The organism is Pseudomonas sp. PICF6, from assembly GCF_009831705.1.
GTDB classification, from domain to species: Bacteria; Pseudomonadota; Gammaproteobacteria; order Pseudomonadales; family Pseudomonadaceae; genus Aquipseudomonas; species Aquipseudomonas rhizophila.
The window spans coordinates 220,697-268,729 of record NZ_WUUD01000022.1 but is presented as its reverse complement, the minus strand read 5'-3'; the positions used below and the strand labels follow the sequence as shown (position 1 = coordinate 268,729).

Annotated in this window: 45 protein-coding genes and 1 pseudogene; 13 read left to right on the top strand and 33 right to left on the bottom strand. The window is 59.3% G+C overall.

Annotated elements, in window-relative coordinates; translation table 11 throughout:
* Positions 1 to 531 (top strand): annotated as a pseudogene (locus tag GSM73_RS15600) (type IV secretion protein Rhs); the annotation flags it as partial.
* A gap of 15 nt (positions 532 to 546) precedes the next feature.
* Positions 547 to 969, top strand: a complete 423-nt coding sequence (locus tag GSM73_RS15595) for a hypothetical protein (RefSeq protein ID WP_160893140.1) — start codon at positions 547 to 549, stop codon at positions 967 to 969.
* Between the two features lie 52 nt (positions 970 to 1,021).
* Here the strand turns inward: GSM73_RS15595 and GSM73_RS15590 are convergent, their stop codons facing one another.
* Positions 1,022 to 2,809, bottom strand: coding sequence for a bifunctional diguanylate cyclase/phosphodiesterase (locus tag GSM73_RS15590; RefSeq protein WP_160893138.1), 1,788 nt, complete (start codon positions 2,807 to 2,809; stop codon positions 1,022 to 1,024).
* A 130-nt stretch (positions 2,810 to 2,939) separates the two neighbouring features.
* On the bottom strand, positions 2,940 to 5,018 hold the full coding sequence (locus tag GSM73_RS15585) for a carboxy terminal-processing peptidase (protein WP_173407522.1): 2,079 nt from the start codon (positions 5,016 to 5,018) through the stop codon (positions 2,940 to 2,942).
* Between the two features lie 139 nt (positions 5,019 to 5,157).
* Between GSM73_RS15585 and GSM73_RS15580 the strand changes: the two genes are divergently transcribed.
* Positions 5,158 to 6,120: a zinc-binding dehydrogenase gene (locus GSM73_RS15580; protein ID WP_160893136.1), complete on the top strand. Its 963-nt coding sequence runs from the start codon at positions 5,158 to 5,160 to the stop codon at positions 6,118 to 6,120.
* A gap of 72 nt (positions 6,121 to 6,192) precedes the next feature.
* On the opposite strand, the gene GSM73_RS15575 is transcribed toward GSM73_RS15580, so the two are convergent.
* On the bottom strand, positions 6,193 to 7,776 hold the full coding sequence (locus GSM73_RS15575) for a hypothetical protein (protein ID WP_155417192.1): 1,584 nt from the start codon (positions 7,774 to 7,776) through the stop codon (positions 6,193 to 6,195).
* 489 nt (positions 7,777 to 8,265) lie between these two features.
* Here GSM73_RS15575 and GSM73_RS15570 point away from each other — a divergent pair, with 489 nt between their 5' ends.
* Both GSM73_RS15570 and GSM73_RS15565 read left to right on the top strand, forming a co-directional pair.
* Positions 8,266 to 8,901: a DUF1326 domain-containing protein gene (locus GSM73_RS15570; protein WP_047229653.1), complete on the top strand. Its 636-nt coding sequence runs from the start codon at positions 8,266 to 8,268 to the stop codon at positions 8,899 to 8,901.
* A gap of 2 nt (positions 8,902 to 8,903) precedes the next feature.
* The gene (locus GSM73_RS15565; protein WP_160893134.1) at positions 8,904 to 9,692 is read left to right on the top strand and encodes a DUF2182 domain-containing protein; all 789 of its coding nucleotides are present in this window, start codon (positions 8,904 to 8,906) and stop codon (positions 9,690 to 9,692) included.
* 105 nt (positions 9,693 to 9,797) lie between these two features.
* On the opposite strand, the gene GSM73_RS15560 is transcribed toward GSM73_RS15565, so the two are convergent.
* The 6 genes from GSM73_RS15560 to GSM73_RS15535 form a co-directional block, all read right to left on the bottom strand.
* Entirely contained in the window at positions 9,798 to 10,451 is a 654-nt protein-coding gene (locus tag GSM73_RS15560) for an HAD family phosphatase (RefSeq protein ID WP_047229651.1), read from the bottom strand.
* A gap of 46 nt (positions 10,452 to 10,497) precedes the next feature.
* The gene (locus GSM73_RS15555) at positions 10,498 to 11,487 is read right to left on the bottom strand and encodes an ABC transporter ATP-binding protein (protein ID WP_047229650.1); all 990 of its coding nucleotides are present in this window, start codon (positions 11,485 to 11,487) and stop codon (positions 10,498 to 10,500) included.
* Positions 11,484 to 12,284: an ABC transporter permease gene (locus GSM73_RS15550; RefSeq protein ID WP_047229649.1), complete on the bottom strand. Its 801-nt coding sequence runs from the start codon at positions 12,282 to 12,284 to the stop codon at positions 11,484 to 11,486. Before GSM73_RS15550 ends, GSM73_RS15555 begins: the two co-directional genes overlap by 4 nt.
* Positions 12,271 to 13,107, bottom strand: a complete 837-nt coding sequence (locus GSM73_RS15545; protein ID WP_160893164.1) for an ABC transporter permease subunit — start codon at positions 13,105 to 13,107, stop codon at positions 12,271 to 12,273. The genes GSM73_RS15550 and GSM73_RS15545 overlap by 14 nt, the downstream gene beginning before the upstream one ends.
* 5 nt (positions 13,108 to 13,112) lie before the next feature.
* The gene (locus tag GSM73_RS15540; RefSeq protein WP_047229647.1) at positions 13,113 to 13,919 is read right to left on the bottom strand and encodes an alkaline phosphatase family protein; all 807 of its coding nucleotides are present in this window, start codon (positions 13,917 to 13,919) and stop codon (positions 13,113 to 13,115) included.
* Positions 13,920 to 14,132: 213 nt separating this feature from the next.
* Positions 14,133 to 15,200 (bottom strand): ABC transporter substrate-binding protein, encoded by a 1,068-nt coding sequence (locus GSM73_RS15535; RefSeq protein ID WP_047229646.1) that lies wholly within the window; start codon positions 15,198 to 15,200, stop codon positions 14,133 to 14,135.
* A 349-nt stretch (positions 15,201 to 15,549) separates the two neighbouring features.
* On the opposite strand from GSM73_RS15535, the gene GSM73_RS15530 reads away from it, so the two are divergent.
* Positions 15,550 to 16,281 carry a UTRA domain-containing protein gene (locus tag GSM73_RS15530; RefSeq protein ID WP_047229645.1) on the top strand — a complete coding sequence of 244 codons (732 nt, stop codon included), beginning with the start codon at positions 15,550 to 15,552 and terminating at the stop codon, positions 16,279 to 16,281.
* Between the two features lie 7 nt (positions 16,282 to 16,288).
* Here the strand turns inward: GSM73_RS15530 and GSM73_RS15525 are convergent, their stop codons facing one another.
* The 6 genes from GSM73_RS15525 to minC all read right to left on the bottom strand — a co-directional run bounded on the left by GSM73_RS15525 (position 16,289) and on the right by minC (position 20,986).
* Positions 16,289 to 16,471, bottom strand: a complete 183-nt coding sequence (locus GSM73_RS15525) for a hypothetical protein (RefSeq protein ID WP_047229644.1) — start codon at positions 16,469 to 16,471, stop codon at positions 16,289 to 16,291.
* Between the two features lie 272 nt (positions 16,472 to 16,743).
* Complete coding sequence (locus GSM73_RS15520; protein WP_047229643.1) at positions 16,744 to 18,033, bottom strand: M18 family aminopeptidase; 1,290 nt, start codon at positions 18,031 to 18,033, stop codon at positions 16,744 to 16,746.
* Between the two features lie 207 nt (positions 18,034 to 18,240).
* The gene (locus GSM73_RS15515; protein ID WP_018612476.1) at positions 18,241 to 18,876 is read right to left on the bottom strand and encodes an RluA family pseudouridine synthase; all 636 of its coding nucleotides are present in this window, start codon (positions 18,874 to 18,876) and stop codon (positions 18,241 to 18,243) included.
* Between the two features lie 105 nt (positions 18,877 to 18,981).
* On the bottom strand, positions 18,982 to 19,236 hold the full coding sequence (minE, locus tag GSM73_RS15510) for a cell division topological specificity factor MinE (RefSeq protein WP_003179111.1): 255 nt from the start codon (positions 19,234 to 19,236) through the stop codon (positions 18,982 to 18,984).
* Entirely contained in the window at positions 19,236 to 20,048 is an 813-nt protein-coding gene (gene minD / locus GSM73_RS15505) for a septum site-determining protein MinD (protein ID WP_042728954.1), read from the bottom strand. The genes minE and minD overlap by 1 nt, the downstream gene beginning before the upstream one ends.
* A gap of 200 nt (positions 20,049 to 20,248) precedes the next feature.
* A complete protein-coding gene (gene minC / locus GSM73_RS15500; protein ID WP_047229642.1) occupies positions 20,249 to 20,986 on the bottom strand; it encodes a septum site-determining protein MinC in 738 nt (245 codons plus the stop codon).
* A gap of 118 nt (positions 20,987 to 21,104) precedes the next feature.
* Here minC and GSM73_RS15495 point away from each other — a divergent pair, with 118 nt between their 5' ends.
* Both GSM73_RS15495 and GSM73_RS15490 read left to right on the top strand, forming a co-directional pair.
* Entirely contained in the window at positions 21,105 to 22,037 is a 933-nt protein-coding gene (locus GSM73_RS15495) for a lipid A biosynthesis lauroyl acyltransferase (protein WP_092458595.1), read from the top strand.
* 35 nt (positions 22,038 to 22,072) lie between these two features.
* On the top strand, positions 22,073 to 23,233 hold the full coding sequence (locus GSM73_RS15490; RefSeq protein ID WP_047229640.1) for a patatin-like phospholipase family protein: 1,161 nt from the start codon (positions 22,073 to 22,075) through the stop codon (positions 23,231 to 23,233).
* A 74-nt stretch (positions 23,234 to 23,307) separates the two neighbouring features.
* On the opposite strand, the gene GSM73_RS15485 is transcribed toward GSM73_RS15490, so the two are convergent.
* The 6 genes from GSM73_RS15485 to puuE form a co-directional block, all read right to left on the bottom strand.
* The gene (locus GSM73_RS15485; protein ID WP_047229639.1) at positions 23,308 to 24,093 is read right to left on the bottom strand and encodes an outer membrane protein OmpK; all 786 of its coding nucleotides are present in this window, start codon (positions 24,091 to 24,093) and stop codon (positions 23,308 to 23,310) included.
* A 506-nt stretch (positions 24,094 to 24,599) separates the two neighbouring features.
* On the bottom strand, positions 24,600 to 25,901 hold the full coding sequence (locus GSM73_RS15480) for a urate hydroxylase PuuD (RefSeq protein WP_160893132.1): 1,302 nt from the start codon (positions 25,899 to 25,901) through the stop codon (positions 24,600 to 24,602).
* 52 nt (positions 25,902 to 25,953) lie between these two features.
* Complete coding sequence (locus GSM73_RS15475) at positions 25,954 to 26,457, bottom strand: ureidoglycolate lyase (RefSeq protein WP_047229637.1); 504 nt, start codon at positions 26,455 to 26,457, stop codon at positions 25,954 to 25,956.
* A 120-nt stretch (positions 26,458 to 26,577) separates the two neighbouring features.
* Complete coding sequence (gene alc, locus GSM73_RS15470) at positions 26,578 to 27,573, bottom strand: allantoicase (RefSeq protein WP_047229636.1); 996 nt, start codon at positions 27,571 to 27,573, stop codon at positions 26,578 to 26,580.
* 67 nt (positions 27,574 to 27,640) lie between these two features.
* On the bottom strand, positions 27,641 to 28,156 hold the full coding sequence (uraD, locus tag GSM73_RS15465; protein ID WP_047229635.1) for a 2-oxo-4-hydroxy-4-carboxy-5-ureidoimidazoline decarboxylase: 516 nt from the start codon (positions 28,154 to 28,156) through the stop codon (positions 27,641 to 27,643).
* Complete coding sequence (gene puuE, locus GSM73_RS15460; RefSeq protein WP_076383794.1) at positions 28,153 to 29,094, bottom strand: allantoinase PuuE; 942 nt, start codon at positions 29,092 to 29,094, stop codon at positions 28,153 to 28,155. The genes uraD and puuE overlap by 4 nt, the downstream gene beginning before the upstream one ends.
* Before the next feature lie 412 nt (positions 29,095 to 29,506).
* Between puuE and uraH the strand changes: the two genes are divergently transcribed.
* Entirely contained in the window at positions 29,507 to 29,860 is a 354-nt protein-coding gene (gene uraH, locus GSM73_RS15455) for a hydroxyisourate hydrolase (protein ID WP_139049414.1), read from the top strand.
* A gap of 97 nt (positions 29,861 to 29,957) precedes the next feature.
* On the opposite strand, the gene GSM73_RS15450 is transcribed toward uraH, so the two are convergent.
* The 5 genes from GSM73_RS15450 to GSM73_RS15430 all read right to left on the bottom strand — a co-directional run bounded on the left by GSM73_RS15450 (position 29,958) and on the right by GSM73_RS15430 (position 38,310).
* Positions 29,958 to 31,364: a hypothetical protein gene (locus GSM73_RS15450; protein WP_160893130.1), complete on the bottom strand. Its 1,407-nt coding sequence runs from the start codon at positions 31,362 to 31,364 to the stop codon at positions 29,958 to 29,960.
* Positions 31,365 to 31,630: 266 nt separating this feature from the next.
* Positions 31,631 to 35,347 (bottom strand): calcium-binding protein, encoded by a 3,717-nt coding sequence (locus GSM73_RS15445; protein ID WP_178129674.1) that lies wholly within the window; start codon positions 35,345 to 35,347, stop codon positions 31,631 to 31,633.
* Positions 35,348 to 35,485: 138 nt separating this feature from the next.
* Positions 35,486 to 36,115: a LysE family translocator gene (locus GSM73_RS15440; protein WP_047229631.1), complete on the bottom strand. Its 630-nt coding sequence runs from the start codon at positions 36,113 to 36,115 to the stop codon at positions 35,486 to 35,488.
* 61 nt (positions 36,116 to 36,176) lie between these two features.
* Positions 36,177 to 37,526: an NCS2 family permease gene (locus GSM73_RS15435; RefSeq protein WP_076383799.1), complete on the bottom strand. Its 1,350-nt coding sequence runs from the start codon at positions 37,524 to 37,526 to the stop codon at positions 36,177 to 36,179.
* Between the two features lie 343 nt (positions 37,527 to 37,869).
* Complete coding sequence (locus tag GSM73_RS15430; protein WP_160893128.1) at positions 37,870 to 38,310, bottom strand: MarR family winged helix-turn-helix transcriptional regulator; 441 nt, start codon at positions 38,308 to 38,310, stop codon at positions 37,870 to 37,872.
* 82 nt (positions 38,311 to 38,392) lie between these two features.
* On the opposite strand from GSM73_RS15430, the gene GSM73_RS15425 reads away from it, so the two are divergent.
* The gene (locus tag GSM73_RS15425; protein ID WP_160893126.1) at positions 38,393 to 39,559 is read left to right on the top strand and encodes a PLP-dependent aminotransferase family protein; all 1,167 of its coding nucleotides are present in this window, start codon (positions 38,393 to 38,395) and stop codon (positions 39,557 to 39,559) included.
* Positions 39,560 to 39,702: 143 nt separating this feature from the next.
* Here GSM73_RS15425 and GSM73_RS15420 read toward each other — a convergent pair whose 3' ends face one another.
* The 5 genes from GSM73_RS15420 to GSM73_RS15400 all read right to left on the bottom strand — a co-directional run bounded on the left by GSM73_RS15420 (position 39,703) and on the right by GSM73_RS15400 (position 42,476).
* The gene (locus GSM73_RS15420) at positions 39,703 to 40,074 is read right to left on the bottom strand and encodes a glutathione S-transferase N-terminal domain-containing protein (protein WP_047229660.1); all 372 of its coding nucleotides are present in this window, start codon (positions 40,072 to 40,074) and stop codon (positions 39,703 to 39,705) included.
* A 104-nt stretch (positions 40,075 to 40,178) separates the two neighbouring features.
* Positions 40,179 to 40,724, bottom strand: coding sequence for a GTP cyclohydrolase I FolE (folE, locus tag GSM73_RS15415; RefSeq protein WP_003204506.1), 546 nt, complete (start codon positions 40,722 to 40,724; stop codon positions 40,179 to 40,181).
* A gap of 77 nt (positions 40,725 to 40,801) precedes the next feature.
* Positions 40,802 to 41,359, bottom strand: coding sequence for a Smr/MutS family protein (locus GSM73_RS15410; RefSeq protein ID WP_025214971.1), 558 nt, complete (start codon positions 41,357 to 41,359; stop codon positions 40,802 to 40,804).
* 74 nt (positions 41,360 to 41,433) lie between these two features.
* Positions 41,434 to 41,754 carry a hypothetical protein gene (locus GSM73_RS15405; RefSeq protein ID WP_047229627.1) on the bottom strand — a complete coding sequence of 107 codons (321 nt, stop codon included), beginning with the start codon at positions 41,752 to 41,754 and terminating at the stop codon, positions 41,434 to 41,436.
* Between the two features lie 131 nt (positions 41,755 to 41,885).
* Positions 41,886 to 42,476: a cysteine hydrolase family protein gene (locus GSM73_RS15400; protein ID WP_047229626.1), complete on the bottom strand. Its 591-nt coding sequence runs from the start codon at positions 42,474 to 42,476 to the stop codon at positions 41,886 to 41,888.
* Positions 42,477 to 42,742: 266 nt separating this feature from the next.
* Here GSM73_RS15400 and prmB point away from each other — a divergent pair, with 266 nt between their 5' ends.
* Positions 42,743 to 43,651 (top strand): 50S ribosomal protein L3 N(5)-glutamine methyltransferase, encoded by a 909-nt coding sequence (prmB, locus tag GSM73_RS15395; protein WP_047229625.1) that lies wholly within the window; start codon positions 42,743 to 42,745, stop codon positions 43,649 to 43,651.
* A gap of 161 nt (positions 43,652 to 43,812) precedes the next feature.
* Here prmB and GSM73_RS15390 read toward each other — a convergent pair whose 3' ends face one another.
* Together GSM73_RS15390 and GSM73_RS15385 are read right to left on the bottom strand one after the other, a co-directional pair.
* Positions 43,813 to 44,601 carry a hypothetical protein gene (locus GSM73_RS15390; protein ID WP_047229624.1) on the bottom strand — a complete coding sequence of 263 codons (789 nt, stop codon included), beginning with the start codon at positions 44,599 to 44,601 and terminating at the stop codon, positions 43,813 to 43,815.
* Positions 44,602 to 44,700: 99 nt separating this feature from the next.
* Positions 44,701 to 45,666, bottom strand: a complete 966-nt coding sequence (locus GSM73_RS15385) for an alpha/beta hydrolase (RefSeq protein ID WP_047229659.1) — start codon at positions 45,664 to 45,666, stop codon at positions 44,701 to 44,703.
* Between the two features lie 143 nt (positions 45,667 to 45,809).
* On the opposite strand from GSM73_RS15385, the gene aroC reads away from it, so the two are divergent.
* Complete coding sequence (gene aroC, locus GSM73_RS15380) at positions 45,810 to 46,901, top strand: chorismate synthase (protein WP_160893124.1); 1,092 nt, start codon at positions 45,810 to 45,812, stop codon at positions 46,899 to 46,901.
* 34 nt (positions 46,902 to 46,935) lie between these two features.
* A partial coding sequence (locus GSM73_RS15375) for an MFS transporter (protein WP_160893162.1) occupies positions 46,936 to 48,033 on the top strand: 1,098 nt, incomplete at its 3' end.

The window sequence follows — 48,033 nt, the reverse complement described above, 5'->3', positions numbered from 1 at the left end:
TCGGCGGTTGGTAGTCAGGATCCGGCGGCTAAGGTTGGGGTGGATGAGGGTGAGCCGGCGCTGCCGATGACGGCGGAGCGGCGGCGGGCAAGAATTGAGGTGCTTTCTGAAGAAAATGCTAAACGACGAGTTGTAGAGACTCAAAGAAAATACAGAATGCACACCATAGAAAAACATGGACCTGAAATTCCTGACGTCGTATTGAGGCAACGAGCGATAGACGGCACAGACCCAATAACTGGGACTCCAGGGAGGCTAAATAAAAGCTCCCAATTCAAGAGTTGGCGAATACAAATGCATGCGCTCAACGAGGCTTTGACAAGAAAAACTCGGGGCCTGCCCGCTCACACAGGCTTCGACAGGGAACAGAATCCAATTGTCAGAGTGAAGATGCCCGGGGCCGGTCGGGGATATAAGCCCAATAGAAGGGACAGACAAAATCCAATTTTTAACGAAAATATGAACGGTGCAGAAATCAAGTTTGATAAAGTCCACACGGATCGACCTTTCACTGGTTTTCCTATTGATTAGTATGAGGGAACAATCATGTTGACAGCACCATTCACCACGCTACCTTACAAGCCGACTGTTGATTCGCTTTTGGCTGGGCTTGACGTGGAATACAAGGATAAAAATTCTAAAGATGAATTATTAAGGCTTGATCCAAATAGTAAGAAGGGGCGGGAATGCATAATAAAAAATTACATAATAAAAGATCAGGAGTATCTGTCGTACAGACATAAGTTTTTGCTTGTTAAAGAGCTAGAGAAGGCATTGGCGAACCCATCTTATGATTTTGGTGCATCTTTTGAGTATGACTACGAAACAAACGAACCTTCAGCTTCGCCGTGGTCCGCAGCCGAGATTCATACACCCCGTAGCTTCTTCGAAGATATTTTTACTATCGTTAATGATATCTGGAAAACAGATATTTTAATGGCTGCCACGGAAGATTCGTCAACGTGGTGATGCTAAGACGGGTAATGTGGCTGTAAATCGTTCTAATATGGGGAGCCCATCTTCACACCGACAACCCCAACCCCACCACAGCCTCCCGCCCAGCCAAACCATCAACCAAGTACACGCTCCCCCCCAAAATCTCCTTGGCATGATGCTTGGCCTGCGAAGCCAGTTCCGCCAACTGGCTGGCATCCAGTTCCCCACAGGCCTCAGCCCGCAAATGCACCACCCCAATCGACAGCGACAGCAAGGCAAATTCCTGTCGAACGCCCTGCCGATTCAGCGCGGTGAAGCAGCCGGCTTCCAGATGCTCGGGGCGGTAGAAGCGGCGGCAGTGGGTCTGGAAGTCGCTCAGTAGTTGATTCAGGCGTTTGCGCCAGTCTTCCGGACCGAGGACCAGCAGGAAGTCGTCGCCGCCGATGTGACCGACGAAGTCGCGGCTGGGATCGATGCGTTCGTTCAGGCATTGGGCCAGGCACAGCAGGACTTCGTCGCCGCGACCGTAGCCGTAGATGTCGTTGAAGGGTTTGAAGCTGTCGATGTCCACGTAGCAGATCACTGATTCCTGTCGTTGTTGCAGCAGGCGTGTCAGGCATTGTTGGATCGGCACGTTACCCGGCAGCAGGGTCAGCGGGTTGGCGTAGCGGGCCTGTTGGATTTTCAGTTCGGTGATGAGCTTGAGCACGTCGATCACCCGGCCCAGGCCCAGGTAGCTGCCGTTGAGGGTGATGATGAAGTCTTCTTCGATGCGTTGTCGGGCGCGGCTGGTGATGAGGCGGCTGACCTGTTGCAACGACTGGTTCAGTTCCACCGCCAGGAAGTCATCGCTCATCAGGCGGCTGATGGGTTTGCGGGCGAACAGGTCGGTGGCGAAGGGTTTGAGCAAGGCATCCGAAAGGGAGTGACGATGGACGATGCCGCAGGGTTGCTCCTGATCGTCCAGTACCGCCAGGGAGTTGAGGTTGGCCTGGCGTCGAAACGCCTCCAGCACGCTGGCCGTCGGCGTGTCGTGGGCCACCGCCGGTTGTTCGTTGAGCAGCGCCCCGAGGTCGTTGACTTCGTCGGTCAATGCCACCGCGCCGGCGTCCTGCCGGGGCATCAGCGCCCTGGCGTCACGGGAGGGCTGCTCCTGTGGGCGAGCGAGCAGATAACCCTGAACCAGGTCGACGCCCATCTCTATCAATACCGCCAGTTCTTCCGGCAGTTCGATTCCCTCGGCAATCACCTGGGCGCGGGAAGCCCGGGCGATTTTGAGGATCGAGCCGACAAATTCGCGCTTGAGGGCATCCTGGTGAATACCATCGATGAAGTGCCGGTCGATCTTCACATAATCGGGGCGCAATTCGGACCACAGCCGCAGGCTCGAATACCCGGCGCCCAGATCGTCCAGGGCGATGGAGAAACCCATGGCCCGATAATGATGCAGGGCGGTTTGCAGGAGTTGGAAGTCATCGATCGGCGTTTGTTCGGTCAGTTCGATCACCACCTGGCTGGGCGGGATGCCGAAATCTTGCAACAGTTGCAAGGTGCGTCCGGTCTGGTGGGCGGCTTCGAGCAGGGATTCGGGCGAGACGTTGAGGAACAGCTTGCCCGGCAGTTTCTGCTCATTGAAACGTTGGCAGGCGCTGCGTCGGCAGGCCAGTTCCAGCTCACTGAGGCGTCCGGCCTGGCGGGCCACCGAAAGTAGGGCGATGGGCGAGTGCAGCGGGCTGTTGGACGGGCCCCGGGTCAGGGCTTCATAACCGACGATGCGCCGTTCGGAAAGGCAAATGATGGGTTGGAACAGGCTGTGTAAACCGCTTTGAGCCAGGATCGAACTCAAGGCACTCAGCTGTTCTGTCGTGGTCATGGCAATCTCTGGCGATAAAAAAAGGACTGGGCGCCACCCGTTCAAGGGGGCGCCCGGTCCTGTATTTCACGACAGAATGATGTCAGTTTGATGACGCTCCGGGGAGCGTCAGCATTAAATGGCCATCATGTCAGTGCTTGGCAATCGCCGTGTTGAGTTTCAGGTAATCGATGAGGATACGACCGGTCTCGCTCAGGTAGGCATCGTCTTCCGGTTTGGTTTTTTCCGGCTCGGCGATCAGGTCTTCATCCTCTTTCTTCAGTTCCTTGAGCGGCTCTTCACCCTTGGCCTTGCGCCGCAGGTTTTCCATGGTCAGTTGCTTGGCTTCGATGTCGGCATGCTGTGCGCGACGCTCGGCTTCGTTGAGGGTGACGGTTTTCTCCAGCATCAACTTTTGCGCCAAAGCCAGCTTGTCGCGGATGAAGACAAACTCCGCGTCCTGGGACGTGCGAGCGTCATGATCGGACTTGAGTTGCGCCAGGAATGGCTTGAACGGATCCACCGCCGGCTTGATCGCAGGCCGGATGGTGTCCCACGGCATGGCCTCGGGCAGGGCGCTTTCACCGATTTCCTTGGTGTCGATGATCGACGGGTAATCGATGTCCGGCAGTACACCCTGGTGCTGGGTGCTCTGGCCGGAAACCCGGTAGAACTTGGCCAGGGTCAGCTTCAGTTCGCCATGGTTGAGCGGCTGGATGGTCTGCACGGTGCCTTTGCCGAAGGTCTGGCCGCCGATGATCAGTGCCCGGTGATAGTCCTGCATGGCGCCGGCGAAGATCTCCGAGGCCGATGCCGACAGACGGTTGACCAGCAAGGCCATCGGGCCTTTGTAGAACGCCCCCGGATTTTCATCCTCGAGCACATCCACGCGGCCATCGGCGTTACGCACGAGCACGGTCGGGCCCTTGTCGATGAACAGGCTGGTCAGTTCCGTAGCTTCCTGGAGGGAGCCGCCGCCGTTGTTGCGCAAGTCGATGACGACACCGTCGACTTTTTCCTTCTGCAACTCGGTCAGTAGCTTCTTCACATCGCGCGTGGTGCTCTTGTAGTTCGGATCACCGGCGCGGAAGGCCTTGAAGTCCAGATAGAAAGCCGGGATCTCGATCACACCGAGCTTGTAGTCCTTGCCGTCCTGTTTCAGTTTGAGGACAGATTTTTTTGCAGCCTGCTCTTCCAGCTTCACCGCTTCACGGGTGATGGCCACGACTTTGCTGGTCTGGTCGTTCGGCGCATTGCTGGCCGGGATGACTTCCAGGCGCACCACCGAGCCTTTCGGGCCGCGGATCAGCTTGACCACTTCGTCCAGGCGCCAGCCGACCACGTCGACCATTTCCTTGTTGCCCTGGGCGACACCAATGATCTTGTCCGCCGGGCCGACCTGTTTAGTCTTGTCGGCAGGTCCTGCCGGCACCAGGCGCACGATCTTCACTTGATCGTTGTCGCTCTGCAGCACCGCGCCGATGCCTTCCAGGGACAGGCTCATGTTGATGTCGAAGTTTTCCGCATTATCGGGCGACAGATAATTGGTGTGCGGGTCGTAGGACATGGCGAAGGTATTGATGTACGCCTGGAAGATATCTTCGGCGCGAGTCTGGTCCAGACGGGCCAGTTGGTTCTTGTAGCGTTTGGTCAGGGTTTCCTGGATCTGCTTGGAGTCCTTGCCGGCGATCTTCATGCGCAACACTTCGTCCTTGACGCGTTTGCGCCACAGGTCGTCAAGTTCAGCGGTGCTTCTGAGCCAGGCGGCGTCCTTGCGATCCACCTGCAAGGTTTCCTTGGTATTGAAGTCGATCTTGTCGACGCCTTTGTTCAACTCGGCAAGGGTGTAATCCAGACGCGCCTTCACGCGATCCAGGTAGCGCTTGTAGATGATGAACCCGGCGTTCAGGTCGCCGCTCTTGAGGAAATCGTCGAACTGGGTTTTCCACTTGTCGAATTCAGCGATGTCGCTGGCCAGGAAATAGCTGCGCGAGGGATCAAGCAGCTTCAGGTAGCTGTCGTAGATGATGACCGAGCGCGCGTCATCGAGCGGCGGCTTGCTGTAATGATGGCGCTTGAGCAATTCAACGACGTTGAGGCTGGCAATCACCTCGTCGCGATCGGGCTGAAGCTTGTCCCAGCTATTGGCTGCGAACGTATCGCTCGACAGCGGCAACAGACCGAGGCCAATGACAAGCGCGAGGGCGGTGCTGGGGAACAGGTGCTTCATGCTGATTCGACGCAGGGACAATTGATAACGCATATTAGGCCGTCTTTGAAGTCGCCGGTTCCATGTGGCCCGGGCGCATAATGCAAGAAAGCCCGGCGTTACAGCAGCGGGCCCAGTCGAGACTCACTATGGAGGCACCGTGAAAGCATTGCAAGGCGTTGAAGGCCAAGTGGTATGGGCAGATGAGCCAAGTCCGACGTGTGATGTAGGGCAAGTCCGCATCCGTGTGGCGGCCGCCGGTCTGAATCGAGCCGATTTGTTACAAAAGGCCGGACATTATCCGCCGCCGCCCGGTGCCAGTCAGGTGCTGGGCCTGGAGTGCTCCGGGGTGATCAGCGAGGTCGGAGCGGGCTCCTCGTGGCAGATTGGCGATCGCGTTTGCGCCCTGCTGGCCGGCGGCGGGATGGCCGAAGAGGTGGTGGTCGATGGCCGGCATGTCCTGCCGGTGCCCGAAGGGTTATCCCTGGCTGAGGCGGCCGCGCTGCCTGAGGTTTACAGCACCGCGTGGCTCAATCTGTTTCAGCTGGCTGCACTCAAGCCGGGGGAAAAAGTGCTGCTGCACGCCGGGGCCAGCGGTGTCGGTTCGGCCGCGATCCAGTTGTGCAAGGCCTTTGGCAACCCGTGCTGGGTCAGCGTCGGTTCGGCTGATCGTCTGAGTTATTGCGAGGCGCTGGGGGCCCAGGGCGGCGTGATACGCACCGATGGCCTCGAGAGCCTGAACGACTTCGCCCCCTTCGATGTGATCCTCGATCCGGTGGGCGCGAACTACGCTGCGTTGAACGTGAAACTTTTGTCAGTTGACGGCCGTTGGGTGTTGATCGGCCTGATGGGCGGGCGCTCGACCGAACTCGATCTGGCGCAGGTACTGGGCAAGCGTATCCAATTGCTCGGCTCGACCTTGCGCAGTCGTAACGATCAGTTCAAGGCCGACCTGATCAGTGAGCTGGGGCACCAGGTGTGGCCGCTGTTCACCGACAAACGCCTGAGCCCGCAACTGGCCAGGACCTTTGCGATCAAGGATGCCGAAGCGGCGTTTGCCGAGCTGGCGAGCAACAAGGTGTCAGGAAAGTTGGTGTTGGTGATCGATGAAAGCCTGGGCTGATTCCGGGGAGTCGAACCCAGGCTTTGCGGTACCGCCTGAATGTGGAAAACCACGTGCTGCTAAAGGGTTGACCTAGAGGTTAACCCTTAGGACCTGAGAGAACATCCGTTGCTCGTTGCTGTTTTTACGGACAATCGAGTAGTTGATCAGGACGGTTTTTCCGCTGTTTTCGGATACCCAGGCACTGGGAATGTCAAAAACGTTGGCTTGGCCGGACGTCACATCCTGGTTTTCAGTATCGTGGGTGGTGACACCGGCCCAACGAACCCTGACGGTGTAGCCTGTCTCACCGCCGTAGTTCACGCTAACCTTCAAGTTGGAATAACTCGGTGCCGGTAATGGATCCACCGCTTGCGGGTCGATATGCAGCGTCAACCTGTCTGACTCTATCGTCTCGCCAATCCCTTTTTCCTTGACGGAATAGCCGACCACGACAGATCGACCGATATTGTCGACGACTTCCAGACGAGGAATCGGGATCAGTCTTTTCCCGGGGGGATCACCCACTTCGATAATTGGACTGTTGTAGTTGACCCGACCCTGCCAGCGCGCCCGGATGGTATCGGTAGCATGCATACCGGTGTAGTGAGGTACTTCAACATCCACATACGTGTCGGTGTAGATATCACTCATTTTCAGATGGTCGCCCGCTGCGTTATAGGCTTTGGGAACCTTGGGTTTGAGTTTCCCCGGGGTGATGGGAAGGACAGCCTGGTCCGCGGCGTTATAGACAAACGTGGCATCTGCAGACGGGGTGCCGGGTATGGTCAGACGAATGATGGGGACCACCATGCCCCCGGTGCGGTCGTAATATTTCTGTTGGTCGATTTGGGCATTCGCCAGCCCTGTGTCGATGTAGAAGAAGGCCTGAATTGGCAATACTCCGGGCTCATTTTCAGGCCAGGCTTTGATGCGCAGCTCGTTGTGATCGGCAAAAGCCTCATCGGGGATCAATGAACGAACCCGAATGGCCTGGTTGAAGCCTTGGACTGCTTCTGCATCCAGGCTGCTCGTTACCATAAAGGCGCAGGAGTGCGCGGTTCTATATTGAGAGACCTTTCGATAATGGGCCACCCATTGTTCCGCGGTGGTAATGTTTTGTTCTCGACAAGGCGTGCTGTCAGCAAATACTCGCGGAGGCACGATACTGTCTCTGCATCCATACTGCCCCGCGGCATCGCGATAAAACGTAGCGCCGTCGAGTGGAAAGTAACAGATAACTTCGGGTTTTATTTTTCCGGCGGGGGCGTTGAGATAAGGATAGAAAATCAAGCCATTGACACCATACCAGGGGGTGCGAACAAACTTTGTATCGGCTCTCAAATAAGAAAATGAGACTGCGTCGGTTTTTCTTGAGAAGTCGCTATGATCCCATGGATCGTAATTATTGCTGGTTTTAGTGATGCGTAGCGTTACCCCTGAGCAGAGAAAGGCTGGTGTGGTGGGCGTGCCGCAGTTGGCGGCGGTATTGTGATACGCCGTGGTCAGCTTTCGGGCTGTTTCCTCACCGGAGCGTTCATAACTACTGGAAGACTGAATGTCGGGTGGTGGCGACGGCAGTTGAGTTGCGCAACCAAATAATACGGCGAGCGCGAGGGCCGTAAGTGCCTTTATGCTGGTGTGGGTAAAAATCCACTGTTCAAGGTACTTGTTCATGAGGGCTCCCGTCGCGGGGCGACTGTCGAGTAAAAACAGGGCGTGGAGTTATTAACCTGCGGATACAGCCATGCGTCTACTGTTAGAAATAACAGGTCAAAGGAAGAACACGCGCCATCTGTCGGTTAGTCTGAGCGACCTGTAAAGTCTGACAGTAGACATCGCATAAAAAACGCTTTAGAGAAGTTTCGAGAGTAATAGATGTCTCTCTCTGATTAGTGTCCTGACAGAAGAGATGTTGTGATGACTGCAAAGTGACTCCGCATGATCCATGAACATATTGGCTCAGTAAAAAACGCATGCCCCAGCAGGCTTGAATGGCACCCTCATGCCTATCGCCGGAGGCTTCCACCTCTGACCGGCGAACCCAGGCAAACCGACCTTTGGTCGGCAGCCCATAGCCGATGCGCGCACCCTGCTAGCGTTAACTAATGGAGGGATGGGGGTAACCGCAGCTTTCATTTCACCCGCCAGGTGAAGAGGTTGATCATGACCATCGCCGAATGGCGCATGCAGGGCGTCGAATTCATTGCCTGCAACTGCAATTGGGGCTGTCCCTGTCAATTCGACGCGCCACCGACCCATGGCCACTGCCACGCGGTGGCGTCGATGCGAGTGGAACGCGGGTATTTCAATCAAGTGGCGTTGGGAGGCTTGTGTTGGGCCGCCACCTTCGCTTGGCCGGGCGCCATCCATGAGGGCAACGGCAGTTGTCAGGTGTTCATCGATGAACGCGCCGACGAGGCGCAACGCCAGGCTCTGCTGACCATCCTCTCTGGCCTGGAGAGCGACCCCGGGGCCAACGTGTTTCAGGTGTTCAGCAGCACCATGAGTGAAATGTTCGAACCGCAGTTCGTGCCCATCACCCTGTCCATCGATGTCGATCAGCGTTTGGCGCACCTGGACATTCCCGGCGTATTGCAGGCCAGCGGCGAGCCGATCCGCAGCCCGATCGACGGTTCACCTCATCGAGTCCGCCTGTCCCTGCCCAACGGCTTCGAGTTCCTTGAGGCTGAAGTAGCCAGCGGCAGCTACCAGACGCATTCAGCCCTCAAGCTCCAATCCCAGGACAGTCATAGCCACCTCGCCCACGTGCATTTCACCGGTCATGGCATAGAGCCGTAAAGATGGCAGAACCCCAGGCGGCGGCGCAGAGCAAGCGACTGACAGGCGAGCAGTTGTTGTTCCTGCTCTGCCTGCTCGCGCTGACCGCCTTGGCCTGGCTGATACTGCTGCAGATGGCCCGTGACATGAGTGCGCCGGGCGGCATGGCCGATGCGGCAATGGCCGGTATGCTCATGCCCTGGAGCCTGGGCGATGCGCTGCTGATGTTCGCCATGTGGGCGGTGATGATGATCGGCATGATGTTGCCCAGCGCCTTGCCCATGTTGCTGATCTACCAGCAGATGCTGCGCAAGCGCATGCCGGCACCGCAGCGACACCTGGCCCTGCTGCTGTTCTGCAGCGCCTATGGCCTGGTCTGGGTTGGTTTCGCCCTGGGCGCCACGGCGCTGCAATGGGCGCTCGAGCGGCTGGCCTTGCTCAGTCCGGGGATGCGCAGCAGCAGTACCGCGCTGGGCGCCGGCTTATTGCTGGTCGCAGGCATCTATCAGTGGTCGCCAAGCAAGGCGGTCTGCCTTGAGCATTGTCGCGGGCCGCTGCATTTTCTTCTGGGCTACTGGCGCCCCGGCGTGCTCGGCGGCTGGCGCATGGGGCTGGCCCATGGCGCTTACTGCCTGGGCTGCTGCTGGGCCCTGATGGGCTTGCTGTTCGTGGTCGGCGTGATGAACCTGCTCTGGGTGGCAGTGATCGGTGCCTTCATCCTGCTGGAGAAGAACCTGCCGCAGGGACCCTGGCTCAGTCGTATCTGCGGTGTGTTGTTGCTCGGCTGGAGCCTGTGGCTGCTGCTGGGCTAGGCTAAACCTGTGTGGGAGCGAGCCTGCTCGCGATTGCGATGGATCAGCAGGCATTGATTTAACTGACACACCGCAATGGCGAGCAGGCTCGCTCCCACAGGGGGCTTATTTCCAGGTATGAATCGGCCACCCGGCCGATTCGGCATGGGCCTTCAACACCGCATCCGGGTTTACCACATGAGGGAAGTCCACCCGCTGTAGCAACGGCAGGTCGTTGCGCGAGTCGGAATAGAAACTTGCGCCCTCAAGGTTTTCTTCCTCGGCATCCAGCCAGTCCAGCAGCCGTGCGATCTTGCCTTCGCGATAGGTCAGGGTGCCGACGGTCTTGCCGCTGTACACCCCATGACTCACCTCAAGCTCAATCGCCAGGATCTCATCGATGCCCAGCCGTTCGGCAATCGGCTTGACCAGGTGCGTGCCGGAGGCGGAGATCACCAGGATCCGGTCACCGGCCTTGCGGTGTTCGGCGATGGTTTTGGTGGCGTCGCTGAAGATGATCGGTTCGATGAAGTCTTCCACCCACGGCGTCACCAGGTGTTCGATTTCTTCCGGGGTGCGGCCGATCATCGGTTCCAGGCTGAAGTCCATGTATTCTTCCATGCGCAGCTTGCCGTGGCTGTAGGCGTCCATCAGCTCATTGTTGCGACGCATGAACGACTCTGGATCGACCCAGCCCAGGCGCCCCATCTGCTCGCTCCAGAGGGTGGCGCAATCGCCGTGGATCAGGGTTTCGTCCAGATCAAAAATTGCCAGGGCCATCAGCGCGTTTCCCTTTTAAAAATCAACTTCAAAATCAATAAAGCCATCAGGCTACCTCACACAGCGCCGTCGAATCGATGGAAAGTGACAGTCGTGTGCCATCGGGGTGCAAATCGGCGGCGGAACGATTGAGCACGTCGACCACCAGCTCTACGCCGCGAGCCTCGACCCGGTAGCGGATCACGTTGCCCAGCAGGCTGTGGCTGCGGATCAGGGCATCGGGCTCGCCGCTGCGGCTCAGTTCAATGGCCTCCGGGCGAATGGCGATGCGACCGGTCACTGGCCGTTGCAGCAGTTTGCTGGCGCTGTCGGCGTCCAGCAGGTTGTAGTTGCCGATGAAGCCGGCGGCAAAGACATCGACCGGCGCAGTGTAAAGGGTTTCGGCGTCGCCGCTTTGTACGATCTTTCCCTGGTTCATCAGGAAAATCCGGTCGGACATGGTCAGCGCTTCTTCCTGATCGTGTGTGACGAAGATCGTGGTCAGGCCCAGTTCGCGTTGTATCTGTCGGATCTGCTCGCGCAAATGTTTACGAATCCGTGCATCCAGGGCCGACAGCGGCTCGTCCAGCAGCAACAGGCGCGGGCGGGTCACCAGGGAGCGGGCCAGGGCCACGCGCTGGCATTGGCCGCCGGAAAGTTGATGGGGGTAGCGAGCGGCGAAGTCGTGCAGCTCCACCAGCCGCAAAATCTCCAGTACCCGTTGGCGGCTGTCCTCGGTCGCAACCTTTTGCATGCGCAGGCCGAAGGCGACGTTCTGTTCCACGGTCATGTTGGGAAACAAGGCGTAGCTCTGGAACACCATGCCGATCCCGCGTTTCTGCGGGCTCAGCGGGACGATGTCCTGTCCGTCCAGAAGGATCTGCCCGGCATCCACCGCGGTCAGGCCGGCAATGCAGCGCAGCAGTGTGGACTTGCCGCAGCCGGAAGGGCCGAGGAGGGTGACGAACTCGCCCTTGTGGATTTCGCAATTGATGTCGCTGAACACCGGTGTGCCGGCATAGCTTTTTTGCAGGTGTTGGACGCTGACGTAGCTCATTGGCTTTTGTCCTTGTTCAAGATGTTGGCCGCCCAGGTCAGGACCAGTACGAAGAAGAAGTAGGAGATCACCAGCGCACTGGTGAAGTGACCGCTGCTGTTGCGCATGTTGTTCAGGTACACCTGCAGGGTTTCATAGCGAGTGCCGACGAGAATGTTGGCAAACACGAACTCACCGAACAGAAACGAGAAAGACAGCAGCAACGCCACCATCAAGCCCTTGCGCAAGTTCGGCAGTACCACCAGCAAAGCCGCCTGGAACGTGCTGGCGCCGAGCAGTTGGGCGGCGTCCATGAGGTCGCGCAGGTTGATGGCTTGCAGGTTGTTGGTGATCGCCCGATACATGAATGGCAGGGCAACGGTGAAGTAGCAACCGATCAGGATCCACGGCGTGCCCACCATCGCCAGCGGCCCGGAACCGTAGAGTTGCAACAGCCCCACTGAAGACACTACCGGCGGCACCGCGAAGGGCAGCAGGATGAGGATGTTCATCAGTGCGTCGAGCTTTGGAAAGTGGTAATGCACCACAAACAGCAGGGGCAGGATCAGTACCACGGACAGCACCAGCGCCCCGACGCAGACGATCAGCGATTGACCGAAGGCGTTGAGAAAACGCGGATCGCTCCACAGCTGCACGTACCACTTGAAGGTGAAACCGCTGGGCAGCACGGTGGCCGACCAACTGCTGGCGATGGAGTAGATCAGCGTGCCGGCCAGGGGCAACAGCAGGATGGCGAACAGCAAATACACCACCAGCCGATGATATAGCCCGGCAGAGCTCGATTCAGCGCGAGACATGGTAGCTCCTCTTGAGCAGCAACTGATGGACGACGGTCACCAGGGTCATCAGCGCCACCAGCACCACGGCCAGGGCGCTGGCCATGTTCGGGTCAAGGGAGATGTCCCCGGAGACCATGGCGGCGATGCGAATCGGCAGGACGTTGAAGTTACCGGTGGTTAGCGCATACACCGTGGCGTAGGCACCGAGCGCATTGGCCAGCAGGATCACGAACGTGCCCAGCAGCGCCGGGGTCAGCACCGGCAAGCCGATGTGCCGCCAGAACTGCCAGCCGTTGGCGCCCAGCAGCGCAGCGGATTCGCGCCAGTCCTCGCGCAGCGCGTCGAAGGCCGGGTAGAGCAGCAGTACGCCCAGGGGAATCTGGAAGTAGGTGTAGAGGATGATCAGCCCGGTTTTCGAGTACAGGTTGAAATCTTCAATGATCCCCGCCTGTTTGAGCATGATCGTGATGCTGCCGTTGAACCCCAGCAAAATGATGAAGGCGAAGGCCAGGGGCACGCCGGCGAAGTTGCTGGTCATGTTGGCGAAGGCGTTGACGAAGTTGCGCAGGCGCGAATCGACCCGACGCAGGGAATAGCTGCCGAGCACGGCGATGATGATGCCGAACACGCTGGACCAGAAACTGATTTCCAGGCTGTGCTGGATCGCTTGGCGGTAGAACTTCGAACTGAAAATCTTGCTGAAATTGGCCAGGCCCCAGCCGAACTCTTCCGATTCCAGGCTGTTGACCAGCACCCAAAGCAGCGGCGCGATCTGGAACACGATGAAGAAAATCGCGAAGGGCACCAGGCACAACGCTGCCAGCCATTTGCCGCGCGTCATGGCATTCACTTGAGCAACTCCTGGCAATAGGGTTTGTCGTGGGCAACGCCGAGCAACTGGCAAATGGTGCCGCACAGTTCGGTCTGTCGGGGTGCGGCGTCGGGGTTGAGGCTGAAGCCGTTGCCCAGCACAAACAGTGGCACTTCCCGTTCTTCAGCCAGCAGGCCGTTGTGGGAGCGGTCGTTGTTCATGCCGTGGTCGGATGTCACCAGCACCTGGTATCCGGCGTCGAGCCAGGCTTGCAGGTAAACCGCCAGGTTGATGTCGGCCGAGCGGGCGCTGTTGCGGTATTGCGGGGTGTCGAGGCCGTGCTTGTGGCCGGCATCGTCGATGTTCATGGGGTGCACCAGCAAAAAATTCGGCAGGTAGCGCTGACGCAGGTGTTCGGCGTCGGCAAACAGATGAGAGTCGGGGTAGTGGTCATTCCAGTAGAAATGCCCGTATTGAATCGGCAGCTCGGGGTTGTCGGTATGACGATCGCGACCGGCCACGAACGGCGAAGCGTTGTACAGCTCGCTGACCCAGTGATAGGCCGCGGCTGCCGTACTCAAGCCGCCTGCGGTGGCGTAGTGGAAGATGCTGCGCTGGTTCGACAGGCGCGAGACATTGTTGTGCACGATCCCGCTGTCGAGGGGCACGACGCCGGTGAGAATGCATTCATAGAGCGGACGGGACAGGGCGGGCAGTTCACATTCCAGTGTGTAGAGCGCCGCGCGTCCTGCGCCGACATAGGCCTGCAAATGCCCCATGGCATGCCGGGCGACCTCGTAGTTGAGGCCGTCGAGCACCACCAGGATGACGTTGTGCTTCATGGGTAGCGGGACTCCGGACAGATACCAGGAAACTCGGATTCACCAGGGACCTGATGTGGAAGCCAGCTTCTGTGGGAGCCGAGCTTGCTCGCGATGAAGGCGACACGGTTCAACTGCAAGACCGTGTCATCGTTCATCGCGAGCAAGCTTTGCTCCCACAGTGCTCGCTCCCACAATTGGATCTCCAGTGGATTTCCAGCGGGAGCTATTGCCTCACTCCATATTGATGATCACTTCTTCCTGCCACTTCTGCGGCAGTGTCTTGGAGGTTTTTTCCCACGCATCCGCATCCTTGATCGGGGTCACGCCTTTGTACTGCTCGTTGGGCAGCAACTTGGCCTTGACCTCTTCAGGCAAGGTCAGGTGCTCGGCGCGGATCGGACGGGCGTTGCCCTTGGCCAGGTTGATCTGGCCGGCATCGCTGAAGATGTACTCGCGAGCCAGTTTGGCGGCGTTCGGGTGCTTGGCGTATTTGTTGATGATGGTGGTGTAGCCGGAGATGACCGAGCCGTCGGATGGAATCAGTACGACGTAATCATCCGGGTTGGCCATCTTGGCCTTGTAGCTCAGGCCGTTGAAGTCCCAGACCACGCCGACCTCGACTTCACCTTTCTCCATGGTGGCGATGGTCGGGTTGGCCATGGACAGACGCCCTTGCTTGGCGATCTCGGCGAACATCAACAAGGCCGGTTGAACGTTTTTCTCGTTGCCGCCATTGGCCAGGGCCGCTGCCAGCACACCGTTGGCGGCTTGGGCGGCGGTGCTCACGTCACCAATGGAAACCTTGTATTTGCCGGTTTTCAGGTCGGCCCATTTGGTTGGCACTTCGGAGCCGTGCAACAGCTTCTTGTTGACGATGAAAGCAATGGTGCCGGTGTAGGCCAGGGCCCAGTTGCCGTCCTTGTCCTTGGCCCAGTCCGGAACCTGTTCCCAGGTGCTCGGCTTGTAGGGTTGAACCACGCCTTGCTTGACCGCGATCGGGCCGAAAGCTGCGCCGACGTCACCGATATCGGCGCTGGCGTTGTCTTTCTCGGCGGCGAACTTGGCGATTTCCTGGGCCGAGCTCATGTCGGTGTCGATGTGTTTCAAGCCATAGATTTTGGCCAGGTCATCCCAGGTGGCTTTCCAGTTCGCCCAGTCATCGGGCATGCCGACGCTGTTCACGGTGCCTTCCGCTTTCGCAGCGGCTTCCAGTGTTTTCAAATCGGTGTCAGCGGCCATGGCAACAGTGCACATGGCAATGGTCGAGCCTAACAGTGATGCCAGGAAAAACTGTTTCATCCGAAGCTCCTATGGGCGTTTTCAACGCTGCGATTGCGGTTGTGTTGGTCTAGGTCAGCAATACCTGAGCCAATGTAGGCGAGCCCTGTGACATTTTGATGTCGGTGCAGGAGATGCCGGCATGTGTCAGGCGGGGGCAAAGTGGCTGCCAACTAAGCGTAGACCATGGTTAACCGGCTGATCTGCAAGGAGTTGGCCGCTAACTTGCAGGGATGGCAATGAACCGTTCGGCGGTTCTGTCATCTATCAGTCATGTGCAGTGCCTAGGCTTGCAAGCATGAGAAACGGATGGATGCTCCATCGATTTCGCCCCGAAAGAGTGCTGGTCTAGTCCAGATAGGTAACGTTGATGCGCATCGAGACAACCAAAGCGGTGACAACCATTGGGCAAGTCCTGCAGGAGCAGCTCGACCATGGCTTGCTGGCGCCCGGTAGCAAGTTGCCGGCCGAGCGCAAGCTCAGTGAGTTGTTCGGCACTACACGCATCACCGTGCGCGAAGCGCTGTTGCAGCTCGAAGCCCAGGGGCAGATCTATCGCGAGGAGCGCCGTGGTTGGTTTGTCTCGCCGCCACGCCTGGCCTATAACCTGATGCAGCGCAGCCATTTCCACGCCATGGTGACTGCCCAAGGGCGAGTGCCTTCCACTCAAGTGATTTCGGCCCGTCTGCAGCCGGCTTCGGCAGCAGTGTGTGCCTGGTTGCAATTGCCGGCACTGTCCAGTGTGATCCAGATCTGCCGCGTGCGGCGTATCGATGAGCGGCTGGTGCTGTATGTCGAGCACTACCTGAACCCGCAGTACTTCCCGGACATCCTCGAATTCGACCTCAATCAGTCCATCACCGAGTTGTACGCCCGTCATTACGACTTGCACTACGGCCGGGTGAAGTTCGAGATTGTGCCCACCTCGCTACAGCCTGAAGCGGCGGCGGCGTTGAAAGTCTCGGTTGGCAGCCCTGGCTTGCGGATTGCCCGGGTCAATTATGACCAGCATCAGCGGTTGATCGATTGTGACCTGGAGTTCTGGCGTCACGATGCGATTCACGTGGGGGTGGACGTGCCGGAACAACCGTCGGCTGCCTGAGATGAGGTCAGATCGACTCGTTGAGTTTGGCCAGGATCCTGAACACCACCGTGGCGAGGATCAACAACATGCCGATCCACATGGCAAACACCCCGACGTTCTTGTCTCGGAAGTTGAAGCCGATGGCCAGCAGGATCATGCCGGCGATGATGGGCACCAGCATGGCATTGAACGCAGACATCGGAATCATGGCGACGGCCTTGTCGGAGGGGATAAGGTCAGTCTAGTTGGGGTTTTGCCGGGGTGTGATGATGTATGTCATGGCTCCCCCCAATCCGGAGGCGAGCACTGTTGTGGCGAGGGGATTTATCCCCGCTCGGCTGCGCAGCAGACGCACTTGGGCCGTTACTGACATGTGAAGTATTGCGGTGACTGGGCAAAGGGCTGCTCTGCAGCCCTACGGGGATAAATCCCCTCGCCACAAGGGTAAGCATTTCCCGGTTCAAACAGGTGCTGCTGTGGTTACGGCAACTCACGACAGGCATAAAACGCGCTCAACACCTTCACCAGGTGCGCCAGGTCATGACTGCCGCACAGCTCGCGGATCGAGTGCATGGCGAAGGTCGGCAAACCGATGTCCACCGTGCGTACACCCAACTGACTGGCGGTGATCGGGCCGATGGTCGAGCCGCAGCCCATGTCGCTGCGCACCACGAAGCTCTGCACCGGTACTTCCTCGGCCATGCACAGGTGACGGAAGAACCCGGCGGTTTCGCTGTTGGTGGCGTAGCGCTGGTTGGTGTTGACCTTGATCACGGGCCCGGCATTGAGTTTCGGGCCGTGGTTGGCGTCGTGTTTGTCGGCGTAGTTGGGGTGCACGCCGTGGGCGTTGTCCGCGGAAACCAGCAGGGATTTCTGGATGGTCCGTACGAACTCTTCACCTTCAGGCAGCAAACGACGCAGGGTTTGTTCCAGCATCGGACCGTCGGCGCCACAGGCCGAGCAAGAGCCGACTTCCTCGTGGTCGTTGCACACCAGCACGCAGGTCTCTTCGGTGTCGGCGTTCAACAAGGCTTGCAGGCCGGCGTAGCACGACAGCAGATTGTCCAGGCGCGCGCCGGCAATGAAATCGCCATGCAGGCCGATGAGCGCGGCGCTTTGGGTGTCGTAGAAACTCAGCTCGTAATCGAGCACCACGTCCGCATTCAGGCCGTGTTCGCGGGCCAGTTGATCGGTGAGCACGGCGCGGAAGTCGACGCGCTCGTCACCGGCGAACTGGGCGAGAATCGGTGGCAGCTCATTCTGTGGGTTGATCGCCCAGCCCTGGTTGGCTTCGCGATTGAGGTGGATGGCCAGGTTCGGAATCGTGGCGATCGGCGCCTTGAAATCGATCAGCTGGCTTTCGACCTTGCCATCGCGGCGGAAGGTCACGCGCCCGGCCAGGGACAAATCGCGGTCAAACCACGGCGCCAGCAGCGCGCCGCCATAAACTTCCACGCCCAGTTGCCAGAACCCGTGGCGTTGCAGTTCCGGCTGGGGCTTGACCCGCAGGCAGGGGCTGTCGGTGTGGGCGCCAACCAGGCGGATGCCGTCGTGCAGCGGTGAGTTGCGCCCCAGTTTGAAAGCGATGATTGAAGAGTCGTTGCGCGTGACGTAGTAACGACCGTTGGCCTCGGTGGCCCAGGTCTCGCGTTCGTCAAGACGCTGATAACCCTCTGCCTCCAGACGTTGGGCAAGGCTGGCGGTGGCGTGGAACGGGGTGGGGGAGGCCTTGAGAAAGTCGATCAGGCCTTGGTTCAACTCTTCGCGCATAAATAACTCCAGACAGCAATGCGCGGGAGTTTACCGTATTGGGGGGCGATGAGGAGGGTGGCCAGTGATTGATATACGCGTTGAATGTGCCGTCCCCTTCGCGAGCAGGCTCGCTCCCACAGGGGACTCAGGGTGAACACAAAACTTGTGTAAGCCTGCAATCCAATGTGGGAGCGAGCCTGCTCGCGATGGGGGAGACGCGATGTCTCAGAACGGCGCCGGGCACTCGAAGCGTAGGCGTTCGCCGCTTTGCGGGTGGGTGAAGCTGAGCATGCTGGCGTGCAGGCACAGCCGTGGCCACGCAGCGAGGGCCTGGGGATGGGCGTAGAGGCCGTCGCCCAGCAGCGGATGACCAATGGACAGCATGTGCACGCGCAACTGGTGCGAGCGTCCGGTAATCGGCGTCAGTTCGACCCGGCACCAGTCGCCGCAACGCTCCAGCACGCGCCAGAAGGTCAGGGCGTGCTTGCCCTGCTCATGATCCACCACGTGGCGCGGTTTGGTCGGCGGGTCGTAGCGCAGGGGCAGGTCGATGCTGCCGCTGTCCAGCTCCGGTTGGCCCCAGCACAATGCTGTGTAGGCCTTTTCGGTTTCCCGGTCATGAAACTGCCGAGACAGTTCGCGATGGGTGTCCGGATCCCGGGCCAGCAGGATGATGCCAGAGGTTTCCCAGTCCAGCCGGTGCACGATTCGCGCTTCCGGATAGCCGTTTTCCTGCAGGCGGGTGATCAGGCAGTCTTTGTTGTCGTCGGCCCGGCCGGGCACGGACAGCAGCAGGGTCGGCTTGTCGACCACCAGGACGGCGGCGTCCTGATGGATGATGCGGATGTTGGACAGGGGCATTCAAACAGTCTCGTAACAAACGCCAACGGCGGCTCGGGCCCTTTTTCCTAACCCTGTGGGAAGGACTTTGGGACCCGGAGCCGCCGTGGGCACCTGCAGGATCGATCAGCGATCCGGCAGGGTGATATTGAGTTCCAGAATCGAGCAACTGCCCTGGCTTTCCAGCGCCACATGCACATCATCGGACCCGATGTTGACGTACTTGCGGATCACTTCCACCAGTTCTTTCTGCAAGGCTGGCAGATAATCAGGGGTACTGCGCTGGCCGCGCTCGTGCGCCACGATGATCTGTAGACGCTCTTTCGCGACCGAGGCGGTACTTGGCTTTTTGTTGGCACGAAAGAAGTCAAAAAGATTCATTACCTACCTCCAAACAGGCGCTCGAAGAAACCTTTCTTCGTTACATCGAGGAATCGATGCTCTACGGTTTTGCCCAGCAGGCGATCGACCGCATCGCTGTACGCCTGACCGGCGTCGCTCTGATCGTCGAGAATCACCGGCACACCCGAGTTGGAGGCCTTGAGTACCGCTTGGGATTCAGGAATCACACCCAGCAGGGTAACAGCGAGGATTTCCTTGACGTCTTCGACGCCCAGCATTTCGCCATCGCTGACCCGTTGCGGGTTGTAGCGGGTCAGCAGCAGGTGCTCCTTGATCGGCTCTTCGCCGTTCTCGGCGCGACGGGATTTGCTCGCCAGCAGGCCGAGCATGCGATCGGAGTCGCGTACCGACGAGACTTCCGGGTTGGTCACGACGATCGCTTCGTCAGCGAAGTACATCGCCAGGTGGGCACCTTTCTCGATACCGGCCGGGGAGTCGCACACCACGAACTCAAAGTCTTCCTTGAGCTGCATCAGCACTTTTTCCACGCCTTCCTGGGTCAGCGCGTCTTTGTCGCGGGTCTGGCTGGCGGCCAGCACGTACAGATTCTCAAGGCGCTTGTCCTTGATCAGGGCTTGCTGCAGGTTCGCTTCACCGTTGACCACGTTGACGAAGTCATAGACCACGCGACGCTCGCAACCCATGATCAGGTCCAGGTTACGCAGGCCGACGTCGAAGTCGACGATGACTGTTTTGTGGCCGCGCAGAGCGAGGCCGGTACCGATAGCGGCGCTGGTGGTGGTCTTACCCACACCACCCTTGCCGGATGTAACCACGAGAATCTTGGCCAAGGTGTTTCACCCCTAAGGAAAAAGGACTTTTTCAGCCCCTGAAAAACATCTCTTGAAACTGCTGCAATTGGACAGGCTTGGCTGGAATCGGATGCGGGACGGGGTCTACCTCCGGTAAACACTGCCTTATCCTTTTTCCTACGTCGTTTAAGCCGTTTTCGCTACGTTTTAGAGATGCTTGGAAAATGCGGCAGTATCCGTTAAAGCCGAATGATGTTCAACACGTCGCCCGACAGGCTGACCTGGACACCGGCCCCCCACAGCGGGTCGCGACGCAGATCCTCGGAAACCTTGTACTGCCCGGCGATAGAGACCAGTTCAGCGCTCAACTGCTGACAGAAAATCCTGGCTTTCGTATCGCCCTTGACACCGGCCAGGGCACGGCCACGCATCGGGCCGTATACATGGATGTTGCCATCGGCCAGAAGTTCCGCGCCCGGGCTGACCGAGGACACCACGACCAGATCGCCACCCTGGGCATAGATCTGCTGCCCGCCACGTACCGGAGAGGTGATGACTCGGGTCGGCTTGATGGTCGGTTCTGGTGGCTTTTCCGGCTTTTTCCTGGTCTCGACCGGGCTCAGTTCCAGCACCCGTTCCCGGGCGCCGGAGGGCGGCAGCACCGGAATGTCCACGGCGATGGCGGCGGCGATGTCTTCGATACGGCTGGCCCGGATCGCCAGGGTGCGCAGGCCGTGCTGGCGACAAACCCGCATCAGGCCCGGCAGATCCACGGCACCTTCGCCGGCCGGCAGTTTGTCCAGCGCCAGCACCAACGGGGCATTGCTGAAGAAATTCGGGGCCTGGGCGACTTTTGCCGCCAACTGCCGGTCAAGGCTCTCCAGGTCGTTGCGGGCCAGCTCCAGCACCGTAATGGCGAGCATGCTGCCCTTCAGCTGGAACACGGGATCTTGGTCTAGCGATTCGGTTTGGCTCATGGTCGGCGTACAACGGCTTGTCACTAAAAGTGCCGAGACTTATAACGAGATCGTCCCCGGGCCGCAAGCCGGGTCGAACGATGTAGAATGCGCGGCCCATGTCTTTATGGAAGCTGTAATGGATCGCCCGCGTTTTCGAGCTGCATTTTTTCATCCGCGTTTCTGGCTGCTGTGGTGCGGTCTGGGGCTGTTGTGGCTGATCGTTCAGCTGCCCTATCCGCTGCTGCTGCGCGCCGGTCGTGTATTGGGTGCGCTGATGTATCGTGTGGCCGGCGACAGACGGCGCATCGCCCAGCGCAATCTGGAACTGTGTTTTCCTGAAAAGTCCGCTGCCGAGCGCAAGCGCCTGCTCAAGGAAAATTTTGCCTCCACCGGTATCGCCTTCTTCGAAATGGCCATGAGCTGGTGGTGGTCGCGCTCGCGCCTGGCGAAGCTGGCCCATGTCGAAGGGCTGGAGCATCTCAAGCAGGCCCAGCGCGAGGGCAAAGGGGTGATCCTGATGGCGCTGCACTTCACCACGCTGGAAATCGGCGCGGCATTGCTCGGCCAGCAGCACACCATCGACGGCATGTACCGCGAGCACAAGAACCCGCTGTTTGACTACATCCAGCGTCGCGGGCGCGAGCGGCACAATCTTGATTCCCTGGCGGTGGAACGCGACGACGTGCGTGGCATGCTCAAGCTGCTACGGGCGGGACGGGCGATCTGGTATGCGCCGGACCAGGACTACGGCGCCAAGCAAAGCGTCTTCGTGCCACTGTTCGGAATCCAGGCCGCGACGGTCACGGCCACCAGCAAGTTCGCTCGCCTGGGCAAGGCACGGGTGGTGCCATTCATCCAGGAACGCCTGGCTGATGGCAGTGGTTACCGTTTGGTGATCCAGGCGCCGCTGGAAGATTTTCCAGGGGAGAGCGAAGAGGCCGATTGCATCCGTATCAATCGGTGGGTGGAGCAATCGGTCAGCAGATGCCCCGAGCAATACCTCTGGGCTCACCGGCGCTTCAAGAGTCGTCCGCCGGGCGAGCCGAAGCTGTATGACAAACGCGGTTAAGCCTGTAGTCCACTTAATGAACACGGAGCGTTGCGATGACCCCACTTGAACCGGTGACAGGTTTGATTCTTTCCGGCGGCGGGGCTCGGGCAGCGTATCAAGTGGGGGTATTGGCCGCGATTGCCGAACTGTTGCCGGACGGGGCGGATAACCCGTTCCCGGTGATTGTCGGCACCTCGGCCGGGGCAATCAACGCGGTCAGCCTGGCCAGCGGGGCGATGGACTTCAAAACGGCCATCGAGCGCCTGACTGCCTTCTGGCAAGCGGTGCGCAGCCATCAGGTGATGCGCAGCGACTGGTGGGGCGTGATTGCCCAGGCGACACGTTTTATCAGCCACAGCCTGCTAGGCCTGGGCGCCCGGTTACCAGTGGCGCTGATCGACAGTTCCCCGTTGCGTGAACTTCTCCAGTCTCAATTCCACGCCTCGGGCATCGAACAGGCCATCGCGCAGCAGCAACTGCGGGCCGTGGCGGTGACTGCGTTCGGTTATGAGTCCGGCCAGGCCGTGACCTTCTACCAGGGCCGCGGCACCATCGAATCCTGGCTGCGGCACCGGCGCATCGGCGTGCCGACCCAGTTGTCGGTGGAACACCTGCTCGCCAGTTCGGCGATCCCCCTGCTATTCGCGCCGGTCAGGATCGGCCCGGAATATTTCGGCGACGGCGCGGTGCGTCAATCGGCTCCCATCAGCCCGGCCCTGCACCTGGGGGCCAATCGCGTGCTGGTCATCGGGGTCAGCGGCAATCCGCGTGGCCTTGGTTCGCCAGAGCCGTTGCAGCGCAGTTACACCGGCCAGCAACCGACCCTGGCGCAGATCGGTGGTCACATGCTCAACAGTACGTTCATTGACAGCCTGGAAAGCGACATCGAGTTGTTGGAGCGTCTGAATGGCTTCAGTCATCTGCTGCCCGATGACGTGCCGGCTCATGCGCTGGGCGCGGCGCCGGTGGAGGTGTTGGTGATTTCGCCGAGCCAGCCGATCGACGAAATCGCCGCTCGCCATCGCCTGGAATTGCCCCGCGCGCTGCGCATGTTCCTGCGCGGGCCGGGCGCGACCAAGACCAGCGGCGCCGGGGTACTGAGTTATCTGCTGTTCGAAGCGGGCTATTGCAGTGAACTGATCGAGCTGGGACGCCAGGATGCGTTGGCCCAGCGCGAGGAGTTAAGCCGGTTCTTGCGGGTGACGGCGGGGTAATGCAGTAGTCTCCAGCGCCATCGCGAGCAGGCTCGCTCCCACAAGATTCCCTGAGCATCGAGGATCGATGTGGATCAGAAATGATACTTCAGCAAGAAGCTGGTATTGCTCTGATTGGTCTTGAAGCCTTCGCTGTCTTCGATCCCGTATTTGTTCTTCCAGTAGTCGTATTCCACACCCACATACAACTGTTTGGCGCCCAGCTTCAGTGCCTTGCCCAAGTCATACTTGATCTGCGGGTTGATGTGCAGGTTGGCGTGGTAGGTGCCTTTGGAGTTGCTGTCGTTGTCCACCACCCAGTCGATGAAGCCGTCGATCAGGATGTCGGATGAGCCCACCGGGAGGGTGTAGGCCCAGGTCGGTGTAATCTGCCAGACGTTGTCGCCAGCGCGCGGACCTTCGGTCTGGCGGTTGTAGAAATTCAACTGGAAGTAATCGAAACCGGGAATCGCCAGGTCGAAGCCCGGACCGATCAGGTATGACTCGTTGTCACCCTCACCGAACTCATAGGTCATGGCCAGCAACACATCTTTGATCGGACCCAGTTCCAGCTTCTGGTCGAAGATTTTGCCGAACGACAGGCGTGGGCTGAACTCACCGTAGTAGGTGTTCGGGCCGGAATTGCTGTCGTCCTGGCCGTTGTAGAAGATCCGGTCGAGGAAGAAGAAGTTGTCGCCGTATTTCCAGGCATCGGCGTGCTCGAAGGTCACGGTTTGCTGGATGCGCGGGTTGACCTGGAAATCCTTGCCATAGAGGTAGGTCAGGCTGTTGTTCTGCCATTGGAACAGGTCGTCGGCCATCGCTTGGCCAGCGGTCAGCAAAGATCCCGCAAGTATCAGGCTGGTGCACGTATGTTTCATTCGGTTTGCTCCCAAAGGTAAGTGGTACTGCATTTTTTTAAGATCAGCGCTCTGGTGTGGCGCTTTTTTCTACGGAAAAACCATCCGTTCGGTCAGCTTTTTGTTTGTGGCAAGCGCTGACAGCAAGAGCTGAGCCAAGACCGGGATAAATCGGAAAAATGGCTTGTTCAGTGGTTTGAAACGCTCGAAAAAGTGTGTTCAGCGCAAGCCGATATCTGCCAACACTGCAATAGTTGGCGTATCGGTCAGGATCTGCTGGTTTTACGCGGCACCGGACTCAAACGGCCGCGCAGGATACGGCCCTGCATTCATGGGCTCAAGTGCCCTGCAACGGCGCATTCGTGGCGAATTTGGGGCGTGATGGCGGGGCTGGGTCATCTGGTGCTTTCCTCTTGTTTTTATTGTTGAGGCGCAGGCAGTCGCTGACGGGCGACCGGTCGTGTGCCGGTCTGCCTGTCAGCGGTATTACGTGTAGCGGGTGATGTCAGGTTTGATGTCGGCGGGACTCAGTTGGTCCGCGCCCCCTGGCTGATCCACGCGCCGATCAGGTCGCGTTCCTGTTGGGTCATCTGGGTGATATTGCCCAGGGGCATGATCTGCGTGGCCACGGCCTGGGCCTGGATGCGCGCGGCTTGTTGCTGGATCTGCTGCGGGGTATCGAACATCACCCCGCCCGGCGCGGCGCTGAACAACGGGCTGGTGGGTTTTGCCGAATGGCAGACCGAGCAGCGCTCCTGAATCACGCTGTGGACCTTCTCGAACGAAGGGCCTTGGGCATTGGCGGTCTGGGCCGGCGTCGATGCCGGTGCGGCCGCTGCCGTCGCCGGTTTTGCGCCGCCGCCCACCGCCGTTTCCGGCAACGGTTGGTACTCGATCACACCAGAGGTTTTGGCGACTTCCGGCGCTGTGGTCATGGGTTTTGGACCCGTGACATAAGCCAGGCAGATCATCGCCAGAGCGCCGACCGGCAGCGTCCAGGCATACTTGTTGCTGTCGTGGCGGGTATTGAAATAGTGCCGCACCAACACCGCCGCCACGGCGATCCCGGCCAGGATCAACCAGTTGTACTGGCTGCCATAGGTGCTCGGGAAATGGTTGCTGATCATGATGAACAGCACCGGCAGGGTGAAGTAGTTGTTGTGGCGCGAGCGCAGCAGGCCCTTGGCCGGCAGCGCCGGATCCGGCGTGCGGTTCTCGGCAATGGCCGCCACCAGCGCGCGTTGGGCCGGCATGATGATGCGGAACACGTTGCCGACCATGATCGTCCCGATGACCGCCCCGACATGCAGGTAGGCACCGCGACCGCTGAACACCTTGCTGAACCCGTAGGCCGCGGCGATCAGCAGCACGAACAGGATCAGGCCGAGCAGGGCAGGACGTTTGCCCAGGGCCGAGTCGCAGAGAAAGGAATACACGAACCAGCCGACGAACAACGAGCCGATGCCCAGGGCGACGCCTTCGAGCCCGCTCAGGCTGCTGCCCGGTGCCAACAGGTACAGAGTCGGGTTCCAATAGAACACCAGGCACAGCAGGGCGACGCCCGACATCCAGGTGAAGTAGGCTTCCCATTTGAACCAGTGCAGGTTGTCCGGCATGGACGGCGGCGCGAGTTTGTATTTTTCCAGGTGGTAGATGCCGCCACCGTGGATGGCCCACAAATCACCGGCCAGACCGCTTTTGGGGTTGACGCGATTGAGGTTGTTTTCCAGCCAGACGAAGTAGAACGACGCGCCGATCCAGGCCACGCCAGTGATCATATGAACCCAGCGCACGCTCAGGTTCAGCCATTCCAGCATATGTGCTTCCACAGTCTTTACCTCTCGCCCGTCACGCTTGTTTTCGCGTGATCGGACGCTTCTCTTATTGGTGGGGGGCGAGGATCAACAACTCATCCTCTTTGAAAAAATGCTCATCGCAGTTATTGCCTGTGCCACTGCGATCAACCACCAGGAAGTCATCCCGCTTTTCGATCGTCAGCACCGGGTGGTGCCAGACGCCGCGATGGTAATTAATGCCCTGCCTGCCGTTGGTGACGAAGGCGCGGACCAAGCCTGATACAGGTACATCGCCAAGTGGCGCGACCACGATCAGAAAGGGGTTGCCGAGCAGCCCGATGAAAGCCTGGCTGCCCAGCGGATGGCGCTCCAGCATGCGTACGGTCAACGGCATCTCCAGCGCCTCGGCGCGGAAGATGCTGATGATCGCCTTGTCGTCCGGCTCGGCGGTTTCAACCGTCGCCAGGCGATGGAAGCGCATGGTCGAACCATTGTTGATCATGAAGTGATCGCTGCCGTCGGTTTCGATCACGTCACCGAACGGGGCGAAGGCTTCTTTGGTCAACGGTTCGATCTTGAGTGTGCGCATGCTGGTCTTCTTACCTTGAATTCGTTGTTGTCTGTTCTATTGCTATCGCGAGCAGGCTCGCTCCCACATTCGACCTCGTACCCCTGTGGGAGCGAGCCTGCTCGCGATTGGCCTCACCGCTTATTTAGCGACCTTGCCAAGCACCCGCAGGCGACTCACGCCACCGTCCGGAAACACATTCAGACGGATGTGGGTGATCGGCCCCAACGCCTTGATCTGCTCGGCGAAGGTGTGTTCGGCGTGCATTTCCAGTTTCTGGCTGGGCAGTAATTCGCGCCAGAACAGTGACTGGGTTTCGATCTGGCTGTCGGTGCCGCCCTTGACGAATGCGCCCTGGATCGAGCAGCTGTCCGGGTAGTTGCCCTTGAAGTGCAGGGTGTCGACGATGACTTTCTCGACCTCGCCGGCATGGCCCAGGGCGACAATCACCCAGTCATTGCCCGGGGTGCGACGTCGGGCGGTTTCCCAGCCGTCGCCCATGTTCACCCCGCGACCGGGGTTGAGGATGTTGCTCATGCGACCGAAGTGTTCGTCGGAACAGGCCAGGGCGCGACCGCCATTGAGGGCCGCGGCGAGGTCGATCTGTTCGTTGTCGCCCACAGCCGACCAGTCGCGGTACGGAATGCCGTAGACCCGCAGGCGGGCCACGCCACCATCGGGGTAGATGTTGAAGCGCAGGTGGCTGAAGGCCTGGTCATTGCTGATTTCATGGTAGTGGTGGCTGTTGCCTTGCAGTTCCACGGCCGACAGCACTTCAGTCCATTGGGTATGTTCGTCTGGCTCGCCGGAGGTCAGGAAGCAGGCTTCCAGGGACGCCGACGGCGGGTAGTTACCCGTGAAGAATGAAGTGTCGATGTCCACGCCTTTGATCGAACCCGGCACGCCCAGGCGGATCACCGCGCTGTCGTAGCCTTCGAAGCGCTTGCGGCGCGACTCCCAGCCGTCCATCCACTTGCCGTTGTCATCGAACACGCCCTCCTTCCATACGGCCGGAGTCGGCTGGAACAGACGGTTGGCGTCGGCGAACCAGTCATCGGTGACCGAAATGATCTTGGTGCCCAGGCGGGCGTCGGCCAGGTTGACGAACTTCTCGAAGGGTACGGCGTAAGCTTTCATTCTTCTTGTCTGCCTTTAATAAGTTGGCTGGGGATGCTTGCAGGGGCCTGGGCCTCAGGGCTGCTTGCTAAAGAGTCAGTAATCGGAACAACGCGATCTTGTTGATCTCTGCCAGCGCGCATTTGAACTCGGTATCTGCCGAGTGGTGAATGCGCGTTTCGAACGCCGCGAGGATCTGATGCCGGTTGCTGCCTTTTACCGCCATGATGAAGGGAAACTTGAACTTGGCTTTGTAGGCCTCGTTCAGCTCGGTGAAGCGTTGGAACTCATCGCTCGAGCATTGGTGAATACCGGCGCCAGCCTGTTCGTTGGTGCTGGCCTCGGTCAGTTGGCCCTGGACGGCGGCTTTACCGGCCAGGTCCGGGTGTGCGTTGATCAGCGCCAGTTGGCTGGCGTGATCGGCGCACAGCAGGATGTCGCTCATGCGCTGGTGCAGGGTTTCGATCTGGTCGATCGATGGGTCCTGGCCCAGGTCGAAAGCCTTTTCGGCCACCCACGGCGAATGTTCGTAGATGTCGGCGAAGGCTTTGACGAACGCTTCGCGGCTCAAGGTCGAAGGCTTGAGGGTCTGGAATGCGGTCATTTCGAAGCCCCTGATTTCAAAGCGCCCGGATGTGGGTGGGTCTGCTGCCAGTGGCGGGCGATGTCGACGCGACGGCTGAACCAGACCTGCTCATGACCCTTGGCGTATTCAAGAAACCGCTTGAGGGCCGCGAGACGGGCAGGCCGGCCGATCAGGCGGCAGTGCAGGCCGATGGAAAGCATCTTCGGCGCCTCGCTGCCTTCGGCATACAGCACGTCGAAGGCATCCTTGAGGTATTGGAAAAAATCGTCGCCCTTGTTGAAACCCTGGACCTGGGTGAAGCGCATGTCGTTGGTGTCCAGGGTGTACGGAATCACCAGGTGCGGCTTGCCGGTGGGGGTGTTCGGTTCCCAGTAGGGCAGGTCGTCGTCGTAGGTGTCGCTGTCATAGAGAAAACCGCCTTCTTCCATGACCAGCCGGCGGGTGTTGGGGCCTGTGCGGCCGGTGTACCAGCCCAACGGACGTTCGCCGGTGATTTCGGTGAGGATGCGGATCGCTTCGAGCATGTGCTCGCGTTCCTGGGCTTCATCCATGTATTGATAGTCGATCCAGCGATAGCCATGGCTGCAGATCTCGTGACCGGCGGCGACCATGGCACGGATCACGTCCGGGTGGCGCTGGGCAGCCATGGCTACCGCGAAGATCGTCAGCGGAATATCGAATTCCTTGAACAGCTTGAGGATCCGCCAGACACCGGCGCGGCTGCCATATTCGTAGAGCGATTCCATGCTCATGTTGCGCTCGCCCTGCAGCGGTTGCGCCGAAACCATTTCCGAGAGAAACGCTTCGGACTCCTTGTCGCCATGCAGCACGTTACGCTCGCCGCCTTCCTCGTAGTTGAGCACGAAGGACAGGGCGATGCGGGCGTTGCCCGGCCACTGAGGGTGGGGAGGGTTACTGCCGTAACCGATCAGGTCGCGTGGGTAGTCAGCGCTCACTGCAGTTTTCCTTCTTGTTCGAACCATGTAGGTGGCGCCTGGGCGATGAATCACAGGCTGGCGTCACAGCGATGGGTTGATTGTATACAACTTTATGCGCACTTTGTAAGCCTGATTTTTTGCATTTTTCACTGCTGCCTCTGGCGTGTCTACACTGCAAGAAACCTGCCCATTTGGTCAGCTAAGGTATGACAATCCTGTGTGTCTGTTGGTTTTATTACTGATCGGGTCTGAACCCTTCTCGAATATGGCAGGCGATAAATTTCTGTTTTTTATTGTGTACAATTTTCATTTAAAGTGTCTTAATTCGCTCATCGCCGCAGCGTTTCGTGCTCCGAAACGGTGCGGCCTGTCTTTCAACTGATTCAGGAGGCGTCGGGCCGAACTGCTTGCAGCGAGGCGCGCACAATCAATGGGACGTTTGACTACTCACGTTTTGGATGCCGCGCACGGCTGCCCGGGCAGCTCGATCAAAGTCGAGCTGTACCGCGTCGAAGGTACGCAACTGCAATTGGTCGCCAGCGCGCTGACCAACAGCGACGGCCGTTGCGATGCACCGTTGTTGCAAGGGGATGACTACCGTAGCGGCGTCTATCAGATTCAATTCCATGCCGGCGATTACTACCGTGCCCGTGGCGTCCAGCTGTCCGAGCCGGCGTTCCTGGATGTGGTGGTGCTGCGCTTCGGCATTTCGGCCGAGCAGGAGCATTACCACGTGCCCCTGCTGATTTCGCCCTACGCCTACTCAACGTATCGAGGCAGCTGATCCCCCAAGCAGTTGCCTTGTCCTGGAAGCGACTGCGCATGTAGCTTCTTTGGTTTTTCGCCCGCTCACACTGCGGGCTTTTTTTTGAGCCGTGTATTTACAGCCTGGAATTGTCATCCCGGATGATAAAAATCGTGTCTGCAACGCCGGGACGGATTTCAGTACCGCCCTTGAGCCAGATGATTTTATTGGCACTGTGGGCATCGTTGACGGCTTTCGCAGCGACTCCGCCAACCTGGGTTTCCAGGCGCAGCTCGGCTGTCTTGGGATCCATATACATGGGTAGGGAAATCTTCGGAATTCTGGTGCGGTGCAGGCTCATGAAAAATACATAGTCATGCCCTGTGCGGCGAAATACCAAAGCGGGAAAACTGTTGAAAGAGTTGGGCTCAATGACTGTATAGCCATTACGCGTCAGAAGGGCGGCCATAAAGCGTTTGAATTCCACTGGCGAGTACGACGTCAGATAAAGAAGCCACTGTCGCTGGAACCGCAAGGGATCAAAATCCAACCGATTCAATATTCCTGTTGAGGAGGGGTTAGGCAAGGCTATCGAGCGGGCAGCGCCTCGGGACGCCGAAGAGGTTGGAAGAATCGGAAGCATCAAGAGTGGATCGGACCATTGCGGATGTGGCGAGTGGGTCGCGTTTTCCCAACTGCTGTAAATCTGCCGGAGTGCGGTCAAACCCGCAGAGTCGGCGAACGGCGAGTCATTGCTGAGTTCAAATTGCCTTCTTGCGATATTTTCCAGGGTGATGGTCGTGACTTCTGGAAAAAAATCCCTGACGTAAGCGGTCAGTGGTTTTTCAAAGGGTAACCTGGCGTCAATTTCCCAATGGTTGTCCGGCGGAACTTGTATTGCGCCTCGGGGTTGCTCGTCAGGCACATGCCTGAGGGTGGCTTCCAGCAAGTCAAAATCATAGATGGGATGAGCGGGTGACTGAATGTAGGTGATAGGGGATTCTCGCGCGTCGGTACGTGTCACCACCTTATAGTGAACATTGTTTATGGTGATCAATTCGGACAGCGTGAATCTTGGGTCAACCCCCCAGTTTTTCCTGAATGCCCGTGTAGGCGGGAGATTGGAATCACTGTGGTGCGTCACGTCGCGGTGCGCAGTTGGACGCCATAGAAGGCTGCCCTCCACTTGTTCCAGGCGTGGTCCGGAGGCAACAAGTTCAGTGCCTGATCGGGCTCTGTAGTTCTGTTCGGAATCGCGTCCAAGCAGCACCGTCCCTCCCTCTGCAAGCTCAACGTAGGTGCGTGTCTTGAACGTGCGGATCCCAGAGGTTGCGTCCGGCTCCGATAACAGGGGCACCAGCTCGGGTGAAAGGTAATAATTGTCCAGCGATACCGACAGGGAGCCATCACTGATGGCTGTCGCGGATGCGATTTCGGATACCTGAACGGTTGGGCGCTGCGATTCAGTCGCTTCAGTTTGGCGTCCGGTTGGCGAGCCGGACGCCTGATCGGTTTCTGCGCCTCTCAGGGGATTGCCGAGCATTGTGTCCAGTGACGTATCGCGACTGGAGTGAGGCGTATCAGGGGACGACTTTGTAAGCGTGGGTCGGGTGTTTCGTCTTGGACTCATTGAAAATGTCTGCTCTTGAGTTTGAATATTGATGATTCAAGTAGGTATCAAGCTAATGGCCTGTCGTAGAGCCGGAGGCTGACAGGCCCTGGGTTCCAGGATGTTCGTGGAAAACCAGCAGACAGGTGCACTACATATGTATGGCGTGTGAAAGAAACCGTCGAAGACGTTCTTCAAGGTCAGGTAGGTTCGGGAGACGCCTCAGCCAATGAGAGGAACCAGCTCAATTGCGAGAGCCTTATGCCGAAGACCGCGCTCAGCGCTAACGCCCGCGCAAACATCACTGAGTTGTCCAAAGTGAAGCCTTCTATCAGCTCCACGCATTTTTCCCGCAACAGACGAAGTGTGTCATCACCCAGGGGCGGCGTCTGATTGAGCCCCTCGCGGGCCAGATCCTGATAGATCTTGAGGGCGTGGTCACACAGGTCTGTTTTTCTCAGGTTCGCCGCCTCAATGACTCGGGACTTATCGGTGTCAAGGATCCATTTACGGGTTCTGAGGTTGTAGCTCAGTGTGCCGGGAGACCCATCTTTGACAGCAACGTGAAGAACCTTCAGTTCTTCGGATGTCAGGCTCGACAGTTCGCTGGGCAATGGGATGTTGGGGTCGGTGAGCGGGGCAAAATACCGGCCATCAAGCGCTTCTACATAAACCCGCTCAAACAGGCTGTCGACAGCATGAACAACGCCTTGTGCAGTGATGACTCGTATCGGGTCGACAAGGTCTTCAGCTTCATAGACGGGAAGATGGATGGTCGTTCCACCTATTTGCAGCAGGTTGGAGGACAGTTTTATCTCGACTTGGCCCAGGCGCGTGGCATCCAACTCCCATAGGGAGGCACGGGGTAACCGAGGATTGGCGCCGGCCAATGCACCTGGCGTGGACAGGCGTAGCGTCATGTTCGGGCTCAGGTGAACAAGGTAGGTGGCGCCTTCGCCAATCAGGACTTCGATACCCGTCTGTTCCGTGGGCGATGTCAGCAGGGCGCAGGTTGCCCAACTGCGCATGTAATAAGGTTTTTTGTCCAAGGGTCGTAGATAGGCGTATTTCTTTTTGGTAGGCGTCAATGGCGATGGAACGTCTGTTTTCCATGCCACCGGATCTTTACCTATGAATGTTTCGTCCAGCAACAGGCCATAGTCGGGCGAGGGTTGGACCAGGCGGTACGACGAGCCATCGTTCAGGGTGAGGATAAAAGTATGATGCGAACCGAGGACGGAAAATGCACGCCGACCGGTCTTCGCGTTTTGCGCGCTATAGCGCTCATCGGAACTTGCCAGATTTTTCAATACGACTTGGCGAACACCAAAGTGCAAGGTCAGGCCACATTCGCCATATTTGATGCTGTCCCCTTCATCTTTCTGAGTGACATGAGCCTTGTAGTAGGCCTCGATACGGGTCAGCTCGGCGTTGGCGTAGTTAAGATGAAGGGTGGTGGAAAATTCGCTTTTTTGTTTGACCTTGAGTGTGGTCAGTTCATTGAGATGTGAAACATAGTAGCTGGTGTCTTTGTCATGGCTGATCGGCTGCTCGCTTCGATCAGGCAGGATAGCCGGGTTGCGGGGTGTGCCTGGCTGCACCACAACTGTTTCAATGTCGAGCGGGCTGCTGGATTCGATCGTATCGGGCAGGTCGGGTACCAAATGGTAGCCATCCTGGGTGATGAACGTCAGCCTGTTGTTTTGTAAGGCTCTTGGAAAAGCAGAGTCTTCATAGACTTCCCTGATGGTGACTTTGCGAAACTCCCGGTCGCTTGCATCAAAGCATGAAGTAATGACCAGATGACCGTCTTCAATTCGCCAGCTTTCAATCAGGTCAGCTCTCCAGTCCAGTGCGATGACGCTATTGTCCACACCATTTTCGGTGATGGAAACGTGGCCGGATTTATGAGCGATGGCATAGATATCCTCACCCGGTCCGCCGTCTGCGTTGCGGTTATTTCCATTGAGAATGAAAATTCGGTCATCTCCCGCGCCGGCGTCGATTGAATCGTTGCCGCGGGACCTGATGATGTTTGGGCCGGCTGTCCCCTTGATGATGTTGGCACCACCCTCGGGAATTTCTACGTTTTCAATGCTTTCAAGGTCCGCATGGCGATGAGGCTTGCTCTGCGTGTCATGACTTTTTTGAGTGATGATGGACACTTGCCCGGCGTCCAGGTCGACCTGGTAACCCAGACGCGGCTCCTGATGACTGCTGCTACGGCCCGACAACACCACGGTGTCGTTGCCCAAGCCACCCACCAGGTTATTTGCTGACGTTTCACTGAGGGTTTCCGTGGAGCCTTCAAAGATAAACACGTCGTCTTTTGTGCCCCCGGTCAGTTTTTTAACGCCCGCCCCGTAGTGAAAGACGTTTGGCTTGTTTTCGACGCCTTCAACGATGTCGTTGCCGCCGCCGATGTACCAATGGATAGCTTTATGTTCGGCCGACGTTTCAATGACTGCGCCGGGCGTCTGAGCCGTAACGCCTTTACGCGCATCGATCCGGTCGTCGTTGTCTTTGATCTTCGGACGGACTGTCGTCGCCCGGTACCTGGCACCGGTCCACCAGTTCCAAGTGTTGTAGGGCACCGGTTCAAGCTCCACGGTGAATGTACCGTTTACGATTGCCTCAGTGCTGTCTTTCAGTGGGCCTTTGAGCAAGTGCGAGGCATTGGCCTGCAGCAGCTTTGTATGTTCGGCGGTAGCCTTGGCGATGGTGTAGCGATCCTGGATATCTTTATCAGGGCCCATTGCCCAGAAGGCCAACCAACCAGTGCGCAGACGCTCGTGTACGGTGAGTTCTATGTAGTCGTCGATGTCATCGACTTGACGAACCGCGCCCCAGATTTGTGAGCCAACCACCAGGATAAGTCCGGCGGCAAGGCCCGCAGGACCGGCTGAACCAAACCCCGCCAGCGCCGCTATGCCAATGGTTAAGGTCATCGCGGCGCTGGTGACGCTCAAGGCTGCGCTGACATAGTGGTCGGTGGCTTCTTTGCCAGTGGCGTGGGCAGCCGCCTTGAAAGAATCGACCGCGGCGATGATATCGAAAGGAAGTGTCAGGACGCTGGCAATCAGCCCACTTCCACGGGCGAGGCGCGTGGCAAAGGTCGTTTTGGCAAAGCCCTCGAGGGAGCGTTGGCCGGCCCTGATCATCTGAGAGGCTTGTCTGGTCACCGCAGCTTCGACACCGATTGAAGCGACTTCGGCGGCCACGCTGGTCCCATTGAAAATGGTCTGGTAGGAGTCCTTGTTACGGATGGCGTCTTGCAGGCCGCGCAGACCGCTATAGATTCCGAAGGCCTGAAGTCCAAGCCCTGTAGGGATGAGGATATTGCTCTTGGTTGTATTTGCCCAACTGAATGCTCCATGGCTAAGCCCTTGTATATCGAGCCTTTGGGCCGATTTCAGGAGTTTTTCCAGTGTTCTCCGATGGCTGGCGGGTTCGGCTTGTGTTTCAGGCGTTTGCCTCAATAATGGGGGCGCGGCGGGTGAGCGCTGGCTCGCCATTTCAAACAGCAACGTGGGCAGCCGATAGTCGTTTGCGTCGGCGGTTAGTTTGAGCCGTGTTTCAATATTGCTTGCGTTGAACTGTAACGAGTTCACGAAAAAACGATTGGGGCTGCGGAAAAAAGTATTGTCGCCGTTCAGCGGCTGTCCATCGGTGGTTGCGCCTAACGCATCCAGGGCTGAACGGGTGACAGTCACGGAACCGATGTGCAGCGGGCCGTAAAGTTTATCGACGATTTCGAGTTGGGCTTGTCTATGTTTGTGCTCCGAACTCAGCTGCGTCCCATCGGCAGTCTTGAACTCGAGTGTTTCGATGGTGTGCTTATTTGTAGGCACGCCTAAGTCGGTAATGACTACGGCATAGTCGTCGGGCACCGGGCCGGGCTGGAAAATCTGGGCCATTGTGAACGTCCTTGTTCAACGATGATTGAGTGGCCCTATATGTAAGATGCTTCCTGGCGGGGTGTATATCGATGGGTTGTTTCTACGTTTTGCGAAAGCCTCGAGTAAAAGATGAGGCTGTTTCGCAAAGTCAGGGACTCAGTGAGTCGACATCAAAGAGGCCGCGCCCGCACCGCCAAAGAGGCCTGCGCTGATGCGGTTGAACCAACTCTGGCCTTTACCCGTTCGCAGATACCGCGCCGCGCCGTGGGCGCCGAGGCCGTAAGCCAGCTTGCAGAGCAGGTCAAGAACGGTCCAGGTGGCGATCATGATCAGCAGTTGCGGCAGGAACGGTTGTTCGGCGCTCAAGAACTGCGGCAGGAAAGCGGCGAAGAACAGAATGTCCTTGGGATTGCTGGCACCCAGCACGAATGCCCGGCCGAACAGGGCGCGAAAGCGCGGGATGGCTGCGGCCTGGGGCACTTCGGCACCCTGGGACGGCTGGCGCGATTGCTGCCAGCTCTGCCAGGCCAGGTAAAACAGATACAACGCGCCGACCATCTTCAGGGCGCTGAACAGTTGCTCTGACGCCAACAACAGTGCGCCGAGGCCCAGCGCCGATGCGCTCAGCAGGCAAATCGAGGCGATCACGCCACCCAGAAACGCCGGATACGAACGGCGCAGGCCATAGTTCAGGCTGTTGCCGATCATCAGCAACGACAGTGGGCCGGGGATGAGGATCACCACCAGAGCGGCGCCGCTGAACAACAGCCAGGTTTCCAGATTCATTGCTTTGCTCCTGATGCAAGAACGCCTCACCCGACGGGGTGAGGCTGATGAATAATCCCGCCTACAAGAAGATGAACTTGGCGATGAAGATCGCGCAGAGCACCCACAGACTGACAGAAATTTCCTTGTGTTTACCCGTGCCGGCCTTAAGCACCACATAGGTGATGAAGCCCAGCGCAATACCGTCGGCGACCGAAAAGGTCAGGGGCATCATGATGGCCGTGACGATGGCCGGGATGCTGTCGGTCGCTTCGTCCCATTCGATGTGGGCCATGCCCCCCATCATCAGCATGGCGACATAGATCAAGGCCCCCGCGGTAGCGTAGGCGGGGATCATCCCGGCCAGGGGTGCGAAGAACATCGCGGCAATAAATAGCACACCAACCGTCACGGCGGTAAGCCCTGTACGGCCACCCGCCGCGACACCGGCGGCGCTTTCCACGTAGCTGGTTACCGGCGGCACGCCGACCATGGCGCCGAACACGCTGGAGGCGCTGTCGGCTTTCAACGCCTTGGACAGGTTCTCGATCTTGCCATCAGGTTTGACCAACCCGGCACGCTGGGCAACGCCCATCAGGGTGCCGGCGGTGTCGAACATGTGCACGAACAGGAAGGCCAGCACTACGCTGATCATGCTGACGTTGAATACGCCGACCACATCCATCGCCATCCAGGTGGGCGCCAGGCTCGGAGGCGTCGACATGACCCCGTTGTATTGCACCAGTCCCAGGCCCCAACCGGCCAGGGTCACGGCGATGATGCTGATCAGGATCGCGCCGAACACGCGGTGATAGCTGAGCACGGCGATCATCAGGAAACACACCGCAGCCAGTAACGGGCCGGGCTCGTGCAGGGAGCCGAGCTTGATCAGGGTAGCGGGGCTGTCCACGACGATGCCGGCGGTCTTCAGGCCGATCAGTCCGAGGAACAACCCGACTCCCGCACCCATGGCATAACGCAGGCTCACCGGAATGCTGTTGAGCAGCCACTCACGCACCCGCGACAGGGTCAGGAACATGAACAGCACCCCGGAAACAAACACCGCGCCCAATGCGGTTTCCCAGTTGTAGCCCATGGTGCCGACCACGGTGTAGGTGAAAAACGCGTTCAGGCCCATGCCCGGTGCCAGGCCCACCGGCCAGTTGGCGTACAGGCCCATCAACAGGCAACCCAGGGCGGCGGCGATGCAGGTCGCGACGAATGCGGCGCCGTGATCGATGCCGGCGTCGGCCATGATGTTGGGGTTGACGAAAATGATGTAGGCCATGGTGATGAAGGTCGTCAGACCGGCAATCAGCTCGGTCTTCACCGTGGTGCCATGCAAGCTGAGTTTGAAGATGCGCTCCAGCCAGCCAGTGCGTAGTGGCGGCGAGAGGTCCAGCGTCCGGGCTTCGGGTTTGCGGCTTTCCACAGCGAGTACTCCTCAAGAGTTTTATTGTTATTTCCAGCACGCCCGCCCCCTGAGGGTGGCGGCGTTGCTTTGAGGCAGGTAAGGCCGGCGAGGTTTTTTGACCTTATGGTCAAGAACTCGCACGAAGCGAATTATGCTTTTGTATACAAATAAAGCAAATAATGTTTTCTATGTTGTCGACGAAAAGTCTGGGAGGTAGGGATATATCGACTGTGAAGACGCCATCGCGAGCAGGCTCGCTCCCACAGGGGAGCTGCGTCGTTCACAAAATTTGTGCGCATGGGGGATCCATTGTGGGAGCGAGCCTGCTCGCGATGGTGCCGGTTCTGACGCTACAAATCCCTCAGCTCGCCGAACCCTTGCCCAATCCCAGGTTCACCGCCAACCACCCATCCACCGCCTCCTCCCCAGCCTCGGCAAACACCCGCTCGAGCAATTTCACCTGCTCGCGACGCAACGCCTGTTCGAAGCGCTCGCCCTCGGCCGTCAGTTCCAGCAGCCGCTTACGCTTGTCGGTCTCGGACGCGACGCTGTTCACCAAATGCATTTCCATCAGCTGCCGCAACGGCATGTTCAACGCCTGTTTGCTCACGCCGAGCAGCGTCAGCAATTCCTTCACGCTCAGGGATGGGTAACGGGCGATAAAAAAAACGATGCGCTGATGCACCCGGCTCAGCCCGCGACGCTCAAGCATTTCATCGGCCTTGGCGGTAAACGCCTGGTAACCGAAGAAGAACGCTTCCATGGCCATTTGCTGGGAGGCCGGGTTTTTAAGGTCAAGCATGTTGACGTATCCAGAGAGGTCGGAGTAATTTCGGTCAACTAGTTTGACTCATTTTTCCAGTGACCCGCTACAGGTGACCCCCATGGCTTTTTCCGAACGTGTCTCGCGCCTCAAAAGTTCTTTGATTCGAGAAATCCTCGCCGCCGCGCAGCGTCCTGAAGTGATGTCGTTCGCCGGTGGCCTGCCGGCCGAAGCCATGCTGCCGAAAGTCGAATGGGCGGCCATGCCGGTGTCCATGGGCCAATACGGCATGAGCGAAGGTGAACCGGCCTTGCGCGAAGCCCTGGCGGCACAGGCGCGGTCATTGGGCCTGGCGTGTGAAGCCAGTCAGGTGCTGGTGGTCAGCGGCTCCCAGCAAACCCTCGACCTGGCGGCCAAGCTGCACATCGATGTCGGCACTCAAGTCATGCTGGAAGCGCCGACCTACCTGGCCGCGTTGCAGATTTTCCAGCTGTTTGGCGCCGACTGCATCACGGTGCCCCTGGAGGCCGATGGGCCTGATCTGAAACAGTTGCGAGCCCGGCTGGAACAGCATCGACCCGCGTTCATCTACCTGATTCCCACCTTCCAGAACCCTTCGGCGGTGCGCTACAGCGAAGCCAAGCGCGATGCCGTGGCGGCGCTGCTGGATGAGTTCGGCGTGACCCTGGTGGAAGACGAGCCCTACCGCGAGCTGACCTTCGACGGCGGCAGCGCCACGCCGATTGTCAGTCGCTTGAAGAAAGCCAGCTGGATCTACACCGGCACTGTGTCGAAAACCCTATTGCCCGGGCTACGTGTGGGTTACCTGATCGCCAGCCCGGATCTGTTCCCACACCTGCTGCGGCTCAAGCAGTCGGCGGACCTGCACACCAATCGCATCGGTCAGTGGCAGGCATTGCAATGGATCGGCACCGAGCAGTACCAAAGCCATTTGAGCGAGTTGAGGGATTTTTACCGGGATCGTCGGGACCGGTTCCAGGCGGCGCTGCAAACACATTTTTCCGATATCGCGCATTGGAACGTGCCTCAGGGCGGGCTGTTTTTCTGGCTGACCCTCAAGCAACCGCAGGACACCCGCACCTTGCTCGACGCCGCCCTGGCTGCCGACGTCGCGTTCATGCCGGGAGAGCCGTTCTTTCCCGAGCCGGACAAGCATCCGGGGCACCTGCGGTTGAACTTCAGCCACATCGACCCGGCGCGGCTGGATGAGGGGCTTAAGCGGTTGGCGGGGGTGGTGCGGGAGGCTTTGGCGGTAAAAGCAGCCTGACTTATGTGGTGACTGGACTGGCCCCATCGCGAGCAGGCTCGCTCCCACAGGGTTCAGAGTCGATCACAAAACCCAGTTATCCACAGTTCCATTGTGGGAGCGAGCCTGCTCGCGATGGGGCCCGCAAATACACCATAAAACTATCAGACTGCCGCAAACCGCTTATCCAGATAATCAATGATCACCTTGGACTCATACATCCAGGTGGTCTCGCCGTTCTCTTCGATGCGCAGGCACGGTACTTTGATCTTGCCGCCTTGCTCCAGCAGCGTCTGGCGATCCTGCTCGTTGTTTTTTGCATCCCGCAAGGCCACCGGCACGTTGAGGCGGTGCAGGGTGCGGCGGGTCTTCACGCAGAACGGGCAGGCGTGGAACTGATAGAGCGTCAGGCTGCGGGCGGCCTGATTGACTTGCGCCTGGGCTTCGGCCGGACGTTGCTTCTTGCCGGGGCGGGTGATGAAGTCGATGAAAATAATCAGCTGGCCCAGGCCAACTCGCAGCGCTTTGACGATCACGGTATTAAGCCTCACGACAGGGAAGAAGAGGGCGCGCAGCTTACCTGATTTTTCACGGGCGAAAAAAAACCGGCGATCAATGCCGGTTTTTTTCATGCGGGGGGTTACTTGATCAGGCTGAGGAACTCGCTGCGGGTCGCGGCGTTTTCGCGGAACTCGCCAAGCATCACCGAGGTGATCATCGAGGAGTTCTGCTTTTCCACACCGCGCATCATCATGCACATGTGCTTGGCTTCGATCACCACCGCCACGCCCAGGGCACCGGTCACCTGCTGGACCGCGTCGGCGATCTGGCGGCTGAGGTTTTCCTGGATCTGCAGGCGACGTGCGTACATGTCGACGATGCGTGCGACTTTCGAAAGCCCCAGCACCTTGCCACTCGGAATGTAGGCCACATGGGCCTTGCCGATGAAGGGCAGCAAATGGTGCTCGCACAGCGAGTACAACTCGATGTCCTTGACCAGCACCATTTCGCTGTTGTCGGAGCTGAACAAGGCACCGTTGGTGACTTCTTCGAGGGTCTGTTCGTAACCGCGGCAGAGGTACTGCATGGCCTTGGCAGCGCGCTTGGGCGTGTCGAGCAGGCCCTCGCGGGAAACGTCCTCGCCCAGTTGGCCGAGAATCGCGGTGTAATTCTGTTCCAGAGACATGAAACTACCTGTGGGATTTTACGCAAAGGGCAAGGGTACGGTGGCGGACACGGCGCTGCAAGCTCGGCAATCGGGTGCTACTCGTCGCGGCCTTCCATCATGGTGCGCTTGAGCATCACGTACACCGCCCCGGCGCCACCGTGTTTCGCCTGGCAGGAGGTGAAGCCCAGCACTTGCGGGTGCTGGCGCAGCCAGGTGTTGACGTGGCTCTTGATCATCGGCCGCTTGCCGTCCAGCCGCACGGCCTTGCCGTGGGTGACGCGCACGCAGCGGATTTCGAATTTGGTGGCTTCGGCCAAGAAGGCCCAGAGGGTTTCCCGGGCCTTTTCCACGGTCATGCCGTGCAGGTCGAGGCTGCCTTCGAAGGGAATCTGGCCAACCTTCAGCTTGCGCATCTGGCTTTCCTGAACGCCGTCGCGAGCCCACATCAGCTCGTCTTCAGGACCTACGTCGATCACGAACTGGTCGGACAAGCCATCCACGGTGGTGGCGTCGGTGCGCACCGTGGCGGCCTGGCGCAGCTTGGCGATTTGTGCGCGATCCGCCTTGGGTTTGCCGGTTTCGGCACGGTCGTGCTTGATCGGTTTAACACCCTGGATCGCACTTTTGAACAGGGAAAAGTCGTCGTCTTGCATGTCAGCCTCCGCGAAGGCCGGCCAGTTTACCCAACTCCTGCGGGATCCGGCGCGACAAAACGTCGGGCGGCGGGTCAGTCGTGCTTTTTCATCAAGTGAGGAGCCATGGCCAGCTCCAGGGATTGGCGGGCCCGACGGCGGCAAAGGCGCCACAGCCACACGCCCAACAGCAGTACCAGCAAGCCGATCACCAGAATGATCGTGGAGCCGAGCGGGGTTGCGTTCAACTCGCCCAGGGCGGGCGGGCGACCCAGCAGGCTGGCGGCGCCGGCCATCGACAGCAGTACACCGAGCGTTGCCAGGAGCGCCGCGAGCGCGGCACCGAAACGCAAGCGCCAGTTGCTCGGGCCTTTGGGCCGCAAGCGACGTGCGTCAAAACCATCGGATAACTTCATTCCGACCTTCCTCAATGGGTATCGGCCCTTCGACCGGAAGATGTTCGGGTTGTTCCTGACACTACGGCAATTGCGGCAAATGAGAGGCTTTTGCGGATAAGCGGCGCAACGGGCCGCTTATCGAAGGGGTGTCAGATGAAATCGCGGGTCAGGGCCAGGGTGGCGAAGTTGTCCGCCATGATCGCCATTTCGGTCTGGTGCACGTGTTCGGCGCTCAGGACTCCGCCCTTGTGCGGCAGATCGCGAGTGGCGCAGGCGTCTTCGACCAGAGTGCAACGAAAGCCCAGGTTCTTGGCGGCACGCACGGTGGTGCTGACGCTGGAATGGCTCATGAAACCACAAACGATCAGGTCCAGGGGGCCGAGGTCCTCCAGGCGCTTTTTCAGTTCGGTGCCGTGAAACGCGCTGGGCAGCAGTTTTTCCACCACGGTTTCGTCGCCCTGGGGTTCCAGGCCGCTAATGAACTCCCCGCGTTCGCCCTGTGGGTCGAATAGCCCGCCATGGGTGCCCAGGTGACGCACATGCACGATCGGCCGGCCGGCAGCACGGGCCGCGCCGAGCAATTGCTTGATGTTCGCGACCGCCGCATCCATGCCACTCAACGCCAGGGGGCCGGCGAGGTATTCTTTCTGGGCATCGATGATGATCAGCGTCGCTTGACTCAGATTGGCCGCCGCGTAACCGCGACCGCTGAGTTGAAACATCGTTTTTGGAACGGACATTCTGGGGCTCCTTCGAGTGGGGCTTTTGCGACATTCTCCTCTGGCTGAGCGGTTCTGTGAATCGCTTCCATCGCAAGGGCCGTCGTTGCTGGCCTACAGCCTTGTCAAGATGTCTATCTTGTTCAATAGTCAGCGCGAAAAACGGATAAATCCTACATCTGCCCCGTCCTTTTTCGTGCGTGTTTGAGGTGTGTTTGAGGCGTGCTTTGGTGAGGGGAGTGTTTGGCTGGTAGACTCGCCAGTCGTTTTTTCTGGAGTTTGCCGCCGTGATCACTTCCCGTCTCCGTACCCTGCGCGACCATATACGTTGGGCCGTCAGTCGTTTCCATGGAGAGGATCTGTTTTTCGGCCATGGCACCGACAATGCGTGGGATGAAGCCCGGCAACTGGTGTTGGGCGCGTTGCATCTGCCGTGGGAGATTGCCGATAGCTACCTGGACTGCCGTCTCGAAGATGAAGAACTGGTCCATGTGCAACGCCTGCTGCGCCGACGCATCGCCGAACGCATCCCGGCGGCCTACCTGCTGGGTGAAGCCTGGTTCTGCGGAATGTCTTTCATCGTCGACGAGCGCGTGCTCATTCCACGCTCGCCCATTGGTGAACTGATCGAAAACCGTTTTGCGCCCTGGCTGGGTCAGGAACCGGCACGGATTCTCGACCTCTGCACCGGTTCCGGCTGCATCGGCATCGCGTGCGCTTTCGAATTCCCCGAGGCGGAGGTGGTGCTGGCTGACCTGTCGTTCGAAGCGTTGGAAGTGGCCAACCAGAACATCGAGCGTCACGGCGTCGACGAGCGCGTGTTCACTGTCCAGGGGGATGGTTTCGAGGGCTTGCCGGGCCAGCGTTTCGACCTGATCGTGTCGAACCCGCCCTATGTCGATGCCGAAGATTTCGCCGACATGCCCCAGGAGTATCAGCACGAGCCGGAGCTGGGCCTGGCCTGTGGCGATGATGGCTTGAACCTGGTACGCCGGATGCTGGCCGAGGCCGCCGACCATCTGACCGAGAAGGGTTTGTTGATTGTCGAGGTGGGCAACAGCCAGGTCCACGTCGAGGCGTTGTATCCGGAAGTCGATTTTGCCTGGCTGGACTTCGAACGCGGCGGGCATGGTGTGTTCATGCTCAGTGCCGAACAGTGCCGTCAGCATCAGGCGTTGTTTGCTTCGCGGGTTTGACGACAATTGATCTGACGGGCGCGCCCGGGTCTGTCACCGAGGATGCAAACCTGTGGGAGCGAGCCTGCTCGCGATGAGGGGGTGTCAGTCAGTTTGAAGACTGCTGACACGGCGCCATCGCGAGCAGGCTCGCTCCCACAGGGGTTAGGCGGTGTTCAGTCTTAGCTACGCGTCGCAATCCAGATCAACAACCCGGCCTGGAACATGGCAAATGCCACCAGGCAGGTGATGGTGAAACGCAGGCCGTTGTCTTCGCGTTTGAACTTGGCGACCTTTTCTTCCTGCTGCTTGAGTTTGACTTCCTGCTCCGCCAGGTTCTGCTCGGCTTGCTGGAGCATCTGCGCGGCTTCGAGAATTTCCACGAACTGCAGTTTTTCGGTGTTCCAGTCCCCCAGCAGATTGCCAACCTGGGCTGGCTTGACGCTGCCTTTGAGGTGCTGGGCGTCGGCGTAGACCACTTCGAAACCATGGGCTTTCAGGAAGTGGTCGCGGCGCAGGCGGGTGTCTTCGTTCAGCGCGTCCTTGTTATTCAGGTCGCTGCCATCGACCCGGTAGCTCGACCAGCGCTTCTTGGCCCAGGTAATGCCCTGTGCGGCGAGGAAGCGGCCAATGCCACGGTTCAGCGGCTCGACCTGCAAGCTGTCCGGGGAAAAATACAGGCGTTTATCGACGTGGTCGGCCCAGACGTCCAGGTGATTCTGTTCCTTGCGCACCCGCTGGCCCGGCAACTGGATGCTCATGCGCAGCAAACTGCGCTCCTTGCTGTGGCGCTCGGCATAGCTGAATTCGACAAACCGCAGCGGCCGCGCACCCGTGGCACGGTCGGTCTTGAGCGGTGCCAGCCGGAGCATTTTATGGTGCTCGGCCTGCACATCCGCCCAAGGCAGCTCCGCCACTGGAGCGGCGGGCGTTTCGGCGGGGGTGTCGGGTGAAGTTTGAGTGTCAGTCATAACGGCAAAATCCTGTCCAGGCCGGCCCGTCGGCAGCCATGGCGCTGTCCGACACCGGTCTATCGGCCGTTTTTGCCAGGACTGGAGGGGAAAAACCGCTTATCGAGCGGGTAATGAGCTAATAAAACCCAGAATGTGCGTACCCAGTTCGGCCGCTAGGGGCAGGTTTGGATTTTTGTAGGAGGCCAATTGCCGCTCCATGTCGTTGGGGACGATGCGCATGACATGGTTCATGCCCTTGATCAGCGCCAGCTCGGCGTCGGGTTTGGCGGCTTGCAACTGCCTGGCGTCATCGACGCTGACTTGAATGTCATGGCTGCCCTGGATAATCAACGCTGGCATCTTCAGCGCCGCGAAAGCCTGGGCCGGCGTCTGGCGGAACAGCGAGATCAGGTAGGGCTGCACGCTAGGGCGAAAGATGACCTGCAGTTGCGGCGGCACGTTCGGGTCGAGCCGACCGGCCTTGAGGCTGTCCAGCAGCTCATTGGCGCGCACCATCAGGGGGGGAGGGAGGCGGCTGCTCAGTTGTTGACGCAGCACCTGGTCGATCGGCCGGGCACTGCCGGACAGCGAGATGACCGCAGCTGCATTGGCCTGGGGCGCTGCGAGACTGGCGATCAGTGCGCCTTCGCTATGACCCAACAGGATCAATGGACCCATTCGCGGATCGGCAGCCAGTTTGCGGCTCCAGGCCACGGCGTCGGCCACGTAGGCTTCGACGCTCAGGTTGCGTTCGTCCGGGGTCGCCGCAAGGCTGGCGGCCACCCCGCGTTTGTCATAGCGCACGCTGGCAATGTTGTGCTTGGCCAGCACCCAGGCCAGGCGCTTGAGGCTATCGTTGCGCCCGCCGTCGGGGTTGTTTCCGTCACGGTCGGTAGGACCCGACCCGGAAATGATCAGGACAACCGGCACTGGTGCGTCGGATTTGGGTAACAGCAGCGAGCCGAAAAGCTCGCCGTTGCCGGTGTCGAGGCTGATCGGTCGTTGCAGGACGGTGGCCTGGGCCAGGCTGGAAAGCAGGCCGGTCAACAGGGCAAGGCTCAAGGCAAGCAGTTTTAACATCATCACGCCATTAGTTACGAAGGTGCCGGTTGGACTGACAGGCATCGATAAGGTTCGAGGATGAACTCGTCGGGGAGCCTGCGTATACTGGCGCCCACTACGAATCCAAGGTTGAGTCTCTCAGCGTTTTTCACGGAGCACCCTGCATGTCCGGCAATACCTACGGCAAGCTGTTCACCGTTACCACCGCGGGCGAAAGCCATGGCCCGGCGTTGGTCGCCATTGTCGACGGCTGTCCGCCGGGCCTGGAGATTTCCCTGGACGATCTGCAGCGTGACCTGGACCGGCGCAAGCCGGGCACCAGCCGCCACACCACCCAGCGCCAGGAAGCCGATGAAGTCGAGATCCTCTCCGGCGTGTTCGAAGGACGCACCACCGGCTGCGCCATTGGCCTGCTGATCCGCAACACCGACCAGAAGTCCAAGGACTACTCGGCCATCAAGGATCTGTTCCGCCCGGCCCACGCCGACTACACCTACCACCATAAATACGGCGAGCGCGACTACCGTGGCGGCGGCCGCAGTTCGGCCCGGGAAACCGCCATGCGCGTGGCGGCCGGCGCGATTGCCAAGAAGTACCTGGCCAGCCAGGGCATCGTGATTCGTGGCTATATGAGCCAGTTGGGTCCCATCGAAATCCCGTTCAAGACCTGGGATTCGGTGGAACAGAATGCCTTCTTCTGCCCCGACCCGGACAAGGTGCCGGCCCTTGAGGCCTACATGGACCAATTGCGTCGCGACCAGGATTCGGTCGGTGCGAAGATCACCGTGGTGGCCGAAGGTGTGATGCCGGGCCTGGGCGAGCCGATCTTCGACCGTCTCGACGCCGAACTGGCCCACGCGCTGATGAGCATCAACGCGGTGAAGGGTGTGGAAATCGGCGCCGGTTTCGCTTGTGTCGCCCAGCGCGGCACCGAGCACCGCGACGAGCTGACCCCGCAAGGTTTCCTCAGCAACAATGCTGGCGGCATCCTCGGTGGCATTTCCTCGGGCCAGCCGATCGTGGCGCACCTGGCATTGAAGCCAACCTCCAGCATCACCACGCCGGGGCGCTCCATCGACATCCATGGCAACCCGGTGGACGTCATCACCAAGGGCCGTCATGATCCGTGCGTCGGCATCCGCGCCACGCCAATCGCCGAGGCGATGATGGCGATTGTGCTGATGGACCACCTGCTGCGTCATCGCGGCCAGAACGCCGATGTGCGAGTCAGCACCCCGGTGCTGGGCCAGCTTTGATGGCTGACCTGCCGACCGCCGTGGCCTGACGACCATGGCGGCTCTGCCGTACTGGCGGCTCTCCAGTTTCTATCTGTTCTATTTCGCGCTGCTCGGTTCGACGGCGCCGTTTTTGGCGTTGTATTTCGATCACCTGGGGTTCAACGCGGCGCGCATCGGCGAGCTGGTGGCGATCCCCATGCTGATGCGCTGTGTGGCACCGAATATCTGGGGCTGGCTGGGGGATTACACCGGTCAGCGCCTGGCGATCGTGCGTTTTGGCGCCATTTGCACGCTGCTGACGTTCTCACTGATCTTCATCGATCAGAGCTACGCCTGGCTGGCGCTGGTCATGGCGCTTCACGCGTTCTTCTGGCACGCGGTGTTGCCGCAGTTCGAAGTCATTACCCTGGCCCACTTGAGCGGGCAAACTTCGCGCTACAGCCAGATCCGCCTGTGGGGCTCCATCGGCTTCATCATTACCGTGGTTGCGCTTGGCCGGCTGTTCGAATGGCTGAGCCTGGACATTTACCCGGTGGCGCTGGTGCTGATCATGGGCGGCATCGTGCTCGCCAGCTTCTGGGTCCCCAATGCCCAGCCGAGACAGGGGCCGCGAGTTGCGGGGGAAGGTTTTCTGCGGCAATTGCGCAACCCTGGGGTGCTGGCGTTCTATGGGTGCGTGGGGCTGATGCAGGTCAGCCACGGGCCGTATTACACCTTTCTGACGCTGCACCTGGAAGGCCTGGGTTACAGCCGCGGGTTGATCGGTATGCTCTGGGCCATTGGCGTGGTCGCGGAAGTCTTGATCTTCCTGCTGATGAGCCGGATCCTGGCGCGGTTTTCCGTGCGTCGGGTGCTGCTGGTGAGTTTCCTGCTGGCGGCGTTGCGTTGGCTGCTGCTGGGCTCACTGGCCGAATTTCTCTGGGTCCTGTTGTTTGCCCAGGTGCTGCACGCGGCGACCTTCGGCAGTTTTCACGCCGCTGCCATCCATTTCGTGCAACGTAGCTTCGGCCCACGCCAGCAAGGCCAGGGCCAGGCGTTGTACGCCGCCCTGGCCGGCATGGGCGGAGCGTTGGGCGCGTTGTATTCCGGCTACAGCTGGAACGCCCTGGGTGCCAGTTGGACTTTCAGCATCGCCAGCCTCGCAGCCTTC

Bases quoted from the DNA above. Each gene is read 5' to 3' on its own strand.
- GSM73_RS15540 (WP_047229647.1), bottom strand. From the start codon at position 13,919: ATGAAGCACAACGTCATCCTGGTGGTGCTCGACGGCCTCAACTACGAG.
- GSM73_RS15570 (WP_047229653.1), top strand. From the start codon at position 8,266: ATGACCATCGCCGAATGGCGCATGCAGGGCGTCGAATTCATTGCCTGC.
- GSM73_RS15555 (WP_047229650.1), bottom strand. From the start codon at position 11,487: ATGAGCTACGTCAGCGTCCAACACCTGCAAAAAAGCTATGCCGGCACA.
- GSM73_RS15490 (WP_047229640.1), top strand. From the start codon at position 22,073: ATGACCCCACTTGAACCGGTGACAGGTTTGATTCTTTCCGGCGGCGGG.
- GSM73_RS15595 (WP_160893140.1), top strand. From the start codon at position 547: ATGTTGACAGCACCATTCACCACGCTACCTTACAAGCCGACTGTTGAT.
- minE (WP_003179111.1), bottom strand. From the start codon at position 19,236: ATGAATCTTTTTGACTTCTTTCGTGCCAACAAAAAGCCAAGTACCGCC.
- GSM73_RS15590 (WP_160893138.1), bottom strand. From the start codon at position 2,809: ATGACCACGACAGAACAGCTGAGTGCCTTGAGTTCGATCCTGGCTCAA.
- GSM73_RS15400 (WP_047229626.1), bottom strand. From the start codon at position 42,476: ATGTCCGTTCCAAAAACGATGTTTCAACTCAGCGGTCGCGGTTACGCG.
- GSM73_RS15560 (WP_047229651.1), bottom strand. From the start codon at position 10,451: ATGGCCCTGGCAATTTTTGATCTGGACGAAACCCTGATCCACGGCGAT.
- GSM73_RS15390 (WP_047229624.1), bottom strand. From the start codon at position 44,601: ATGACTGACACTCAAACTTCACCCGACACCCCCGCCGAAACGCCCGCC.
- GSM73_RS15405 (WP_047229627.1), bottom strand. From the start codon at position 41,754: ATGAAGTTATCCGATGGTTTTGACGCACGTCGCTTGCGGCCCAAAGGC.
- GSM73_RS15430 (WP_160893128.1), bottom strand. From the start codon at position 38,310: ATGCTTGACCTTAAAAACCCGGCCTCCCAGCAAATGGCCATGGAAGCG.
- GSM73_RS15475 (WP_047229637.1), bottom strand. From the start codon at position 26,457: ATGCGCACACTCAAGATCGAACCGTTGACCAAAGAAGCCTTCGCCCCG.
- uraD (WP_047229635.1), bottom strand. From the start codon at position 28,156: ATGACCGCATTCCAGACCCTCAAGCCTTCGACCTTGAGCCGCGAAGCG.
- folE (WP_003204506.1), bottom strand. From the start codon at position 40,724: ATGTCTCTGGAACAGAATTACACCGCGATTCTCGGCCAACTGGGCGAG.
- GSM73_RS15485 (WP_047229639.1), bottom strand. From the start codon at position 24,093: ATGAAACATACGTGCACCAGCCTGATACTTGCGGGATCTTTGCTGACC.
- GSM73_RS15495 (WP_092458595.1), top strand. From the start codon at position 21,105: ATGGATCGCCCGCGTTTTCGAGCTGCATTTTTTCATCCGCGTTTCTGG.
- GSM73_RS15445 (WP_178129674.1), bottom strand. From the start codon at position 35,347: ATGGCCCAGATTTTCCAGCCCGGCCCGGTGCCCGACGACTATGCCGTA.
- GSM73_RS15525 (WP_047229644.1), bottom strand. From the start codon at position 16,471: ATGATTCCGATGTCTGCGTTCAATGCCATGCTGGTGCCCATCATCGCC.
- uraH (WP_139049414.1), top strand. From the start codon at position 29,507: ATGGGACGTTTGACTACTCACGTTTTGGATGCCGCGCACGGCTGCCCG.
- minC (WP_047229642.1), bottom strand. From the start codon at position 20,986: ATGAGCCAAACCGAATCGCTAGACCAAGATCCCGTGTTCCAGCTGAAG.
- GSM73_RS15410 (WP_025214971.1), bottom strand. From the start codon at position 41,359: ATGCAAGACGACGACTTTTCCCTGTTCAAAAGTGCGATCCAGGGTGTT.
- aroC (WP_160893124.1), top strand. From the start codon at position 45,810: ATGTCCGGCAATACCTACGGCAAGCTGTTCACCGTTACCACCGCGGGC.
- GSM73_RS15440 (WP_047229631.1), bottom strand. From the start codon at position 36,115: ATGAATCTGGAAACCTGGCTGTTGTTCAGCGGCGCCGCTCTGGTGGTG.
- GSM73_RS15515 (WP_018612476.1), bottom strand. From the start codon at position 18,876: ATGCCCCTGTCCAACATCCGCATCATCCATCAGGACGCCGCCGTCCTG.
- GSM73_RS15425 (WP_160893126.1), top strand. From the start codon at position 38,393: ATGGCTTTTTCCGAACGTGTCTCGCGCCTCAAAAGTTCTTTGATTCGA.
- GSM73_RS15535 (WP_047229646.1), bottom strand. From the start codon at position 15,200: ATGAAACAGTTTTTCCTGGCATCACTGTTAGGCTCGACCATTGCCATG.
- GSM73_RS15385 (WP_047229659.1), bottom strand. From the start codon at position 45,666: ATGATGTTAAAACTGCTTGCCTTGAGCCTTGCCCTGTTGACCGGCCTG.
- GSM73_RS15545 (WP_160893164.1), bottom strand. From the start codon at position 13,107: ATGACGCGCGGCAAATGGCTGGCAGCGTTGTGCCTGGTGCCCTTCGCG.
- GSM73_RS15530 (WP_047229645.1), top strand. From the start codon at position 15,550: ATGCGCATCGAGACAACCAAAGCGGTGACAACCATTGGGCAAGTCCTG.
- GSM73_RS15450 (WP_160893130.1), bottom strand. From the start codon at position 31,364: ATGCTCGGCAATCCCCTGAGAGGCGCAGAAACCGATCAGGCGTCCGGC.
- GSM73_RS15575 (WP_155417192.1), bottom strand. From the start codon at position 7,776: ATGAACAAGTACCTTGAACAGTGGATTTTTACCCACACCAGCATAAAG.
- GSM73_RS15565 (WP_160893134.1), top strand. From the start codon at position 8,904: ATGGCAGAACCCCAGGCGGCGGCGCAGAGCAAGCGACTGACAGGCGAG.
- alc (WP_047229636.1), bottom strand. From the start codon at position 27,573: ATGAAAGCTTACGCCGTACCCTTCGAGAAGTTCGTCAACCTGGCCGAC.
- GSM73_RS15585 (WP_173407522.1), bottom strand. From the start codon at position 5,018: ATGAAGCACCTGTTCCCCAGCACCGCCCTCGCGCTTGTCATTGGCCTC.
- GSM73_RS15520 (WP_047229643.1), bottom strand. From the start codon at position 18,033: ATGCGCGAAGAGTTGAACCAAGGCCTGATCGACTTTCTCAAGGCCTCC.
- GSM73_RS15550 (WP_047229649.1), bottom strand. From the start codon at position 12,284: ATGTCTCGCGCTGAATCGAGCTCTGCCGGGCTATATCATCGGCTGGTG.